60 protein-coding genes (1 of these 60 only partly in view) are annotated in these 57,671 nt (G+C 35.2%); 48 read left to right on the forward strand and 12 right to left on the reverse strand.

Going from position 1 to position 57,671, the window contains the following annotated elements:
- A protein-coding gene (locus NCCP28_RS23775) for a glycerol-3-phosphate acyltransferase (protein ID WP_375709398.1) crosses the window boundary here: on the reverse strand, positions 1-47 show its 5' end (the start). The gene continues 532 nt to the left of window position 1, outside the view; only the first 47 of its 579 coding nucleotides appear in the window; its start codon is at positions 45-47; its stop codon lies off the left edge, out of view.
- A 410-nt stretch (positions 48-457) separates the two neighbouring features.
- Between NCCP28_RS23775 and NCCP28_RS09545 the strand changes: the two genes are divergently transcribed.
- The 11 genes from NCCP28_RS09545 to NCCP28_RS09595 all read left to right on the forward strand — a co-directional run bounded on the left by NCCP28_RS09545 (position 458) and on the right by NCCP28_RS09595 (position 15,333).
- On the forward strand, positions 458-1,813 hold the full coding sequence (locus NCCP28_RS09545) for a cation:dicarboxylate symporter family transporter (RefSeq protein WP_248561192.1): 1,356 nt from the start codon (positions 458-460) through the stop codon (positions 1,811-1,813).
- A 250-nt stretch (positions 1,814-2,063) separates the two neighbouring features.
- Complete coding sequence (locus NCCP28_RS09550; RefSeq protein WP_248561193.1) at positions 2,064-3,401, forward strand: amino acid permease; 1,338 nt, start codon at positions 2,064-2,066, stop codon at positions 3,399-3,401.
- A gap of 357 nt (positions 3,402-3,758) precedes the next feature.
- Positions 3,759-5,435, forward strand: a complete 1,677-nt coding sequence (locus NCCP28_RS09555; protein ID WP_248561194.1) for a ribonuclease J — start codon at positions 3,759-3,761, stop codon at positions 5,433-5,435.
- Positions 5,436-5,726: 291 nt separating this feature from the next.
- Positions 5,727-6,464, forward strand: a complete 738-nt coding sequence (locus tag NCCP28_RS09560; RefSeq protein ID WP_248561195.1) for a ClpP family protease — start codon at positions 5,727-5,729, stop codon at positions 6,462-6,464.
- Positions 6,461-6,688 carry a YlzJ-like family protein gene (locus tag NCCP28_RS09565; RefSeq protein WP_248561196.1) on the forward strand — a complete coding sequence of 76 codons (228 nt, stop codon included), beginning with the start codon at positions 6,461-6,463 and terminating at the stop codon, positions 6,686-6,688. The genes NCCP28_RS09560 and NCCP28_RS09565 overlap by 4 nt, the downstream gene beginning before the upstream one ends.
- 219 nt (positions 6,689-6,907) lie before the next feature.
- On the forward strand, positions 6,908-9,259 hold the full coding sequence (locus tag NCCP28_RS09570; protein ID WP_248561197.1) for a DNA translocase FtsK: 2,352 nt from the start codon (positions 6,908-6,910) through the stop codon (positions 9,257-9,259).
- Between the two features lie 323 nt (positions 9,260-9,582).
- On the forward strand, positions 9,583-10,314 hold the full coding sequence (locus NCCP28_RS09575) for a GntR family transcriptional regulator (RefSeq protein ID WP_248561198.1): 732 nt from the start codon (positions 9,583-9,585) through the stop codon (positions 10,312-10,314).
- Between the two features lie 71 nt (positions 10,315-10,385).
- The gene (locus NCCP28_RS09580; protein ID WP_248561199.1) at positions 10,386-11,444 is read left to right on the forward strand and encodes a BMP family lipoprotein; all 1,059 of its coding nucleotides are present in this window, start codon (positions 10,386-10,388) and stop codon (positions 11,442-11,444) included.
- A 342-nt stretch (positions 11,445-11,786) separates the two neighbouring features.
- Complete coding sequence (locus NCCP28_RS09585) at positions 11,787-13,322, forward strand: ABC transporter ATP-binding protein (protein WP_248561200.1); 1,536 nt, start codon at positions 11,787-11,789, stop codon at positions 13,320-13,322.
- The gene (locus NCCP28_RS09590) at positions 13,315-14,373 is read left to right on the forward strand and encodes an ABC transporter permease (protein WP_248561201.1); all 1,059 of its coding nucleotides are present in this window, start codon (positions 13,315-13,317) and stop codon (positions 14,371-14,373) included. Before NCCP28_RS09585 ends, NCCP28_RS09590 begins: the two co-directional genes overlap by 8 nt.
- On the forward strand, positions 14,374-15,333 hold the full coding sequence (locus tag NCCP28_RS09595; RefSeq protein ID WP_248561202.1) for an ABC transporter permease: 960 nt from the start codon (positions 14,374-14,376) through the stop codon (positions 15,331-15,333). It abuts the gene before it with no gap.
- Between the two features lie 72 nt (positions 15,334-15,405).
- Here the strand turns inward: NCCP28_RS09595 and NCCP28_RS09600 are convergent, their stop codons facing one another.
- Both NCCP28_RS09600 and NCCP28_RS09605 read right to left on the reverse strand, forming a co-directional pair.
- On the reverse strand, positions 15,406-16,332 hold the full coding sequence (locus NCCP28_RS09600) for an IS3 family transposase (RefSeq protein ID WP_248561759.1): 927 nt from the start codon (positions 16,330-16,332) through the stop codon (positions 15,406-15,408).
- Positions 16,233-16,796: a helix-turn-helix domain-containing protein gene (locus NCCP28_RS09605; protein ID WP_248561203.1), complete on the reverse strand. Its 564-nt coding sequence runs from the start codon at positions 16,794-16,796 to the stop codon at positions 16,233-16,235. The genes NCCP28_RS09600 and NCCP28_RS09605 overlap by 100 nt, the downstream gene beginning before the upstream one ends.
- Before the next feature lie 407 nt (positions 16,797-17,203).
- On the opposite strand from NCCP28_RS09605, the gene yfmF reads away from it, so the two are divergent.
- The 15 genes from yfmF to NCCP28_RS09680 all read left to right on the forward strand — a co-directional run bounded on the left by yfmF (position 17,204) and on the right by NCCP28_RS09680 (position 33,064).
- Positions 17,204-18,484 (forward strand): EF-P 5-aminopentanol modification-associated protein YfmF, encoded by a 1,281-nt coding sequence (gene yfmF / locus NCCP28_RS09610; protein ID WP_248561204.1) that lies wholly within the window; start codon positions 17,204-17,206, stop codon positions 18,482-18,484.
- The gene (gene yfmH / locus NCCP28_RS09615) at positions 18,484-19,770 is read left to right on the forward strand and encodes an EF-P 5-aminopentanol modification-associated protein YfmH (protein WP_248561205.1); all 1,287 of its coding nucleotides are present in this window, start codon (positions 18,484-18,486) and stop codon (positions 19,768-19,770) included. Before yfmF ends, yfmH begins: the two co-directional genes overlap by 1 nt.
- Before the next feature lie 121 nt (positions 19,771-19,891).
- Positions 19,892-20,614 carry an elongation factor P 5-aminopentanone reductase gene (gene ymfI / locus NCCP28_RS09620; RefSeq protein WP_248561760.1) on the forward strand — a complete coding sequence of 241 codons (723 nt, stop codon included), beginning with the start codon at positions 19,892-19,894 and terminating at the stop codon, positions 20,612-20,614.
- Between the two features lie 100 nt (positions 20,615-20,714).
- Positions 20,715-20,972, forward strand: coding sequence for a DUF3243 domain-containing protein (locus NCCP28_RS09625; protein WP_248561206.1), 258 nt, complete (start codon positions 20,715-20,717; stop codon positions 20,970-20,972).
- A gap of 260 nt (positions 20,973-21,232) precedes the next feature.
- Positions 21,233-22,024 (forward strand): DUF3388 domain-containing protein, encoded by a 792-nt coding sequence (locus NCCP28_RS09630; protein WP_248561207.1) that lies wholly within the window; start codon positions 21,233-21,235, stop codon positions 22,022-22,024.
- A 20-nt stretch (positions 22,025-22,044) separates the two neighbouring features.
- Positions 22,045-22,944 carry a helix-turn-helix domain-containing protein gene (locus NCCP28_RS09635; protein ID WP_248561208.1) on the forward strand — a complete coding sequence of 300 codons (900 nt, stop codon included), beginning with the start codon at positions 22,045-22,047 and terminating at the stop codon, positions 22,942-22,944.
- Between the two features lie 160 nt (positions 22,945-23,104).
- Positions 23,105-23,683, forward strand: coding sequence for a CDP-diacylglycerol--glycerol-3-phosphate 3-phosphatidyltransferase (pgsA, locus tag NCCP28_RS09640; protein ID WP_248561209.1), 579 nt, complete (start codon positions 23,105-23,107; stop codon positions 23,681-23,683).
- Positions 23,684-23,899: 216 nt separating this feature from the next.
- Positions 23,900-25,138: a competence/damage-inducible protein A gene (locus tag NCCP28_RS09645; RefSeq protein ID WP_248561210.1), complete on the forward strand. Its 1,239-nt coding sequence runs from the start codon at positions 23,900-23,902 to the stop codon at positions 25,136-25,138.
- Between the two features lie 203 nt (positions 25,139-25,341).
- Complete coding sequence (gene recA / locus NCCP28_RS09650) at positions 25,342-26,391, forward strand: recombinase RecA (protein WP_282579545.1); 1,050 nt, start codon at positions 25,342-25,344, stop codon at positions 26,389-26,391.
- Between the two features lie 393 nt (positions 26,392-26,784).
- Positions 26,785-28,356: a ribonuclease Y gene (gene rny / locus NCCP28_RS09655; RefSeq protein WP_248561762.1), complete on the forward strand. Its 1,572-nt coding sequence runs from the start codon at positions 26,785-26,787 to the stop codon at positions 28,354-28,356.
- A gap of 90 nt (positions 28,357-28,446) precedes the next feature.
- Positions 28,447-29,244: a TIGR00282 family metallophosphoesterase gene (locus NCCP28_RS09660; RefSeq protein WP_248561211.1), complete on the forward strand. Its 798-nt coding sequence runs from the start codon at positions 28,447-28,449 to the stop codon at positions 29,242-29,244.
- 282 nt (positions 29,245-29,526) lie between these two features.
- A complete protein-coding gene (gene spoVS / locus NCCP28_RS09665; protein WP_016201204.1) occupies positions 29,527-29,787 on the forward strand; it encodes a stage V sporulation protein SpoVS in 261 nt (86 codons plus the stop codon).
- A gap of 184 nt (positions 29,788-29,971) precedes the next feature.
- Positions 29,972-30,907 (forward strand): dipeptidase, encoded by a 936-nt coding sequence (locus NCCP28_RS09670; RefSeq protein WP_282579546.1) that lies wholly within the window; start codon positions 29,972-29,974, stop codon positions 30,905-30,907.
- Positions 30,908-31,145: 238 nt separating this feature from the next.
- On the forward strand, positions 31,146-32,690 hold the full coding sequence (gene miaB / locus NCCP28_RS09675) for a tRNA (N6-isopentenyl adenosine(37)-C2)-methylthiotransferase MiaB (RefSeq protein WP_248561213.1): 1,545 nt from the start codon (positions 31,146-31,148) through the stop codon (positions 32,688-32,690).
- Complete coding sequence (locus NCCP28_RS09680) at positions 32,690-33,064, forward strand: YlbF/YmcA family competence regulator (RefSeq protein ID WP_248561214.1); 375 nt, start codon at positions 32,690-32,692, stop codon at positions 33,062-33,064. The genes miaB and NCCP28_RS09680 overlap by 1 nt, the downstream gene beginning before the upstream one ends.
- A gap of 117 nt (positions 33,065-33,181) precedes the next feature.
- Here NCCP28_RS09680 and NCCP28_RS09685 read toward each other — a convergent pair whose 3' ends face one another.
- The 3 genes from NCCP28_RS09685 to NCCP28_RS09695 all read right to left on the reverse strand — a co-directional run bounded on the left by NCCP28_RS09685 (position 33,182) and on the right by NCCP28_RS09695 (position 34,339).
- Complete coding sequence (locus NCCP28_RS09685; RefSeq protein ID WP_248561215.1) at positions 33,182-33,535, reverse strand: hypothetical protein; 354 nt, start codon at positions 33,533-33,535, stop codon at positions 33,182-33,184.
- 106 nt (positions 33,536-33,641) lie between these two features.
- Positions 33,642-33,914 (reverse strand): hypothetical protein, encoded by a 273-nt coding sequence (locus tag NCCP28_RS09690; RefSeq protein ID WP_248561216.1) that lies wholly within the window; start codon positions 33,912-33,914, stop codon positions 33,642-33,644.
- A 41-nt stretch (positions 33,915-33,955) separates the two neighbouring features.
- The gene (locus NCCP28_RS09695) at positions 33,956-34,339 is read right to left on the reverse strand and encodes a hypothetical protein (RefSeq protein WP_248561217.1); all 384 of its coding nucleotides are present in this window, start codon (positions 34,337-34,339) and stop codon (positions 33,956-33,958) included.
- A 495-nt stretch (positions 34,340-34,834) separates the two neighbouring features.
- Here NCCP28_RS09695 and NCCP28_RS09700 point away from each other — a divergent pair, with 495 nt between their 5' ends.
- On the forward strand, positions 34,835-35,386 hold the full coding sequence (locus tag NCCP28_RS09700) for an outer spore coat protein CotE (protein ID WP_248561218.1): 552 nt from the start codon (positions 34,835-34,837) through the stop codon (positions 35,384-35,386).
- Between the two features lie 167 nt (positions 35,387-35,553).
- Here NCCP28_RS09700 and NCCP28_RS09705 read toward each other — a convergent pair whose 3' ends face one another.
- Entirely contained in the window at positions 35,554-35,823 is a 270-nt protein-coding gene (locus NCCP28_RS09705; protein ID WP_248561219.1) for an excalibur calcium-binding domain-containing protein, read from the reverse strand.
- Between the two features lie 303 nt (positions 35,824-36,126).
- Between NCCP28_RS09705 and mutS the strand changes: the two genes are divergently transcribed.
- Both mutS and mutL read left to right on the forward strand, forming a co-directional pair.
- Entirely contained in the window at positions 36,127-38,751 is a 2,625-nt protein-coding gene (mutS, locus tag NCCP28_RS09710; protein WP_248561220.1) for a DNA mismatch repair protein MutS, read from the forward strand.
- A gap of 66 nt (positions 38,752-38,817) precedes the next feature.
- A complete protein-coding gene (gene mutL, locus NCCP28_RS09715) occupies positions 38,818-40,713 on the forward strand; it encodes a DNA mismatch repair endonuclease MutL (RefSeq protein WP_248561221.1) in 1,896 nt (631 codons plus the stop codon).
- A gap of 81 nt (positions 40,714-40,794) precedes the next feature.
- Here mutL and NCCP28_RS09720 read toward each other — a convergent pair whose 3' ends face one another.
- The 3 genes from NCCP28_RS09720 to NCCP28_RS09730 all read right to left on the reverse strand — a co-directional run bounded on the left by NCCP28_RS09720 (position 40,795) and on the right by NCCP28_RS09730 (position 42,789).
- Positions 40,795-41,712, reverse strand: coding sequence for a tyrosine-type recombinase/integrase (locus tag NCCP28_RS09720; RefSeq protein WP_309296624.1), 918 nt, complete (start codon positions 41,710-41,712; stop codon positions 40,795-40,797).
- Positions 41,702-41,950, reverse strand: a complete 249-nt coding sequence (locus tag NCCP28_RS09725) for an Arm DNA-binding domain-containing protein (protein WP_248561223.1) — start codon at positions 41,948-41,950, stop codon at positions 41,702-41,704. Before NCCP28_RS09725 ends, NCCP28_RS09720 begins: the two co-directional genes overlap by 11 nt.
- 68 nt (positions 41,951-42,018) lie before the next feature.
- Positions 42,019-42,789: an excalibur calcium-binding domain-containing protein gene (locus tag NCCP28_RS09730; protein ID WP_248561224.1), complete on the reverse strand. Its 771-nt coding sequence runs from the start codon at positions 42,787-42,789 to the stop codon at positions 42,019-42,021.
- Positions 42,790-42,942: 153 nt separating this feature from the next.
- Here NCCP28_RS09730 and NCCP28_RS09735 point away from each other — a divergent pair, with 153 nt between their 5' ends.
- The 14 genes from NCCP28_RS09735 (at position 42,943) to NCCP28_RS09800 (ending at position 51,273) form a co-directional block, all read left to right on the forward strand.
- On the forward strand, positions 42,943-43,239 hold the full coding sequence (locus NCCP28_RS09735; RefSeq protein WP_248561225.1) for a hypothetical protein: 297 nt from the start codon (positions 42,943-42,945) through the stop codon (positions 43,237-43,239).
- A 12-nt stretch (positions 43,240-43,251) separates the two neighbouring features.
- The gene (locus tag NCCP28_RS09740) at positions 43,252-43,416 is read left to right on the forward strand and encodes a hypothetical protein (RefSeq protein WP_248561226.1); all 165 of its coding nucleotides are present in this window, start codon (positions 43,252-43,254) and stop codon (positions 43,414-43,416) included.
- Positions 43,403-43,765, forward strand: a complete 363-nt coding sequence (locus NCCP28_RS09745) for a hypothetical protein (protein ID WP_248561227.1) — start codon at positions 43,403-43,405, stop codon at positions 43,763-43,765. The genes NCCP28_RS09740 and NCCP28_RS09745 overlap by 14 nt, the downstream gene beginning before the upstream one ends.
- A gap of 93 nt (positions 43,766-43,858) precedes the next feature.
- Positions 43,859-45,925 carry a baseplate J/gp47 family protein gene (locus tag NCCP28_RS09750; RefSeq protein WP_248561228.1) on the forward strand — a complete coding sequence of 689 codons (2,067 nt, stop codon included), beginning with the start codon at positions 43,859-43,861 and terminating at the stop codon, positions 45,923-45,925.
- A 109-nt stretch (positions 45,926-46,034) separates the two neighbouring features.
- Complete coding sequence (locus NCCP28_RS09755) at positions 46,035-46,394, forward strand: hypothetical protein (RefSeq protein WP_248561229.1); 360 nt, start codon at positions 46,035-46,037, stop codon at positions 46,392-46,394.
- A gap of 84 nt (positions 46,395-46,478) precedes the next feature.
- Complete coding sequence (locus NCCP28_RS09760) at positions 46,479-46,661, forward strand: hypothetical protein (RefSeq protein WP_248561763.1); 183 nt, start codon at positions 46,479-46,481, stop codon at positions 46,659-46,661.
- A gap of 18 nt (positions 46,662-46,679) precedes the next feature.
- Positions 46,680-46,859 (forward strand): hypothetical protein, encoded by a 180-nt coding sequence (locus NCCP28_RS09765; protein ID WP_248561230.1) that lies wholly within the window; start codon positions 46,680-46,682, stop codon positions 46,857-46,859.
- A gap of 127 nt (positions 46,860-46,986) precedes the next feature.
- Positions 46,987-47,280, forward strand: a complete 294-nt coding sequence (locus NCCP28_RS09770; protein ID WP_248561231.1) for a hypothetical protein — start codon at positions 46,987-46,989, stop codon at positions 47,278-47,280.
- A gap of 397 nt (positions 47,281-47,677) precedes the next feature.
- The gene (locus tag NCCP28_RS09775; RefSeq protein WP_248561232.1) at positions 47,678-48,517 is read left to right on the forward strand and encodes a DUF4393 domain-containing protein; all 840 of its coding nucleotides are present in this window, start codon (positions 47,678-47,680) and stop codon (positions 48,515-48,517) included.
- 152 nt (positions 48,518-48,669) lie between these two features.
- Positions 48,670-49,215, forward strand: a complete 546-nt coding sequence (locus NCCP28_RS09780; protein ID WP_248561233.1) for a hypothetical protein — start codon at positions 48,670-48,672, stop codon at positions 49,213-49,215.
- A 97-nt stretch (positions 49,216-49,312) separates the two neighbouring features.
- Positions 49,313-49,681, forward strand: a complete 369-nt coding sequence (locus NCCP28_RS09785; protein WP_248561234.1) for a hypothetical protein — start codon at positions 49,313-49,315, stop codon at positions 49,679-49,681.
- A 5-nt stretch (positions 49,682-49,686) separates the two neighbouring features.
- Positions 49,687-49,911, forward strand: a complete 225-nt coding sequence (locus NCCP28_RS09790; protein WP_282579547.1) for a phage holin — start codon at positions 49,687-49,689, stop codon at positions 49,909-49,911.
- Positions 49,912-49,973: 62 nt separating this feature from the next.
- Positions 49,974-50,954, forward strand: a complete 981-nt coding sequence (locus tag NCCP28_RS09795) for a glycoside hydrolase domain-containing protein (protein WP_248561236.1) — start codon at positions 49,974-49,976, stop codon at positions 50,952-50,954.
- Positions 50,955-51,090: 136 nt separating this feature from the next.
- Positions 51,091-51,273: a hypothetical protein gene (locus NCCP28_RS09800; RefSeq protein ID WP_248561237.1), complete on the forward strand. Its 183-nt coding sequence runs from the start codon at positions 51,091-51,093 to the stop codon at positions 51,271-51,273.
- A 52-nt stretch (positions 51,274-51,325) separates the two neighbouring features.
- Here NCCP28_RS09800 and NCCP28_RS09805 read toward each other — a convergent pair whose 3' ends face one another.
- Both NCCP28_RS09805 and NCCP28_RS09810 read right to left on the reverse strand, forming a co-directional pair.
- The gene (locus NCCP28_RS09805; RefSeq protein ID WP_248561238.1) at positions 51,326-52,276 is read right to left on the reverse strand and encodes a hypothetical protein; all 951 of its coding nucleotides are present in this window, start codon (positions 52,274-52,276) and stop codon (positions 51,326-51,328) included.
- A 760-nt stretch (positions 52,277-53,036) separates the two neighbouring features.
- Positions 53,037-53,228 carry a helix-turn-helix transcriptional regulator gene (locus NCCP28_RS09810; RefSeq protein ID WP_248561239.1) on the reverse strand — a complete coding sequence of 64 codons (192 nt, stop codon included), beginning with the start codon at positions 53,226-53,228 and terminating at the stop codon, positions 53,037-53,039.
- Between the two features lie 241 nt (positions 53,229-53,469).
- Between NCCP28_RS09810 and NCCP28_RS09815 the strand changes: the two genes are divergently transcribed.
- The 5 genes from NCCP28_RS09815 (at position 53,470) to NCCP28_RS09835 (ending at position 57,642) form a co-directional block, all read left to right on the forward strand.
- A complete protein-coding gene (locus tag NCCP28_RS09815; RefSeq protein WP_248561240.1) occupies positions 53,470-54,312 on the forward strand; it encodes a ParM/StbA family protein in 843 nt (280 codons plus the stop codon).
- Positions 54,312-54,566, forward strand: coding sequence for a hypothetical protein (locus NCCP28_RS09820; protein WP_248561241.1), 255 nt, complete (start codon positions 54,312-54,314; stop codon positions 54,564-54,566). The genes NCCP28_RS09815 and NCCP28_RS09820 overlap by 1 nt, the downstream gene beginning before the upstream one ends.
- Before the next feature lie 100 nt (positions 54,567-54,666).
- Positions 54,667-55,098, forward strand: coding sequence for a hypothetical protein (locus NCCP28_RS09825; protein ID WP_248561242.1), 432 nt, complete (start codon positions 54,667-54,669; stop codon positions 55,096-55,098).
- Positions 55,095-55,685: a hypothetical protein gene (locus tag NCCP28_RS09830; RefSeq protein WP_248561243.1), complete on the forward strand. Its 591-nt coding sequence runs from the start codon at positions 55,095-55,097 to the stop codon at positions 55,683-55,685. The genes NCCP28_RS09825 and NCCP28_RS09830 overlap by 4 nt, the downstream gene beginning before the upstream one ends.
- A gap of 1,063 nt (positions 55,686-56,748) precedes the next feature.
- Entirely contained in the window at positions 56,749-57,642 is an 894-nt protein-coding gene (locus NCCP28_RS09835) for a glycoside hydrolase domain-containing protein (RefSeq protein WP_282579548.1), read from the forward strand.
- Positions 57,643-57,671 lie beyond the last annotated feature (29 nt).

A 57,671-nucleotide genomic window follows, 5' to 3' on the forward strand; every position in this document is an offset into this window, starting at 1 on the left:
ATATTGCCAGTACAGTAAGCAAATAAAAAATAGAAAAATAAAATAATCTCACCCTCTTAAAAAACGAATACTTATCTATTATATACAATTAGACTAAAAATAGATGGGGTAATAAATGCTTCAAACAGGAAAATTGTTTTTTGATGGGAAAAATGATGCTAAAAAGGAGATAACTTTAATTGACAATCAGTAAGGGATATTGCGGCTGATTGCTGTCGAACTAATCCAGATTTTGTTGGAAAGAAAACATAAGGAGAGGGGATTAATGCCATTATTATGCGATGAAAATGCTATATTAACTAATAATTTAGTTAAATTAGCTATCATTGCTGACGAGATTTGTTGATTATTTACAATGACATATCCATTTATTCATTGTATCATGTTAGAAAAGTTAACGTTCAGAAAAGAGTTAATAATTTTTAATTTCTGAATATTGAGAATGTGGAGGTAGCTAATGAATCAACAAACTTTAGTAGCGAAGAAACAGCCTTTTTATAAGGGAATGTTTTTTCAGATAATGGTAGCGATTGTATTAGGGATTCTAATCGGTTATTTGTGGCCTAGCATTGGCACGATGCTTAAGCCAATAGGAGATGGATTTATTAAACTGATTAAAATGATTATTGCCCCATTAGTTTTTGGAGTAGTAGTTGTTGGGATTGCAAAAGTAGGCAATATAAAAACAGTAGGAAAAATAGGTGGTAAAACTTTATTGTACTTTGAAATAGTTACAACATTTGCCCTCGTTATTGGAATGGTAGTTGGAAATATCATGAATCCGGGCGTTGGGTTAAATATTGATCCTGCTACTTTAAGCACAAGCGATATAGAAGCGAAAACAAATGGTTCTCATCTTCCAAGTGAAGGAGAATTTATTTTAAACATAATCCCAGATAGTGCTGTAGGCGCATTTGCTAATAATTCCATGCTGCAAGTACTGCTAATCTCTTGTTTATTTGGAATTGCTTTAGTTCATATTGGCGGTCGAACTTCAGACCTATTAATAGATGTACTAGAAAATATAAATTCTGTTCTTTTTAAGATAATGGGTTATATTATGAAATTAACAGTATTGGCTACATTTAGTGCGATGGCAGTTGCGGTCAGCCAATATGGATTAAATACTTTAGCTTCTTTTGGTAAGCTATTTGTGGCAATGACAGCTGCATGTATTATCTTTTTGCTAGTCTTAGCAATAATCTTGCAAGTCTTTTGTAAATTGAGTTTATGGAAATTAATTTTGTTTATACGAGAAGAAATTATGCTTGCATTTGCTACAGGCTCTACAGAAGCGGTCATGCCTCAGTTGATGCACAAATTTGAAGAAGCTGGGTGCAATAAAGCAGTTGTTGGACTAGTAGTGCCGACTGGCTATTCCTTTAATTTAGATGGGGCATCCATTTACCTTTCTATCGCCCTTGTTTTTTTGGCTCAAGCAACAGGTGTTGACCTAACTTTAATGGATCAGCTTGTAATGCTGGGGATTTTATTATTAACTTCAAAAGGAATGGCAGGAATTCCAGGATCAGCCTTTGTAGCTTTGTCTGCAACTGCAGCAGCAACAGGCTCCATCTCAGTAGCGGCAGTTGCTTTAATGCTTGCACCAGATAGATTTATGGGGAACTTCCGTACAACTGTAAATATTATTGGGTATGCTGTTGCAGCATTTATTATCGCTCGTTGGGAAAACTTGCTGGATACAAAACGCGCTAAAGGAGTTTTAGGAGGGACGATTCAAATTTCTTCTGAACGAAGCAATCAAAGTAAGGAAGAGGTATTTTCATCAGCTGAATCTTATAGTAAAATTTAATGTAATAATCCTCTGAGCATTTTCCTCAGAGGATTATTGCATTTTTTTAATAGAAAATTTAGTTTTATACACTTAAAAGCGAATTGGAAGATACTGTTGACTTATCAGAATTGTAAGATTTCCTTATAATTTATTCTTGTGAAACAGCCTTTTTTAATTTATTATAAAAAGTAGATTATTAGTGGTTTAACTTGCTAAAGTATCGTTAACTCACTAAATAATGAAGAATTTTCAACCTGGGGGAGAAACAATGGCAACAACGAATCAGCTACAGAAAAAATTATTGCCTCGGCATATTAGTTTAATGGCAATGGGTGGAGCAATTGGCACGGGGATTTTTAAAGGGAGTGCAGAAACAGTCTCTTTGGCTGGACCTGGTGTAGTGGTCGCTTATATATTTGCTGGATTATTGCTGCTTGTCGTAATGGGGGCTATCGCAGAGATGGCAATGGTTTATCCGAATACTAATATGAAAGGTTTTGTGCGCAAAGCGTTCGGGCCCAGATTATCGTTTATTACAGGCTGGCTGTACTGTATTCTTTGGCTAGCAGTTTGTATCATAGAAGTCGTCGTTGCAGGAAGTTTTTTGCAGTATTGGCTGCCGTCGATTCCATTATGGATTTTAAGCTTAATATGCTCTATATTGCTTATTGCGATTAATATGATGAATGTAAAAAACTACGGGGAATTTGAATTTTGGTTTGCGGGAATAAAAATTGCCATGATTATTGTGTTTATTATTTTAGGTGCATGCATTTTATTTGGCATTATTCCAAGTGGACAAGCAAACTACTTGGAGAACTTTACGAGTCATGGGGGCTTTTTCCCAAACGGCTGGGCATCCATTTTTGCAGCATTATTGATTGTTATGTTTTCATATGGGGGATCTGAACTAATCGGTGTAACCGTAACAGAAGCCAAAGATGCAGAAAAAGTTTTGCCAAAAGTAATTAAAAGTTTTATATTCCGGATTATATTATTTTATACATTGCCGATTTTAATTATTTGTGGCTTAATACCATGGAATCAATTGACAAACGAATCTAGTCCTTTTGTTCAAGTATTGTCCATGACTGGCTTTCCTTTTGCAGATCATTTAATGAATTTTATTTTAGTCATAGCTGTATTGTCAGCAGCGAATTCAGGCATTTATGGCTGTACAAGAATGATGTATTCATTGGCTGATGAAGGGGAAGGGCCAAAAATATTTTCAAAAGTGTCCAAAAATGGCGTTCCTGTCCATAGTTTGCTTGTGATGGCAGTAGTGCTTGTTTTAGGATCAATGATTGCTCTTGTTGCCCAAGATCAAGTTTTTACTTTATTAATGGCATTTCCTGGATTTATCGTTTCTATTGTTTGGATCAGTCTTTGTTTAGCGCAAATAAAATTACGTAGAAGCTATCCTAGTAACCCTAGCTTTAAACTTTGGGGATATCCATATATTTCAGCATTTACAGCTGTCGTTTTAGGCGCTATTGCGATAACTTTTGTATTAAACGAAGCAAATCGCATCAGTATTATCGCTTGTTTATTTATTATAGCTGTATTAGCAATCATCTCTATATTTAAATTTAAAAAAGATATATAATATACCATCCATATGGCAAACTTCTGTTCTTAGAATAGGCGTTTGCCATATGTTTTTTAGAAAGGATATTATATTAAAATTAATTTTTAGCTTTGATAAAAAATAAATAGTAAATATACATTGATTCTACATAAGTTGGGAAAAAATTCTTTATTAAGAAGGGGTCTAGCTAAACAATGCAAATTTTGTAACATTCATGATGTTGACGTTTACATTTTTTGGCGGAAATAAAGAAGTTTTTCTCCTATAATTTAGATGTTTTCGATAAATTGGTTGTAAACTTTTTCAAACATAAAGTATAATAATGATAACTGATCAATGGTCGGCCTAACTCAACATAGGAGGAAACAAAAATTTATGAAAAATGAAAAAATAAAGCTGGTCGCCCTCGGAGGAGTAGGGGAGAACGGAAAAAATATGTTTGCTGTAGAAGTGGACGAAGACATATTTGTGATAGATGCCGGCTTAATGTATCCACAAAATGAAATGCTGGGAATTGATATTGTAGTTCCGGATATTACCTATTTAAAGCAAAATGCGGAAAAAGTTAAAGGTATCTTCTTAACACACGGACACGAAGACCACATTGGCGGTTTATCCTATTTTCTAAGAGAAATGGATGTCCCAGTTTATACGACGCGTTTAACGGCAGAATTCGCAAAAGAAAAAATGAAAGAACAAGATTTTAAAGGACAAGCACGGTTTGAAATAATTACATCAAAATCAGTACTGAAATTTCCATCAGCAACGGTATCTTTTTTTAAAACAAATCATAGCATTCCAGATAGTGTAGCAGTAGTCATTCATACGTCAGAAGGAGCTATTGTGTATACTGGCGATTTTAAATTTGACCAGACAGCGGCACCTCTTTATAAAGCAGAATATGGAGAAATGGCGAAAATTGGCGATAAAGGGGTACTTTGTTTATTATCAGAAAGCACAGATGCAGATAAACCAGGATATTCCGTTTCTGATGCAACCGTAACACAAGAACTATACCATGCATTTTTGCGTGCAAACGGCCGAGTTATTGCAGCAGTTTATGCAACAGATTTAAATAGAATTCAGCACATTTTTGATGCGGCTGCCAAAACAAAGCGCAAAGTGGCAATTATGGGAAAAAATTTGCAGCGTATATTAAATATCGCATTAAGAAATAATTATTTGCTAGTGGAAGAAGATGTACTTGTTTCACTAAATGAAGTGCAGTCTTATTCCAAGAATGAAATCATCATTTTAACAACAGGCGCAAAAGGTGAACCGGTTGAAGCGCTGCAAAAGATGGCAAAAAAACATCATAAACAAGTAACAATTGGTGAAGGAGATACAATTCTTTTTTCTGCATCACCGACTCTTGGCAGTGAAGTTTTTGTCGGAAAAACGATTGATATGCTGTATCGCGCTGGTGCAAAGGTTATTTCAGGTAATAAATTATTTAATAGTTCCAATCATGGCAGCCAAGAAGAATTAAAATTTATGATTAATGTAATGAAGCCAAAGTATTTTCTTCCAATACATGGGGAGTACCGATTATTGCATGTTCATGCAAAAATTGCGGAGGAATGTGGCGTTAATCGTAAAAATATTTCTATTCCTGAAATTGGGGAAGTAATCGAATGGAAAGATGGAAAGTTCCGCAATGGAGGGAAAATTCCTGCAGGAAATCTATTGATTGATGGAAGCGGAATCGGCGATGTTGGAAATATTGTGCTCAGAGATCGAAAACTTCTTTCACAAGATGGCATTTTAACAGTTGTTGTTACTTTAAATAAAGCAGAAAGAAAGATATCTGCAGGGCCTGAAATTATTACAAGAGGTTTTGTATATGTAAGAGAATCTGAACAGCTTTTAGAGGAAGCAGCGATTCGTGTCAAAGACATTGTTGAAAAAAGCATTAGTAAGGAAAGTTTTGATTGGACAGGCATTAAACAAGATATTCGTGATGCATTGAATCAGTTTTTATATGAAAAAACAAAACGAAGACCGATGATTCTTCCAATTATTATGGAAGTGAAACCTGTACGAAATAGATAAAAGAAGCTGTTTTGGCAAGTGCATTTGCTTGCTGAAACAGTTCTTTTTATTTTATCCTGAATAGCCGAGAAGAACTCATCTTTCAGGAATGGAAATGGCATAGCTCAATGAGTTAGGTGGGGATAAATCGCCTTTTGAAAAGAGGGAATTGTCCAGCTTAACTGTTCGACTGGCTGCATGATAAAAATTGCCACTGATTGAAGTTTCACTTTATTTCCTGTTTGGCTCGCATGAAATTGCCACTCTCGCTTCATACTACATATATATTGTGCAAGGAAGGGAGAATTTATTGTGACAGATAATACGGAAAGAAATAATACAGATGAACAGCCAAAGGAAGATAAGCCATCTAGTTTAATGGAAAAAATACAGCAGCTGGGTCAAACGAATGTTCCACAAATGGCTCAAGATTCAAAAATTCATTGTTTAACAATAGTTGGTCAAATTGAGGGGCATTTGCAGCTTCCCCCACAAAATAAAACGACTAAATACGAACATCTTATTCCACAAATTGTGGCAATCGAACAGAACCCAAAAATAGAAGGGGTGCTTGTTATTTTAAATACTGTGGGAGGCGATGTAGAGGCAGGTTTAGCAATATCGGAAATGCTTGCATCTCTTTCTAAACCAACCGTTTCTTTAGTGCTTGGAGGAGGTCATTCAATAGGTGTGCCAATTGCGGTTTCATGCGATTATTCTTTTATTGCAGAAACAGCAACAATGACGATACATCCGATTCGATTAACAGGACTTGTAATTGGTGTGCCCCAAACATTTGAATATTTGGATAAAATGCAAGAAAGAGTAGTGAATTTTGTCACGAAGCACAGCAAAATCAGCGAAGAAGAATTTAAAGATTTAATGTTTGCAAAAGGAAATTTAACAAGAGATATTGGCACAAATGTAATTGGCGTTGATGCAGTCAAATCAGGACTTATTGACGGGGTTGGCGGTGTTGGGGAAGCAATGACAAAGCTGAATGAACTGATTGATCTGCAAAAAGAAAAGAATGAAGGCTTGGTACAATGATCATGTATACGATGATGCCGGAAGAATTAATATTTCCAATCCATCAAGATATCTATGAAAAACAGCGGGTAATCAATTATAATGGCATACCTTTGCTTGTAGAATTAAATCAACCACATCAATATGAAGTGATTCGGATTTTAAGTACAGATCCTAATCATTATTTACATTCTCCCATTCAACCTGGGACAAAGCTGAATGTAAATGAATCTTTCATTTTTTAATTATGTTATAATATAATTAGAAAGTGAAATAAGCAGAATAAGAAATAATAAAAAAGAGCAGCCAACAGGTAAGGCTGCTCTCCGTGTTTCTTCAAACAGGAAATTCTGAGCCGATTATTTTTTTGAAAACAAAGGATTATGGCTGCTGTATGGATAAATATACAAGGATAGTTTCCTTGAATGAAGAAAAAATGAAATCTAACATTATTAGGTGATAATATGGCTAAAAGGAAAAAAAGAAAAACAAAAAGGAAAAAACAGCTAAAGCAAACTTTGCAATATGAATTGGCTGCATTAGTGGTGATAACACTTGCGATTATCTCTATTCTTCAGTTGGGGGCTGTTGGAAAAACAATTGTGGAGTTTTTTCGGTTTTTTACAGGGGAATGGTACATGCTTTGTTTGCTTGGAATGATTGTATATGGCGGGTATTTAATGTGGAAGCGGGAGAAACCGTTTCTTTGGAGCACAAAATTAAATGGAATCTACTTGATAGTAGCGGCTTTTTTGCTGTTAAGTCATGTTACTCTTTTTAATATGCTGTCAAGCCAAGGTAGATTTGAAAATCCAAGTGTCATTTATAATACATGGCAAATATTTTGGATGGAAGTAAATAAAGAGTCAAGTACGGTAGATCTTGGAGGCGGCATGATTGGCGCCGTGTTATTTGCACTATTTCATTATTTATTTGATACAGCAGGAACAAAGATGATTAGTTTTATTGTCATCATTATTGGAGGCATGCTTTTAACTGGAAAAACATTAAGTGGTGCTTTTCGCAAGGTGATGCTTTCCATTTGGGAGTTTTTGCTTGGGCAGTGGACAGCCTTTAAAGAAGATATAACAGAATGGAAGGAAAAGAGCAAAGAAAAGAAACGAGCAAAAAAAGAAGAAAAACAGGCGCAAAAAGAACGTCGCAGACAAGAGGCACAAAAAGAGCAGGACCCGCAGCAACCGCAAGAACATGCGCCGTTGATTGTTAATCCGCCGCAAGAAAAGCAAGAAGAACCATACATACCAGAACCGGTTATATCGACATTTGCAGAAAATGCTTATCCAAACGGGGAAGAAACTGTAGAAAAATCAGCAACCCAGGAACCAGAAGAAGAGCAGAGTGTACCAATTACTTTTACAGAAGTAGAAAATACAGATTATGAATTGCCGTCTTTAAAACTATTAAAACTTCCACGGAAAACAGATCAAAGTGGGGAATATGAGCTCATTCACGCAAATGCTGCAAAACTTGAGCGGACATTTCAAAGTTTTGGCGTAAAGGCAAGAGTGACAGAAGTTCATCTAGGGCCTGCTGTAACAAAATATGAAGTCCATCCAGATGTTGGGGTAAAGGTCAGCAAAATTGTTAACTTAAGTGATGACTTAGCTTTAGCATTAGCGGCAAAAGATATACGTATTGAAGCGCCAATTCCGGGCAAATCGGCAATTGGAATTGAAGTGCCGAATTCTGAAGTGGCAATGGTTGGTTTAAGAGAAGTGCTAGAAGCGAACAAAGACGATAAACGGGATGCAAAACTCTTAATTGCATTTGGAAGAGATATTACGGGACATGCTGTATCAGCAGAATTGAATAAGATGCCTCATTTGCTAGTAGCTGGTGCCACTGGAAGCGGGAAAAGTGTCTGCATTAACGGAATTATTACAAGTATATTAATGCGGGCGAAACCACATGAAGTAAAATTAATGATGATTGACCCCAAAATGGTAGAGCTGAATGTGTATAACGGCATTCCCCATCTGCTGGCACCTGTTGTAACAAATCCGAAAAAAGCATCACAGGCGCTGCAAAAAGTAGTAAGTGAAATGGAAAGAAGATATGAATTATTTTCCCATACAGGCACAAGAAACATTGAAGGGTATAATGATTATATTAAACGATATAATGCAGATGAAAATGAGAAACAGCCATTGCTTCCTTATATTGTAGTAATTGTGGATGAGTTGGCTGATTTAATGATGGTAGCTTCTTCTGATGTAGAGGATGCTATTACAAGGCTTGCACAAATGGCTCGTGCTGCTGGCATCCATTTAATTATTGCGACACAAAGGCCATCTGTTGATGTTATTACAGGTGTCATTAAAGCAAACATTCCATCTCGAATTGCTTTTGCCGTTTCTTCTCAAACTGACTCTCGAACAATTTTGGATATGGGGGGTGCAGAGAAATTGCTGGGAAGAGGAGACATGCTCTTTTTCCCGTATGGTGCAAGCAAACCAGTCAGAGTTCAAGGTGCTTTTCTTTCAGATGAAGAAGTGGAAGAAGTGGTAGAATTTGTTATCTCTCAGCAGAAAGCCCAGTATCAAGAAGAAATGATTCCAGATGAAGTTGTAGAGAAAAAAGGTGCAGTGGAAGATGAGCTGTATGATGAAGCCGTAGAATTGATTATAGAAATGCAGACAGCTTCTGTAAGTATGCTGCAAAGAAGATTCCGCATCGGCTATACAAGGGCAGCGAGATTAATTGATGAAATGGAAGCACGAGGAGTAGTCGGTCCGTATGAAGGAAGCAAACCAAGAACAGTTCTTGTTTCTAAACAGTCTGAAGAGATTTTATAGAAATTCGTATTCCGAAGTAGGTTATACTAATTGATTTTCCTATTTGTATATATAGATGAAACAGCTTGTATACCAAGAGATTTTATAGGGAATTGTTGGTTTTTATTGGAAAAATAAAAAGAAAATAGCCTGATTAAATGGTAGAAATAAACAATAATTAGTGTAGACTTGTCTAGTTATTTGTTTATTTCTATTTTTTTAATTAAATTCTTAAAACTCTATTTATTTATGTTAGAAAAAGTGTTATAGTATTTTCGATTAGTAGGAATGATTGAACATCAGAGGTCTGATGTCTTAGAAATTTTATTTGGGGGATGCAAAGCATGCTTATCAAGTCTGATAGTCGACATTTATATTTGCAAGTTGTTGATCGCTTAAAAAGTGATATTGAGAAGGGAATATATAAAGAAAAAGAAAAGTTCCCATCTGAATTTGAACTGGCAAAGAGATTAGGTGTAAGCAGAGCAACACTTCGAGAGGCGCTGCGTACGTTAGAAGAAGAAAATGTCATTATCCGCAGGCATGGTGTTGGTACATTTGTCAATTGCAAACCGATGTTTAAGTCGGGGATTGAGCAATTAAACAGTGTAACAAATATGATTCGCAATGCTGGCATGAATCCGGGAACAATTTTTTTAAGCTCATATACTCAATGTTCGACTGATGAAGATAGCCGCCGATTTACCGCACAAGGGGAAGAGGAATTTCTGGTAATTGAACGTGTTCGAACAGCAAATGGCGAACCAGTTGTCTATTGCATAGATAAACTGCCGACAAGGATTTTGCCTGAACATCTTTCCTATGAAAAGGAATCGATTTTTCAGCTGATAGAAACAGAAGCAAGCATTAACATTACATACGCTGTTGCAGAAATTGAACCAATTGGTTATCATGAAAAAATTTCTCCTGTGTTACAGTGCGAACCAGAAACTGCATTGCTTGTATTAAAGCAAATGCACTATGATGAAAAGGACGAGCCTATTCTTTATTCGGTTAATTACTTTAGAGCTGATAAATTCAGTTTTCAAGTATTAAGAAAACGAATTTATTCTTAAAGCTTGGAAAGACTAATTGTAATGCATTCTCACTTTTTAAACACAATACAAAATATTAGGGGGTACAAACCTTGAAAAAGCGTAAATTTGGTTTGGCGCTGTCTCTAGTGCTTGCTGCTGGGACTGTTTTAGGGGCTTGTGGTAAAAGCGATGATAAGGATAATGCATCAGACAATAAAGATGCATTTAAAGTTGCGATGGTAACAGATGTTGGTGGAGTAGATGATAAATCTTTTAACCAATCTGCATGGGAAGGCTTGCAAGCTTTTGGTAAAACAAATGGCTTAGAAAAAGGCAATGGCATTGATTATTTGCAATCACAATCAGATTCTGATTATGCAACAAACCTAAACAGCTTAGTACGTCAAAAAAATAACCTAGTATTTGGAATTGGATTTATGATGCAAGCTGCAGTGCAAGAAATTGCAGAACAGCAAACAGATGCACATTTTGCGATTGTTGACTCTGTAATTGACTTGCCGAACGTTGCAAGCATTACATTTAAAGAACAAGAAGCTTCTTTCTTAGCTGGTGTTGCTGCTGGTAAAGCAACAAAATCAAATAAAATTGGTTTCATTGGCGGTGTTGAAGGGGAAGTTATTGATCGTTTTGAAGCTGGATTTGTTGATGGTGTAAAAGCTGCAAATCCAAAAGCGAAAGTAGATGTACAATATGCTGGCGCTTTTGATAAACCGGAAATCGGGAAAACAATTGCAAGCAAAATGTATTCTTCAGGCGCTGATATAGTATTCCATGCTGCTGGTGGCACTGGTGCTGGTTTATTTACAGAAGCTCGTGAATTAAAAGAGAAAAATTCAGATAAATATATTTGGGCAATTGGGGTTGACTCTGATCAAACTAATGAAGGTGTTGTTGGGGAGCACAATATCGTATTAACATCTGCTTTAAAAGGTGTTTCTACAGCAGTGCAAGACGTTTCTAATAAAGCAAAAGATGGTAAATTCCCTGGCGGAGAATCACTTGTTTATGGTTTAGCAGAAGATGGTGTTGGCCTTGCTGAAATAAATGAAGAAGTAGGAAACAAAGCAGATATCGATGCTGCTGTTGAAGAATGGACAGCTAAAATTAAAAACGGTGATTACACTGTTCCTGATAAACCTGCTAAGTAATGATTAGCTAAAAATTTTTGACAGGAATAAGTGTTTTGCTCTGCAAACACTTATTCCTTTTTTATCGCTTCAATGATAATCAGCTTAAGAGATTGTCGAAATATTTGCATTGCTTTTTGATTTCTTTGTTAAAATTTTATCTAAAGAATAGAAGCTTCCTTCTATTTTTTATAAAAAATTTTATCCTGGTAAAATTATAGTAAGATAAGAAAATACATATGAAACAGCTTTTGGCAGTTTTTATCAATAGATTTTTCTAACTGCATTGATTTTGCCATTTTATTAGCTGGAAAATTTTTGGCTAATTTTTATGTTTTCCGTACAACAAAAGGAGTGAAACCAATGGAATATGTAATTGAGATGTTAAATATTCGCAAAGAATTTCCTGGTATCGTCGCTAATGACAATATTACACTTCAAGTGAAAAAAGGAGAAATCCATGCATTGCTTGGAGAAAATGGTGCAGGAAAATCGACATTAATGAACGTGCTCTTCGGTTTGTATCAGCCGGAAAAGGGAGAGATTCGCGCTAGAGGGAAAAAAGTGGAGATTTCCAATCCCAATATCGCAAATGATTTAGGAATTGGAATGGTCCATCAGCATTTCATGTTGATTGATACATTTACTGTTACTGAAAATATTATTTTAGGAAAAGAAACGGTAAAAAAAGGTAAAATCGATTTGAAAAAAGCAGAAAAAGAAGTGCGGGAAATTTCAGAAAAATATGGACTTGCCGTTGACCCAAAAGCTAAAATTGCTGATATTTCGGTTGGCATGCAGCAAAGGGTGGAAATTTTAAAAACACTATACCGCGGGGCGGAAATCTTAATTTTTGATGAACCGACAGCAGTATTAACTCCTCAGGAAATAACGGAATTGATTGCTATTTTCCGAACCCTTATTAAAGAAGGAAAAAGCATCATTTTAATTACACATAAATTAAAAGAAATTATGGAAGTGTGCGACCGTGTTACGGTTATTAGAAAAGGAGTAGGAATTGGCACATATGATGTAAGTGGAACAAACCCCAATGAACTTGCCAATTTGATGGTCGGAAGAGAGGTTACTTTTAAAACGGATAAAAAAACAGCTGCACCGAAAGAGACAGTGCTGTCTATCAAAGACCTTAATGTAAAAGATTCACGAGGAATCAATGTGGTGAAATCTCTTAATCTGGATATAAAATCAGGCGAAATTGTTGGGATTGCCGGGGTAGATGGAAATGGACAATCTGAACTGATTGAAGCTATTACTGGACTAATTAAAAAAGATTCTGGAAGCATTGAATTAAATGGAAAAGAAATAAGTATGCTGACGCCTCGCAAAATAACCGAAAGCGGGTTGGGCCATATTCCCCAAGACCGTCATAAACATGGATTGGTGCTGGATTTTTCTATTGGCCGGAATATTGTTCTGCAAAACTATTACCAAAAACCATATTCTAATAATGGCATTTTAAATGATAAGGAAATGGATAGGCAGGCAAAAAAAATCATTGAAGAATTTGATGTGCGAACACCAAGCATGCACACACCGGCTCGAGCGCTTTCTGGAGGAAATCAGCAGAAAGCGATTATTGGAAGAGAAGTAGACCGCAATCCTGATTTATTGATTGCCGCACAGCCGACTCGGGGTTTGGATGTCGGCGCAATTGAATTTATTCATAAACGTTTGATTGAACAGCGTGATAACGGCAAAGCTGTTTTGCTTATTTCTTTCGAATTGGATGAAATATTAAATGTAAGTGACCGCATTGCTGTTATTTTTGATGGTCAAATTATTGCTACAGTAAATCCAAAAGAAACAACAGAGCAAGAATTAGGTCTATTAATGGCTGGATCCAATGATAAAAAAGTAGGTGTGGAGAAGAATGTCTAATACATTAAAGAAAATAAGCATTCCTGTAATAGCTGTATTGCTTGGCGTGATTGTTGGAACGATTATTATGCTTGTTACAGGGTACAGTCCCGTTGATGCATATGTGGCATTATGGAACGGCGCATTTGGAGAGGTATATTTTACAGGGGAAGTTGTTCGCCAAGTAACACCTCTGATTTTAGCAGGTTTAGCTGTAGCGTTTGCTTTCCGTACAGGATTATTTAATATCGGGGTAGAGGGGCAATTGATTGTTGGCTGGACAGCAGCCGTTTGGGTTGGAGTAGCATTTGACTTGCCAAAATTTATTCATCTGCCTCTTGCTGTTCTTGCAGCAGCAGCGGCTGGTGCATTATGGGCATTTGTTCCCGGGTTTTTAAAGGCGCGTTTTCGTGTACATGAAGTAATTGTCAGCATTATGATGAACTATGTTGCTTTGCATGTAACAAACTACATGATTCGCAATGTAATAACTGATAAGGCGGACCGAACAGAAAATGTTTTTCCTTCTGCAACACTGCGTTCAGACTTTTTAGCAAGCATTACGGACCATTCCCGTTTGCACTGGGGAATTTTAATTGCCCTCTTATGTGTTGCTATTATGTGGTTTATTTTGGAAAAAACTACAAAAGGATATGAGTTAAAAGCAGTTGGCTTTAACCAGCAGGCCTCACAATATGCAGGAATGAATGTAAACCGCAATATTATTCTTTCTATGGTTATTTCTGGTGTATTTGCAGGTCTTGCAGGCGCGATGGAAGGATTGGGCACATTTGAATATGCTAGTATTAAAGGCGGATTTACAGGAGTAGGTTTTGATGGAATTGCTGTAGCCCTTCTTGGCGCAAATGGACCAATTGGCATTATTTTAGCGTCTATCTTATTTGGATTTTTAAAAGTGGGAGCATTAAATATGCCTCTTGAAGCGGGTGTTCCAAATGAAATGGTAGATATTATCATTGCTTTAATTGTTTTCTTTGTAGCATCAAGTTATATGATTCGCTTATTTTTGGAGAAAATAAGCAAAAATAAAAGTAAAAAGGGGGAGAAGTAAGTGGGATTAATGGATGTTTTGTTAATTGTCATTCCTTCTTCACTATTATGGGCTGCACCGCTTATTTTCACCGCACTTGGCGGGAACTTTTCAGAAAGAGCTGGGGTTGTTAATATTGGATTAGAAGGTTTAATGCTAATGGGGGCATTTTCTTCCATTGTATTTAATCTAACATTTGCCGATAGTCTGGGGGCGTGGACGCCTTGGATTGCTTTATTGTTTGCGATGGTTATTGGCGCATTATTTTCTTTGCTGCATGCTGTAGCATCGATTACATTCCGTGCTGACCAAACGGTTTCCGGTGTAGCCATCAACTTGCTTGCTGCAGGCCTTGCCATGTTTTTAGTCAAATTGATTTATGGAAAAGGACAAACGGATACGATTCAATACAGTTTTAAAAAGGTGGATATTCCTGTGCTGAAAGATATTCCAGTCATTGGGGAGCTATTTTTTACAAACACATATTGGACTTCTTATTTAGCAATTATTGTTGCTGTCATCGCTTGGTTTGTAATGTATAAAACGCCATTTGGTCTCCGTCTTCGTTCTGTTGGGGAACATCCGATGGCTGCTGACACAATGGGGATTAATGTAACGAAAATGCGCTATATTGGAGTTATTCTGTCAGGGGCATTTGGCGGAATTGGCGGTGCTGTATTTGCACAATCCATTACAAATGATTTCACTCATGCAACGATTAGCGGACAAGGCTTTATGGCACTTGCTGCATTGATATTTGGTAAATGGAATCCACTTGGTGCGATGGGAGCTGCATTATTTTTTGGTTTTGCACAAAGTTTAAGTATTGTGGGAAGCAGCTTTCCATTCCTTGAAAATGTGCCAAATGTATACTTATTGATTGCACCATATGTACTAACGATTATTGCGTTAACAGGATTTATCGGCCGTGCTGAAGCGCCGAAAGCATCTGGTGTTCCTTATATTAAAGGAAGCAGATAATTTTTTGTTTTATTTGGAAAGAGCCATCCAATGGCCGATTTTGATGTGACCCCTAAAAGTTAGAGTTTTATATTAAGCCGTTAATTGGCTGGTATGCAGGCGGTATTGAACCGGACTCATACCAGTCAATTTTTGTTTAATACGCTTGTTATTATAGTAATCTATATAGGTTTCCATTTTCTTCTCTAACTCGTTAAACGTGCATCGTGCTTCTCCATAATACATTTCTTGTTTTAATAAACCAAAAAAGTTTTCCATGGGAGAGTTATCTAGACAGTTCCCTTTTCGAGACATGCTTTGGAACACCTTATGCTTTTTAAGAGTCTTTACCCATTTACTATGTTGATAATGCCAGCCTTGATCCGAATGAATGGTCGCTCTGTATTTAGAATCCTTAATGATTTCTAGAGTTTCTTTGAGTGGTTGGAGGACTAACTCTAACGTAGGTCTTGTACTAATCCCATACGAAAGAATCTCCCCGTTAAATAGATCCATTATAGGATTTAGATATAATTTCACATCGTCTACACACTTAAATTCTGTTATATCTGTTGTTAATTTTTGATGGCATCTATCGGTATAAAAACGGCGATGGATACGGTTTTTAGCCGTCTTTCCGACCTGACCTTTGTAAGAGCTGTATGTACGTGATTTCCTTCTGAACTTATTTCCTTTCAGTCCTCGTTTGTTCATGATGTGCTGAACTTTCTTATGATTAACTTTGTATCCTCGGTTTCTTAATTCTAAATGGACACGACGGTACCCATAATTTCCTTGATTTTCATCAAAGATGGATTGAATACATTCTTCTAGCTTCTGATTGGGGTTTTCTTTCCGAATCTGTTTGATATGATAATGATACGAAGATTCAGGAATTCCCACTACTTGTAGAATATCCTTTAATCGGAACGTTTCTCTGAGTTCGAATGATAGCGCTGCTTGTGCTTTTCGAGATACCCTTCCGGATTCATCTGAAAAGCTCGCAACTTTTTTAAGTATTCTATCTCCAAACGAAGAAGTTCATTTTCTCTCTCCAACATCTGTTCTCTCGTCATTTCCTTTTCTTTTCCCGATTTGTTCTTTTTGTTTTTAGCCTTTTCAGACATGGGCGGCCGTCCTTTCGGTTGACTCAGAGCTTCAGCACCACCTTCTAAGAAAGCTTTCTTCCATGAAGCAATTATAGGTGGATTGACTAATCCAAAATGAAGGGCTGTATCCGTCTCTGAAGAACCTGTGCTTTTCATAAATCTTAATACATCCAGCTTAAATTGAACAGGATAAGATTCCTGATGGACTTTTCTCTTTAGTCCAGCCTCTCCGTATTTTTGGTATACTTTCACCCATCTTTCAATTTGCGCTTTAGCCTTTACACCATATTTTTGGGCAAGGAGTCTATATCCTAACTTTCCTTCCAGATACTCTTTTACAACCATTATTTTAAAGTTTTGACTATATTTAGACATAAATAAACACCCCAAAAGTTAGATTTTTCACTCTAACTTTTGGGGTGCAGTACATTTATCGGCTAGTGGATGGCTCTTTTTTGTATTACTGGGGAATAGGTTGATTGAAAATGTGCCTAGTTTTTTATAAATTCCGCAAAAGAGAACGGGCGGGAGCATGCCTAACACTTTAGAGTGCTGCTTTTTACTCTTTTTTCCTTAATTTTCTTCTAATTCATCCCTATAACTTGAAAATGACAGAGCAAGACCGTTATAGTTAGAATATCATCAAAAATAGAGAGAATACTATCTAGTAGGATTTTCACCTTGTGCAAAAATAGATTATTATAAAAGGTTATGTTAAGCCATATTTTGCATAGAATAATTTTTAACAAAACTTGATCAAAGAAACAATTAGGAGGAATGTCATGAGTGTTGCGACAGAGCAAATAAAAAAGTTTCAGGGTTTTAATTTACATACTGTTAAAACCGATAAATTTAAAACAAATAACATTGTGATTAAATGGAAAACTCCATTAGAAAAAGAAAGTGCTACAAAACGTGCTCTTTTGCCATATATTCTGCAAAATAGCTCCAAAAAATACCATACAACAACTGCCTTGCGTTCCTATTTAGAAGAGTTGTATGGAGCTACTTTTTTTGTGGATTTATCCAAAAAAGGGGAATATCATATTGTTTCCTTTTCATTGGAAATAGCCAATGAGAAATTTTTATCTGATCCTAATCCATTATTAAAAAAAGGCCTGGAATTTTTAGCGGAAATTATTTTTCATCCGAATGCATCTGATCAAGCTTTTGATGAACACACGCTCGAAAATGAAAAACGGGCATTAAAACAAAGAATTCAGTCTGTATATGATGATAAAATGCGCTATTCTAATTTTCGTTTAATTCAGGAAATGTGCAAAGAGGAAGCCTATTCTATTAGCGTCAATGGGGAAAAAGAGGAAGTAGATGCCATTACAGCAAAAGATTTATATGCCTATTATGAAAAAGCATTAAATGAAGACCAAATCGATGTTTATATTGTCGGCGATTTGGAAGTGGAGGAGGTAGCTGGTTATGCTGAAACACTTTTTCCTTTTAAAGAAAGAAAAATCAAAACAATAGATCGAAAAACGGCTCACGCAGTAGAAAAAGACAAGGAAATTAGAGAAGTGCAAGATATTAAACAAGGCAAGCTAAATATTGGCTACCGCACAAATGTCGTGTACGGGGATGAGGATTATTATGCTCTTCAAGTGTTTAACGGTATATATGGAGGATTTTCTCATTCCAAACTATTCCTTAATGTCAGAGAAAAAGAAAGCCTTGCCTATTACGCAGCAAGCCGTGTTGAAAGCCATAAGGGACTGCTCCTTGTTATGTCTGGAATTGATCAGCAAAATTATCAAAAGGCCGTTTCCATCATTAATGAGCAATTAAATTTAATGAAAAAAGGCGAATTTACGGAAGAAGAAATCATGCAGACAAAAGCAGTTATCCATAATCAAATGCTTGAAACATTAGATACTCCAAGAGGAATGATTGAAGTGTTCTATCATAATGCTGTAAGTGGGACAGATGTAGAAATGTCTGAATGGCTGCAAAGAATCAGCAAAGTATCAAAAGAAGAAGTGCAAGAAGTGGCTGGAAAAATCGAATTAGATACGGTGTACTTCTTAACAGGATCGGAGGGGAATGCATAATGGAGAAAATTTATTTTGAACAGCTGCAAGAAGATCTTTATTTTGAACAGCTGGACAACGGATTAAAAGTATATGTTTTGCCAAAAAAAGGATTTAATAAAACGTTTTGTACATTTACTACAAACTACGGGTCGATTGATAATACATTTATCCCATTAGATGGCACTGAATATACAAAAGTTCCAGATGGGATCGCCCATTTCCTAGAGCATAAACTATTTGAAAAAGAAGATGGCGATGTGTTTCAAAACTTCAGCAAACAAGGAGCATCGGCAAATGCCTTTACTTCTTTTACAAGAACGGCTTATCTTTTTTCCAGCACATCAAATGTAGAACATAATTTAGAAACTTTAATTGATTTTGTGCAAGATCCTTATTTTACGGAAAAAACAGTGGAAAAAGAAAAAGGAATTATTGGCCAAGAAATAACAATGTATGATGATAATCCAGATTGGCGCTTGTATTTTGGGCTGATTCAAAATATGTATAAAAATCATCCTGTTAAAATTGATATTGCCGGAACGATTGAATCGATTTCCCATATAACAAAGGATATGCTGTATGAGTGCTATCATACGTTTTATCATCCAAGCAATATGCTTCTATTTATTGTTGGTCCGGTTGATCCGAAAGAATATATGGAGAAAATAAAAGCAAATCAAGGGAAAAAAGAATATCGAAATAAAAGTGAAATACAGCGCAAGTTTGAAGAAGAACCAAAAGAAGTTCATAAGAAAAAACAAGTGCTGAAAATGAATGTGCATGGGTCTAAATGTTTAGTGGGCATAAAAGCAGTGGATGTAAAGCAGACTGGTGCTGACATGCTGAAAAATGAGCTGTCAATTAACATCCTGTTGGATCTTTTATTCAGCAATAGCTCAGAAAATTATCAAACATTATTTTCATCTGGGCTAATTGATGATACCTTCTCTTATGATTATACACAAGAACAAGGATTTGGCTTTGCGATGATTGGTGGAGATACAAGTGATCCTGACAGATTAGCGGAATCGGTTAAAGAAATGTTGAAAAGTGCATTAACAGCTGAATTCAAAAGCGATACATTAGAGCGGACAAAAAAGAAAAAAATCGGTGCTTTTTTGCGTGCTGTCAACTCTCCTGAATATATTGCCAATCAGTTTACAAGATATTCTTTTAATGACATGAACCTTTTTGATGTAGTTCCAACAATTGAGCAAATTTCAGTAGAAGATATAGAAAAGGCTGCCAACCGCTTAATTGAAGAAGAGCGGATTACAGTATGTCAAGTTGTACCGAAAGCATAAAAATCTTAATCCACCAATTAAATGAGAGATAAGAGTTTTTAGGAGAGGCACAATGAGAAAATCATTGTGTCTGTTCCTTTATGGGGATTATCAGATAATTATTAGAAATGGAGCGGGGCTGTTGGAGAAATATATATTAATAACAGGAGCGACTGGAGGAATCGGCAGAGCGGTTGCTAATTTATTGGCGAGTAAGGGCTATTCTTTATATTTGCATTATAATCAAAATGAACAAGCAATGAGAACATTATTGAAAGAACTGCAGCCTTTTGGAAAAGATTATTTGCCTATTCAATGTGACCTAGGAAAAAAGGGAGAGTATAAAAACCTTATAAACTCTATTTTTTCTATTGATGGAATCGTTCATACTAGCGGAATCAGTCATTATGGATTGTTTGCAGATGTACAAGATGAAACGGTAGAGAGTCTTTGGGATATTCATGTTTCTTCTATTATGTATATTTCAAGAGATCTTCTGCCGAAAATGCTTTCCAAACAAGAAGGGAACATTATTGTTATTTCGTCCATTTGGGGACAGATCGGTGCAAGCATGGAAGTTGCTTATTCTACGGTTAAGGGAGCACAAATTGCTTTTGTTAAAGCATTAAGCAAAGAGTTGGCATTTAATGGAATAAGGGTAAATGGAGTTGCGCCAGGAGCTGTCGATACTAATATGATGGCAAACTTTACACAAGAGGAAAAAAATTTTATTCAAGATGAGATACCGATGGGAAGGATGGCGCAGCCAGAGGAAATAGCAGAAAGTGTGCTGTTTTTGCTTTCTGAAAAATCGTCTTATATGACAGGACAAATCTTGTCATTAAATGGAGGATGGTCTGTTTAGCTGGTTCCCTTTTTTGCCATTAAACTGTATGTATATTTTGCTTGGCATCTATCCAAAATAACTACGTAATACACTTTAAGTGAAGGGAATGAGTATCCGTATGTCTATTTTAGAATCTTGGGATCAATGGAAAGATTTTTTGGCAGACCGTTTGCATCATGCACAAAATGAAGGCATGAATAAAGAAGTAATTGGAGATCTTGCTTTCCAAATTGGCGATTACTTATCCAATCAAGTACAGCCAAAAAATGAACAAGAAAAAATCTTAGCTGATTTATGGTCTGTAGCATCGCAAGAAGAGCAGCATGCAATTGCTAATATGATGGTGAAACTTGTTCAAAATAACGGCAATAACTAAATAATTTATCTAAAAAGGCGGCAAGAAGGTTTTAATGGCATAACCATGCAGGAAACGAACAGTAGTTATGGTTGTATGGATGCACATTTAACCCAAATGCCTCCTTTTTTTATTCCTTCTAAATGATGTATGATAATAAAAATACTTTTTTCTGTTTTCCTCCTTGTTTTTCCTTTCATCTTTTGCGTCTTTCCTTTATTATAGATAGAGTGATAAAAAGGAAATGTAAGTGAAATCTATTTGTTTGCAGGAGGATTCTTTTGGAAAAAAAAGAATGGTATCTAGAATATGAAATTCAAAAAAACCGACCTGGCTTATTAGGAGATATTTCCTCTTTACTTGGAATGCTTTCCATTAATATTGTGACCATAAATGGAGTAGATGATGGAAAAAGAGGATTATTGATAAGAGCAAACTCAGATGAACAAATTAAAAGACTCGAATCAATTTTATATACAATGGACACAATAAAGCTTATAAAGCTTCGAGTTCCTAATTTAAGAGATCGCTTAGCAGTACGCCATGGCCGATACATACAAAGAGATGCAGATGATAAAAAAACATTTCGCTTTGTGCGACATGAATTAGGGCTATTGGTTGATTTTATGACTGAATTATATAAACTAGAGGGTCACCGTTTGATTGGCATTAGAGGTATGCCTCGTGTTGGCAAAACAGAATCGATTATTGCGGCAAGCGTTTCTGCAAATAAAAGATGGCTATTAGTCAGTTCTACTTTATTAAAGCAGACGATTCGGAGTTCCTTGATTCAAGATGAATACAATGAAAACAGTCTTTTTATTATTGACGGCATTGTTTCCTCTAAACAAATGAATGAAAAACACTGGCAGTTAATTAGAGAAATTATGCGGATTCCGGCAGTGAAAGTAGTCGAGCATCCAGATGCCTTTATACAAAGCACGGAATATACGCTTGAAGACTTTGATTATATTATTGAATTAAGGCATGAGCCTGATGAAGAAATTATTTATGAGGTTCATAAAAGGAATGCACTCCTTTTAGGAAGTGAATTTGAAGGTTTTGATTTTTAGTACGTTGGAAGGTGTTCTAAATGAGTGAATTAGGCAATCGGTTAAAAGAGGCAAGAACAGCAAAGGGATTAAGTTTAGAAGAATTGCAAGAAATAACAAAAATCCAAACGCGCTACTTGATAGGAATTGAAGAAGGCAATTATAGCCTCATGCCTGGAAGCTTTTATGCGCGCGCATTTATTAAGCAATATGCAGAAGCGGTGGATCTATCGCCAGAAGAGCTATTTGAAGAGTATAAAGGAGAAATCCCGGCATCTTTAAATGATGATATTCCAGAAAAACTGTCCAGAGTAACGACGAAAAAGGCAATGGAAAAAGGAAACTCTAAATTTTGGGATATTCTGCCGACTATTTTTATCAGCATTCTTGTTGTCGGCATTATTTTTTTAGTGTGGTATTTCTTTTTTGTAAAAGGATCGGAAACGGACACAACTTCAAATAATAACGAAAAAAATTCTGCTGTGTATGAAGAGTCAGATAAATTAAAAGAAGCAGAGACAGAAGAGAAAAACGAAGCTGCAAAAGAAGAAAAAAATGCTAAAGAAGAAACAGCGGCAAAAGAGGAAGAAAAAGAAGAAACGCCAAAACAAGAAATTTCTGTTGAAAGCAAACAAGGGAAAAATACTGTTTATGAAGTCAAAAATGCGGAACAATTTAAGTTGAAATTAGTTTCAACTGGAGAAACTTGGGTGAATATCAAAAATGGAAAAGGGTATTCCTTCTTCCAGGGGATACTAAAAAAAGGAGAAACAGACTCTAAAACGGTAGATTTATCGAAAGAAGAGGAAGCTGTTCTTGTGATTGGAAATTCAACCGCAACAGACATATATGTAAACGATGAAAAAATTGATTATGCCGTATCCCCATCTAAATATGTGAGACAAGATATTACAATCCGCTACAATAAGGAGAAAGAATAGTCATCATATGATGGCTATTTTTCGCTTTTTTCTTGCTTTATAGGGTATAATACTAATGATTTTATATGGGAATTGCTGATAATTATGTTTCTGAATGTGTATGTAGATAAATAATAGGATGCAATTGTTTAAAGTTTAACAAATCGGAGGAATAGCAAAAATGAATTTACCAAACAAAATAACGATTTCAAGGATTTTATTAATCCCCGTCTTTTTAATTATTTTACTCGTTGATTTTTCTTGGGGCGAGATGACGCTGCTTGGTGTTACATTGCCAACTGCACATTTTATTGGTGCGCTTATTTTTATTTTAGCATCGACAACAGACTGGATTGATGGCTATTATGCAAGAAAATATAATCTTGTGACAGATTTAGGGAAATTTTTAGACCCTCTTGCCGATAAATTATTGGTTTCTGCTGCTTTAATTGTATTAGTTGATTTTGGACTAGCTCCTGCATGGATTACAATAGCAATTATTGCAAGAGAATTTGCTGTTACCGGTCTTCGATTAGTGCTTGCGGGAGGCGGAGAAGTTGTGGCAGCAAATATGCTGGGGAAAATTAAAACATGGGCTCAAATCGTGGCTATTTCTGCCTTGCTTTTACATAATATGATTTTTGAATTAATATCTCTTCCTCTTGATGATATTGCATTATGGGTAGCTTTAATTTTTACTGTTTGGTCTGGCTGGGATTATTTTGCAAAAAACAAACAAGTTTTTGTTTCATCTAAATAGTTTTGTGCTATAAATTAAATAAGAAAGCTGTAAAAATGGAAAGAATGATTAAGTTTTGTTGCTTATTTCTGTTTTTATAAGCTAAAGAAAAAGAACGGGAAGTTATTTTAACCGTTCTTTTCTATTTAGAAGACGTATTCATTGCGAAAAGTTTTGAAAATGAGTACTGTAAATATATACAAAAAACAGTATGCATTTGAGGAAGGGGAACAAAATATGAACGCAGAAATCATCGCAGTTGGATCAGAATTATTGCTTGGACAAATTGCTAATACAAATGCCCAATTTATTTCCAAACAATTGGCTGAATTAGGGGTAAATGTTTTTTATCATACAGCAGTAGGCGATAATGCAAGTCGCTTAGAACAGGTGATAAAAATTGCAGAAAGCCGTTCTGATTTGCTTATTTTTACAGGTGGACTTGGCCCAACAAAGGACGATTTGACGAAAGAAACCATTGCAAAACATATGGGGCTGGAACTCATTTTTGATAAAGAGGCTTTAGAGTCGATTAAAGAGTATTTTGTCAAAACAAATAGAGCAATGACGGAAAATAATAAAAAGCAAGCCCTTGTCCTAGATGGCTGCAAAGTGCTGAAGAATAATCACGGCATGGCGCCAGGGATGTTTTTAGCCAAAAACAATTGCCATTATATGCTTCTGCCAGGGCCTCCTAGTGAAATGCAGCCAATGTTTGCAACATATGGAATTAGTGCGCTGCAGGAGAAATTAATGAATAAAGAAGTCATTCTTTCACGGGTTCTTCGCTTTTTTGGCATTGGAGAATCACTGCTGGAAACAAAAATTGAAGACTTGATTGATGCACAAGCTAATCCAACGATTGCACCGCTCGCAGGAGATGGGGAAGTAACCTTGCGCATTACAAGCAAAACAGATTCTATGGAAACAGCAGAAAAGCTGATTCAAGAAACTGAGCAGAAAATATTGGAGCGTGTCGGAGAGTATTTTTATGGTTATGATGATACAACACTTGTGCAAGAACTTGTGAAAAAATTGCAGGAACAAGAACTTACGGTGGCAGCAGCAGAAAGCTTGACGGGAGGGATGTTCCAACAAGAACTGACTTCGATTGCGGGGGCAGGGAGCGTTTTTAAGGGTGGTGTCGTTTGTTATACAAATGAAGTGAAACGCGATATTCTGTCTGTCAAGGAAAGCACCATCAAAGAGATGGGAGTTGTCAGTGAGCAATGTGCAAAAGAACTTGCAGAAAATGTGCAGAAGCTAGTAAACTCTGATATTGGCATCAGCTTTACAGGTGTAGCAGGACCAGATGACTTAGAAGGCCATCCTGCCGGGACGGTTTATTTAGGAATTGCAGTAAAAGGTAAAGCTACAATAGTGGAAAAATTGATGCTCGCAGGCACAAGACAAGGCAATAGAAAAAGAACTGTTCGATATGGCCAGTATTTTATCTTAAAAGCATTGGAAGCATAAAATACTTTTCTTTCTATTGCTGGTATTGTTTTCTTTGTTATCGTAAAAAAACTGGAAATAAAAAAAACGAATGAATGTTCTCCTTTTTACTCGACAAATGGACACAAACAGAGTATATTTAGTATATATTCATGAACAGCAAATGAATCTAGTTGCTTTTAATAGAATGTGATTCATTTTTATATATTAAAGGAGGAATCTTTTTGAGTGATCGTCAAGCTGCGCTAGAAATGGCGCTAAAGCAAATTGAAAAGCAATTCGGTAAAGGTAGTATTATGAAGCTAGGAGAACAGACTGATAAAGTCGTTTCTACTATCCCTAGCGGATCATTGGCTCTAGATGCAGCACTTGGTGTTGGCGGATATCCAAGAGGCCGTATTATTGAAATATATGGTCCAGAAAGTTCTGGTAAAACCACAGTTGCTCTTCATGCGATTGCAGAAGTGCAAGCAACAGGTGGACAAGCTGCATTTATCGATGCTGAGCATGCCTTGGATCCAGTTTATGCACAAAAATTGGGGGTTAATATCGATGAATTATTGCTTTCCCAACCAGATACGGGAGAACAAGCTTTAGAAATTGCGGAAGCATTAGTAAGAAGTGGCGCTGTTGATATTCTTGTTATTGACTCTGTTGCAGCACTTGTGCCAAAAGCGGAGATTGAAGGCGAAATGGGAGATTCTCATGTTGGGTTACAAGCGCGCCTAATGTCACAAGCATTGCGTAAACTTTCTGGTGCTATCAATAAATCAAAAACCATCGCAATCTTTATTAACCAAATTCGTGAAAAAGTTGGAGTCATGTTCGGAAACCCTGAAACAACACCTGGAGGACGTGCACTTAAGTTTTATTCAACTGTCCGTTTAGAAGTTCGCCGTGCTGAAACATTAAAGCAAGGAACGGAGATGGTTGGAAATAAAACGAAAATTAAAGTGGTGAAAAACAAAGTAGCACCTCCATTTAGAGTAGCAGAAGTAGATATTATGTACGGTGAAGGCATCTCTAAAGAAGGCGAAACGATTGATTTAGGTTCTGAATTGGATATTGTACAAAAAAGCGGATCTTGGTATTCCTATAATGACGAAAGACTAGGGCAAGGCCGTGAAAATGCAAAACAATTTCTAAAAGAAAATAAAGAACTCCGCAACGAGATTCAATTGAAAATTCGTGAGCATTACGGATTGGATAAAGAAGTAACCCTAAAAAATACAGAGGATGATCAAGATCAAGATGCATTTGAATTGATTGACTAAATAAGAGTAGAACTATCTTTACTGAACAGTCGGAACGAGAATATTAGCTCCTTCCGATTGTTTTTTTTATTTTTTGTGAAAGCGATTTATGATTAAGTTGACCGCCAGTAAAGAAAAAAGGGATTAAATAGATATACATATGTTGAAAGTTAAATATCAACAATCAACAATAAATTTATTTTTATAAAAAATAGGGCAAAACCTCCCAACTCAAGCTCTTGACAATGAATTGGCACAACTATACAATTATATTGTATATTTTACATTTTTATGAGTATGGAAACTTTAAAAACTTGACGGCTCAATAGTACGTTTATGTAGAAAAGCCTACTAAAAGCCAATACTTTTAAAATCGTAACAAACACAAGTTCATAGCAAGAGGAGGTGAAAATGATGGATACAACAATAATCCTCATCTCCATTTTGCTTGGCCTAATCGTCATTGCCGTTGTTGGCTTTGTTGTATATTTTATTCGAAAATCCAATGCTAATGCAAAAATCAATAGTGCAACAATTACTGCTGATCAAATTGTTGAAAATGCCAAACGAGAAGCAGAAGCATTGAAAAAAGAAGCTTTGTTAGAAGCAAAGGATGAGATTCACAAGCTTCGTATTGAAGCAGAACAAGAAGTTCGTGATCGAAGAAATGAACTACAAAAACAAGAAAATCGTTTATTGCAAAAAGAAGAGATCCTTGATCGTAAAGGGGAAACGTTAGATAAACGTGAAACAATTTTAGAAAAGAGGGACGATTCTCTTAATAAAAGACAACAGCATATAGAAGAGATGGAAAGCAAAGTGGACGAGATGGTTCGTAAACAGCAGACTGAACTAGAGCGCATTTCTGGATTAACTCGAGAAGAGGCAAAATCCATCATTTTAGAGCGTACAGAGCAAGAAGTAGCTCATGATATCGCAGTAATGATTAAAGAAAGTGACACTAGAGCGAAAGAAGAAGCAGATAAAAAGGCAAAAGAAGTTTTGTCGCTTGCTATCCAGCGGTGTGCGGCTGACCACGTGGCAGAAACTACAGTTTCTGTTGTAAACTTGCCTAATGATGAGATGAAAGGTCGTATCATTGGTAGAGAAGGCCGTAATATCCGTACACTTGAAACATTAACTGGAATTGACTTGATTATTGATGATACACCAGAAGCGGTTATTCTGTCTGGATTTGATCCGATTAGAAGAGAAACAGCTCGACTTGCCTTAGATAAGCTTGTTCAAGATGGAAGAATTCATCCTGCACGCATTGAAGAAATGGTAGATAAAGCTCGTCGCGAGGTAGATGAACATATTCGTGAGATTGGGGAGCAAACTACTTTTGAAGTTGGTGTTCATGCACTGCATCCAGATTTAATCAAAATTCTTGGCCGTTTGAAATTCCGTACTAGTTATGGACAGAATGTTCTAAAACATAGTATTGAAGTGGCTCAATTGTCTGGGATTTTAGCTGCAGAGCTAGGAGAAGATGAAACACTTGCACGCAGAGCAGGACTTCTTCATGATATTGGGAAAGCAATTGACCATGAAGTGGAAGGAAGTCATGTAGAAATAGGTGTAGAGCTTGCTACAAAATATAAGGAACATCCTGTTGTCATCAATAGTATTGCATCCCATCACGGCGATACGGAACCAACTTCTATTATAGCTGTATTAGTAGCTGCTGCTGATGCACTTTCTGCAGCAAGACCAGGAGCGCGAAGAGAAACATTAGAAAATTATATTCGCCGTCTGGAGAAATTAGAAGAAATTTCCGAATCTTATGATGGTGTTGAAAAATCCTTTGCTATTCAAGCAGGCCGTGAAATCCGCATTATGGTGAAACCAGATCTTATAGATGATTTGGAATCCCATCGATTAGCAAGAGATATACGTAAAAAAATCGAAGAAGAACTAGATTATCCGGGACATATTAAAGTAACGGTAATTAGGGAAACAAGAGCTGTTGAATACGCAAAATAAAAACGGTGCATTTGCACCGTTTTTATTTTGAGCGAGCTTGACTTTTGTTATACATTGATAGTCAACTGCACAAAAGAAAGGAATGTAGTTATGCATATTTTATTTATCGGTGATGTTGTCGGCTCTATGGGAAGAGATATGATTAAAGAGTATGTCCCAAAATTAAAAGAAAAATATCGTCCGCAAATGACCATTATCAATGGCGAAAATGCTGCTGGAGGAAAAGGCATTACAGAAAAGATTTACCGCAGTTTTTTAGAAGTGGGAGCACAAGCAGTAACACTAGGAAATCATACATGGGATAATCGGGAAATCTTTCAATTTATCGATAATGCCAAATATTTAGTAAGGCCAGCCAATTTTCCAGAAAACAATCCTGGAAAAGGAATGGTATTTGTGAAAATTAATGATATTGAAGTCGCTGTAATTAATCTACAAGGCAGAACCTTTATGAATCCAAGTGATGATCCTTTTGTTAAAGCAGATGAATTGGTAGCAGAAGCAAAAAAGAGAACAGATATTATTTTTGTTGATTTTCATGGGGAAGCGACAAGTGAAAAGCAGGCAATAGCTTGGTATTTAGATGGAAAAGTAACAGCGGTTGTTGGAACACATACCCATGTGCAAACAGCGGATAACCGCATTTTGCCTAATGGTACAGCTTTTATGGCGGATGTTGGCATGACAGGACCTTATGATGGCATATTAGGAATGGAAAGAGAAGCTGTTTTAAATAGATTTTTAACTAATTTACCGACTCGCTTTGAGCCGCCAAAAACAGGCAGAACACAACTTAGTGGCTGCATTATTGAAGTAGACAAAAAAACAGGTAAAGCAAAAAAAATCGATCGTATTTTAATTAACGAAGACCATCCCTTTTATTCATAATAAAAAGGCATAAATCGCTGAACTAAACAGTGAGTCGAGACTTTTGAAATCAATATTCTTCCTTACATGAAAAATGGGAAGATGGCATTTCAAAAGTCTCCTTTTTTATCTATTCTTCAATAAAAACTGATCGTATTTAAGATTATTTACGAAATTTTTATGTCCAAGCTGGAATATGTGTTTTAAAAGTGGAATATAGTAACAATGGAATGATATATATTCCTGATATGGTCTCGCTAAAAAGTGAGTCATGCGGGGGGGTTAAACAAGGAGGAGCTAGAAATGGAGATATTAAAAGTTTCGGCAAAGTCTAGTCCCAATTCTGTAGCTGGTGCGCTTGCTGGTGTTCTGCGAGAAAGAGGTGGAGCAGAAATCCAAGCTATTGGTGCAGGTGCATTAAATCAGGCGGTAAAAGCAGTAGCCATCGCAAGAGGATTTGTAGCACCTAGCGGGGTGGATTTAATTTGTATCCCAGCCTTCACCGATATTGTCATTGACGGGGAAGAAAGAACAGCCATCAAGCTTATTGTGGAACCTAGATAAGTATGGCAAAATGATAAAAATGAGAGATTAAATAAACGAAGAATATGTTATCATTTTTGAAAATTTTTCTTTAATCTGCTCAAAAAGATGGAGAAATGGACCTGTGAAGCAAAGAGCTTTGCAGGTTCTTTTTTCGAAAATAGATTGATATAATGAGAAAAAGACAGCATATTAAATATAGGAGATGGTTGTTCTGGACTTTTTTGATGGACATTGTGATGTATTATATAAAATGTTTCTAGACAAAAGCATTGCTTTTTATGATAGTAATAAACTGCAAGTTACCTTAAAAGGTTTGGAACAAAGCGGCAGCAAAATTCAGTCATTTGCGATTTATATACCAGAATCTGTTCATCCAGACATGCGTTTTCAAGCAGCACTTGCCATGGTAGAGATTTTTGATGAAAAAATCCTGAACAGATATCCAAACATAAAACTAATTCGATCACAATTGGATATAAAAAATTTAGAAGAAGATGAGATTGGGGCAATTTTAACATTAGAAGGCTGTGATGCAATTGGCAATGATTTATTAAAGCTAAAAGCATTGCTGAAATCAGGAGTAACGGCAGTAGGTCTTACATGGAACTATGCCAATGCAGTTGCCGACGGTGCTTTAGAGCCAAGGGGAGCTGGACTTTCTTTATTTGGAAGGGAAGTTGTAAAACAATTAAACGAACGGATGATCTGGTGCGATGTTTCTCACCTTTCAGAACAAGGATTTTGGGATACAATCGATCTTGCTCAATATCCATACGCCTCCCACTCCAACAGCTATACACTTTGTCCGCATCCTCGCAATTTAAGAGATGATCAAATAAAAGCATTGATTGAAATGAATAGTGTAATAGGAATAACATTTGTCCCAGAGTTTTTAAATGGTACTCAAACGAGCACGATTACAGATGTTTTGCGCCATCTAGATTTTATTTGTTCTCTTGGAGGAGAGCATCATGTGGGATTTGGCTCTGACTTTGACGGCATTACACATACTGTTAAAGATTTGCATTCTATCAATGATTATCCCCATTTAATAGAAGAGTTAATAAAATATTATAGTGCTAGCCAAGTGGAGAGATTTTTATATCAAAATATGGTGCGAAGATTTCCAGCTCGATAGTTTTTTTGTTATGCTCAAGCATAGGTCAAAGAGAAAAAGGTTGGTTTATTTTTGAACAATCAATAGTGTAATTTAATAGATTATCCCTTTTAAAGACCTAGCTATTGTTTTACAATGCTGAAACCCTTATACTATTATAATGTAAAAGTTTATGCAACGAGGAATAAATGATAGTTTAAAATGAAATGATGCTTATGGAGGGTGAATAGAATCATCCATAAGAGAGGAGTAATAGAATATGAATGAAAAACAACGTTTAGAAAGCCAGCAAGTAGATACAGCTAATTCTTCGGACAAAAAATCCGTCAAGGATTACAGCAAATATTTTGAAACAGTTTATCAAGCACCATCTTTAAAAGATGCAAAAAAACGAGGCAAAGAAGAAATTCAATATGATAAAGGTTTTTCTATTGCAGAACAATTCCGTGGCATGGGCGAAGGACGCAAATTCTATATTCGCACATATGGCTGTCAAATGAATGAACATGATACAGAAGTAATGGCAGGAATTTTCTTAGCATTAGGCTATGAGCCGACAGATACAGTAAATGATGCAAATGTTATTTTATTAAATACATGTGCGATCCGCGAAAATGCGGAAAATAAAGTATTTGGTGAATTAGGCCATTTAAAACATTTAAAAACAGAAAGACCAGATTTATTAATTGGTGTCTGCGGCTGTATGTCCCAAGAAGAATCAGTTGTCAATAAAATTTTAAAAACATACAACCAAGTAGATATGATTTTTGGTACACATAATATCCACCGTCTGCCAAATATTCTTCAAGAAGCGTATATGTCCAAAGAAATGGTTGTAGAAGTATGGTCTAAAGAAGGAGACGTTATTGAAAACCTTCCAAAAGTCCGCAATGGAAAAATCAAAGCATGGGTTAATATTATGTATGGCTGTGATAAATTCTGTACGTATTGCATCGTTCCATATACAAGAGGAAAAGAGCGAAGCAGACGTCCAGAAGACATTATTCAAGAAGTTCGCCAATTGGCAGCGCAAGGCTATAAAGAAATTACGCTTCTTGGACAAAACGTAAATGCATACGGAAAAGACTTTACTGATATCGATTACCGATTAGGTGACTTGATGGAAGAAATGCGCAAAATTGATATTCCGCGAGTTCGATTTACAACAAGCCATCCACGTGACTTTGACGATCATTTAATTGAAGTATTAGGCCATGGCGGGAATTTAGTGGAACATATTCATTTGCCAGTACAATCCGGTTCAACAGATGTATTAAAAATTATGGCACGCAAATACACAAGAGAACACTATTTAGAATTGGTTCGCAAAATGAAAGCAACGATTCCGAACTTAACATTAACAACAGATATTATCGTTGGATATCCAAATGAAACGGACGAGCAATTTGAAGAAACAATGTCTTTATATAAAGAAGTAGGTTTTGAAGCTGCTTATACATTTATTTACTCACCACGTGAAGGTACACCTGCAGCGAAAATGCAGGACAATGTACCAATGGAAGTGAAAAAAGAGCGTCTGCAACGACTGAATGCCCTTGTTAATGAAATGAGTGCAAATGCAATGAAGAGCTATCAAGATCAGATTGTGGAAGTGCTAGTAGAAGGGGAAAGCAAAAATAACCCAGATGTACTTGCAGGCTATACTCGCAAAAATAAACTAGTAAACTTTGTTGGACCAAAATCTTCCATTGGCCACTTAGTAAAAGTGAAAATTACGGATGCAAAAACATGGTCATTAAAGGGAGAAATGCTGGAAGTTATTGAGACTGTTGAGACAAACTAATGGCTAAGTTCACTCGGGAAGAAATTATCCGTCGCACAGAAGAACTTGCCAAAATGATTGCAGAAACAGAAGAAGTGGAGTTTTACAAACGGGCCGAGCAGCAAATTAACAATAATAAAACAGTGAATGAAAAAATTGCCCAAATTAAAAAGCTGCAAAAACAGGCTGTTAATCTGCAGCATTATGGAAAATATGCTGCTTTAAAAGATGCAGAAACTAAAATCAACCAACTTCAGCAAGAGATTGATGAACTGCCGATTGTGGATGAGTTTAAACAATCACAAAACGAAGTAAATGATATTTTGCAAATGGTAACAAAAACAATTGCTGCAAATGTTGCAAACAAATTAGAAGAAAAAACGCGCAAAAATTAACTTTTGTTATTTAGGAAAGCTAGTTGATGATAGTGTGGAAAAATTCAAACTGAAAATGTTCAGGCTAATCGAAAAGGCTTTTCGATTAGCCTGAACTAACTTTTGGTTTTTAGGAAATCACTTTTTATTATTTAAAATATTTACCGCCTGCAAAAAAGCTTGGCGGTATTCTTTTTGTTCTTTCATCGCTGTTTGCAAAGTTGAAAGAAGGGACTTATTTAAAAGTTTTGTTTCTCTATCTTTATGATCTCCATTGTTTATCGTTTGCAGAAGGAATGTATAAACAAGAAAAAGCGTTGAATAATTGTCTACATATGTTAAGCTGACAGCGCTTCCTCCATTTCCCCCTTCTGCATGTGTATTAACAGAAGGTCCTCCTGAGTCTAAGATTTTATCAATTAATTCTTCTGGCACACCTAGGCTTTGTAATTTTTCCGCTGTTAACCCAATCGTTTTTTCTTCTTTTTTCATATACTCCTCTCCTTTCTATGTATAATATGGAGAAAAAAGCAATTTGTCCCCTCCAAATAAAAATCTGGAGGGGACAATTGCTATCTGTTGAAAAGATTTATTTTTATTAAGCTTCGTTAGTTTGTGAAGGAGTGTTTTCATTATAAGAAACAGCTGTAGCATCACCAGCACTATTAGCATTTACAAGGATACCACCAACAAAGAAGTTTAATAAGTTAACACCTACAGCAGCACCACCAGCAGCACCAGCAGCAGTGAATTGGTTAGCAAGGTTACCATTACCTTGAGTAGCGTTAGTGAATGCACGTAATTCTGTAGTGCTGTTTTCTACATCAGAGTTAGAAGGTCTTGTTGAAGAAGAACAACGATTAGACAACATAAAATTCACCTCCTTTCAAGTTATCTAGGAATTTATATTCCTTATTTCTTTATAAAGTTGGAAAGATTCAGGGTAAATAGAGATTTACCATTCACATTTATTTGGAAATTGCCATCATCTGTTGACGCATCAATGACAGGTAGTTTTTCTTTCCATTCATTTAGTTTTTCTTGATTCAGCATGTCTTTTACAGAATCTATATTTATATTAGTTGGAATCACTTTATCTTTAATCGCGTTTACCCCTTTGTTTGCTACATTGCTTGTTACATCTTTGCCTAATTTTTTTAGTAAATCACCCATTTCAGACGACATTTTGCTTAAAAATTCTTGTGCGTGTTTTGCTCCTTCTTCACCAGAAACTTCTTTTCCATTTACATTAAATTTAAAATCTAATTGATCTTTTATATTAAAATTTCCTGCCAACTCCCTCACCCCCTTACCGTATAGTACAGTATATAGAATATAGACCAAGCTGTATCCGCGAATGTATTGATACAAACGCATATTTTTTTGCTTGTCAGTTTTTTTAGAAATTAACTAGGCTAAAGCTGATGATTGTTTTTTGTATCTTGATGATTGGAGTGGAATGCTGTGGGACTTCTGCTTTGAAAAGCGAGACAGACTTTGAGCATGAAGAAGTAGGGGATTTGGCCTCGCTTAGCAGAATGTGAACGCCAAGCTGCAATCAACCGCCAAGTTAACAGATTTGAAAAATCAAAAAACTTTTTAAAAGTAGAAAGAAAAAATAAGCCGTTATATTAGACTAGAAAAATAATCGATACTAAGAACACTTGCCCGTGCTTTTCATACAATGAAGTAGGCTTAAGAATTATAAAGAAGCTTAAGAAAAACATCGCACACTAGTCTCCTATCACGCATAGGATGAAATGAAAATGAATGAGGAGGTTTCGCTCGAAAATGGGAGAATATAGAGAGATTATTACAAAGGCAGTCGTTGCGAAAGGACGGAAGTTTACAAAGTCTCACCATACGATCTGCCCTGATCACAGTCCGTCAAGCATACTAGGCTGCTGGATTATCAACCATACCTATGAAGCAGCGAAGGTTGGCAAAAAAGTAGAAATAACAGGTTACTACGATATTAATGTTTGGTATTCTTATGATGATAATACAAGAACAGAAGTAGTAACAGAACGAGTTGAGTATTGTGATGTGGTGAAATTAAAATATCGTGATCCTGACTGCTTAGAAGATCATGATGTAATCGCGCGTGTACTTCAACAGCCAAATTGTATCGAAGCAGTAATTTCGCCAAATGGCAATAAAATTATTGTTCATGTAGAAAGAGAATTTATCGTAGAAGTAATTGGAGAAACAACGATTTGTGTAGAAGTATGTACAGAACATTGTGCAAACGATGATGATGACTGGTGCGATGATAATGAAGTGGAAGATGAAGAATTTGAAGATTTAAATCCAGATTTTATTGTTGGATGTGAAGAGGAATAAGAACTAGGGGTTGTCCTTAGTTCTTTTTTCTTCACACTGTTGATTTTTGGTTCATTCGTAAAAATTATTATTTTCCATGAATGAACCAAAAAATTGTTTTATCGACAATATTTATCAACGGAATTTTTATTAATGAAACTAATAGCCAGCAATAAAACAGGAATTAATTAGCGTTCGCAGGCGATGCCGTCTTTGTCGCGGTCTCTTGCTTTATTTTTATTGTATAAATCTTTAGATACATATGGTTTATAGTGCGTTTTGCCGCCTTTATTTTTGGTTGTTTTTGATTTGGCTACGCCGCCTTTATAGTCTTTATTTAAGGCTTTGCAATTCGGGTATGCTTTTATTTTTGTTTTTGCTTCTGCATTGTCTGTATGAAGAAAAGACAATCCTGAAATAAGTGATAATGACAATGCTGCAGATAAAATGCGTTTCATATGCTATTCCCCTTTAATTAACTTTTTTTACAAAAAATAGTATAAATTAATAATTGGAAAAAGACTAGTAGTTTTTTACATTAATAATATGGAAATTGTTTCTAGACTGTTTTCTATATCAATAAAAAAATTCCTGGATAGTGAATAAAATAAGTGATTGGAAACGGCTTGCTCATAAAAGTCTGATTGATTTACCGAACAATCCATCGGAATGGAGAATTCCCCCACTGATTGAAATCGCACTTTATGTTATAATAGATAGATGAAAAATGAGATGAAACAGTGCAAGTTTTGGAGGAAATTATGACAACCTATACGCCAATGATTCAACAATATTTACAAGTAAAGGCAGACTATCAAGATGCCTTTTTATTTTTCCGACTTGGGGATTTTTATGAGATGTTTTTCGACGATGCCATTAAAGCATCACAGGAATTAGAAATAACGTTAACAAGCAGAGAAGGGGGCGGTGCTGAGCGTATTCCAATGTGCGGTGTACCCCATCATTCTGCCCCTAATTATATCGAACAGCTCGTTGAACGAGGCTACAAAGTGGCAATTTGTGAACAAACGGAAGATCCAAAGCAAGCAAAAGGGGTTGTAAGAAGAGAAGTTGTTCAGCTGATTACACCAGGAACGATGATGGAAGGAAAAAATCTTTCTGACAAAGAAAACAACTATATCGCAACAATTACAGCATTTGGCCATGAAATGTTTGGATTTGCATATAGCGATCTTTCTACAGGAGAATCGAAGGCAACATTGCTTGCAGGCATAGACGCTTGTTTAAATGAGTTGTCTCTTTCTGGTGCAAAAGAAGTAATTATCGCAAGTGATTTTAATGAGAATTTGAAAAAACGCCTGCAAGAACGAGACACTTTAACACTTTCCTATGAAAATACAATGGAAGAAGCAGCCGTTCATGAAACACTGCTCCAGGAAATAGATGAGCAGAAATTGCGTTCCACAACATCCAGGCTATTTCATTATTTATATCGCACGCAAAAAAGAAGTTTAGATCATCTGCAGCCAGTTTCTGTCTATGAAATTGATCAATTTATGAAAATTGATTATTTTTCGAAACGAAATCTAGAATTGACAGAAACGATTCGTTCTAAAGGAAAAAAGGGCTCTTTGTTATGGCTGTTGGATGAAACAAAAACAGCAATGGGAGGCCGTCTTTTAAAACAATGGATTGATCGTCCTTTGTTAAATAAACAAGAAATTAATCATCGCCAAAGTTTAGTAGAAACGATGATCGGCCAATATTTTGAACGGATGGAACTGCGAGAAAAATTAAAAGAAGTATATGATTTAGAAAGATTGGCAGGAAGAGTCGCATTTGGAAATGTTAATGCAAGAGATTTGGTGCAGCTGAAGCGTTCCCTTCAGCAAGTGCCATCCATCAAAGAGCTTGTTGCCAGTTTTTCTTCAGAAGAAGCACAAGAATTGGCAGAAGCATTAGACCCTTGTGAAGAAGTGACAGATATTTTAGAGAAGGCTGTAGTGGAAAATCCACCTCTGTCTATTAAAGAAGGCAATATTATTTTAGATGGTTATGATGCGGAATTGGACCGCTATCGGGATGCAAGCCGCAACGGAAAAACATGGATTGCCCAATTAGAAAGACAAGAGCGGGAAAAAACAGGCATTAAATCATTAAAAATCGGCTATAACCGTGTATTTGGCTACTATATTGAAGTAACAAGAGCAAATGTCCATTTGCTTCAAGAAGGCCAATATGAACGAAAACAAACCCTTGCCAATGCAGAGCGCTATATTACACCAGAACTAAAAGAAAAAGAAAGCTTAATTTTACAGGCAGAAGAAAAAATTGTCGGCTTGGAATATGACTTATTTACCAACATAAGAGAAACGGTCAAAGAATATATTCCAAGATTGCAAAATTTAGCGAAAAAAGTAAGTGAACTAGATGTGCTTCAATGTTTTGCGACGGTCAGTGAAGAACGCCAATATGCGAGGCCGATATTCTCCAATGACCGAGTGTTGTCCATTAAAAATGGACGCCATCCAGTTGTTGAAAAAGTATTAAATTCTCAGAGTTATGTGCCAAATGACTGCGACATGCATGGAGAAAGAGAAGTGCTGTTAATTACAGGGCCAAATATGTCAGGGAAAAGTACGTATATGCGCCAAGTCGCTTTAACAAGCATTATGGCGCAAATCGGCTGTTTTGTTCCTGCGGAAAGTGCGGTGCTGCCGTTATTTGATCAAGTATTTACAAGGATTGGCGCAGCAGATGATTTGATTTCCGGTCAAAGTACGTTTATGGTAGAAATGCTAGAAGCAAAAAATGCTTTGCTTCATGCTACAAAAAACAGTCTTATCCTATTTGATGAAATTGGCCGAGGCACAAGCACTTATGATGGAATGGCATTGGCTCAAGCTATTATTGAACATATCCATCATATTGTTGGGGCAAAAACATTATTTTCGACCCATTATCATGAATTAACCGTATTAGAAATGGAGCTTTCTTCCTTAAAAAATGTGCATGTCAGTGCAATGGAGCATAATGGAAAAGTAGTTTTCCTTCATAAAATAAAAGAAGGGGCAGCTGATAAAAGTTATGGCATCCATGTTGCCCAACTGGCAGAATTGCCAAAAGCATTAATTGATAGAGCCGGGGAGCTGTTGGAAAAATTTGAACAAAAAGATCCGGTACAAGCAGCAGATATAAGAAAGCAGCCAACAGTTGAAACAATAGAGAAGCCGAAAGAAGAAAAAGTGAATGAAAGCCAGCTTTCTTTTTTTGAAGCAGAGGAAAAAAATAAGCCAGCTCAAAATTTGTCTTCAAAAGAAAAGCAGCTGATCACTAAAATCAAATCATTGGATATTTTAGATATGACGCCAATGCAAGCATTAACTACGTTGTATGAACTTCATAAAAAAATAAAAAACGAATAAACTTAACAAATTCGGGCATAAGTACAATACTTTTGCCCGAATTGATTTTAAAAGGTAGGGGATTAGATGGCAAAAATATTTCAGCTCGATGATGCATTATCGAATAAAATCGCTGCAGGTGAAGTAGTTGAACGGCCAGCCTCTGTTGTCAAAGAATTGGTTGAAAACAGCATCGATGCAAACAGCACTAAAATTGAAATTTTTTTAGAAGAAGCGGGGCTACAAAGCATTCGCATTCTTGATAATGGTGCAGGAATTGATGAAGAAGATGTGCTTACAGCCTTTCAGCGCCATGCTACAAGTAAAATAAAAGATGAAAATGATCTTTTTCGCATCCGTACACTTGGGTTTAGAGGAGAGGCTCTTCCAAGTATTGCTTCTGTTTCTCGGATTGCGATGGCAACATCCACAGGGGAAGCAGGCACAATAATAGAACTAGAAGGGGGACATCTTGTCAAACAAGAGAAATCTCCTGCAAGAAAAGGAACAGAAATTACAGTACAAGACTTATTTTTTAACACACCAGCACGGTTAAAATATATGAAGTCCATTCATACGGAATTAGGGAATATTACCGATATTGTCAACAGGCTAGCCCTTTCCCATCCAGAAGTATCTTTTCGTTTAGTGCATAATGATAAAAAGATTCTTCATACAAATGGCAATGGAGATGTCAGACAAGTGCTTGCGAGCATTTATGGCTTAAATATCGCCAAAAAAATGATTCCCATTACAGGAAAATCCCTTGATTTTACATTATCAGGCTATATGGCCCTTCCGGAAATCACACGTGCTTCCCGCAATTATATTTCGACATTAATTAATGGACGTTTTATCAAAAACTATTCATTAGTGCGGGCAATTCAAAATGGATTTCATACACTATTGCCAATTGGAAGGTTCCCGATTGTTCTGTTACATGTAGAAATGGATCCAATTTTAGTAGATGTAAATGTCCATCCATCCAAAATGGAAGTGCGCTTCAGCAAAGAACAAGAATTAAATGAACTGGTCAGCTCAACCATTAAATCGGCATTTAAGAAAAAAGAATTAATTCCAACAGGATTGATTCGCACTGAAAAAGCAAAAGGTCCTAAAGACGAACAGACTGTTTTTACCTTTGATACAGTAAAAGAACCCATGATGCAGACTGCATTTACGTCGAAAACAGAACTTACTGCTCCGGCTTTTTATGAGTCAAAAGCAGAAAAAGCGTCATCCATTGCACCGATAGAAGATCCGATAAAATCAATAGAAAACTGGCAGATTGAAGCAACAGATCCGGTCATTTTTGAAGAGCCAAAAGAAACGGCGCCCATGATAGAAGAAAAAGAAGTAGAGTGGGAAGAGGAGATCTTAGAGACTGTGGCAGAAGGCAGCCGTGTGCCGCCTCTTTATCCAATAGGGCAAATGCATGGCACCTATATTTTTGCCCAAAATGAAAAAGGCTTGTATATCATTGACCAGCATGCAGCCCAAGAGCGCATCAAATATGAATTTTTTCGAGAAAAAGTCGGTCAAGTCCACAATGATTTGCAGGAACTATTAATTCCCCTAACATTAGAATATTCATTAGATGAATGGATGAAAATAGAAGAGTATAAACATGAATTAGAAAAAGTCGGTGTGTTCCTCGAGCCATTTGGCATGCACAGCTATCTTGTGCGTTCCCATCCACAATGGTTTCCAAAAGGAGAAGAAAAAGAGACAATCGAAGAAATGATTGAACAGCTCCTTTCCATGAAAAAAGTTGACATTAAACTATTGCGCGAAGAAGCAGCCATCATGATGAGCTGCAAAGGCTCTATTAAAGCAAACCGCCATCTTCGCAATGACGAAATCCAAAGTTTGCTGGACGAATTGCGCATCACATCTGATCCATTTACCTGCCCGCATGGCAGACCGATCATTGTGCATTACTCAAGCTACGAAATGGAGAAGATGTTTAAGCGCGTGATGTAGTTTTACAATAGAGAGAACCCTTGATACATAAGGGTTCTTTAGTTGTTTTTATAGAAATTGACCACATTTTGACCACATTCATTATTCAGAGGTTGATTTTCGAAGTGCTTTAGAGAAATTCTCTGCAGAAGTGTCTTGTAAATTGGAAGTTACATGGCTATATTTATCTAGTGTCATAGATACATTTGAATGTCCCAATCTTTCGGAAACAACTTTTGAACTTTCCCCAATTTCTAACATGATGGTAGCATGTGTATGTCGTAGATCATGGAATCGAATTCTTTTTACACCAGCAAGTTTAATATCGTATAGAAATTGTTTATGAATGGTATTTGGGTTTACCGGTTCTCCGCCGAAAGCTGAGATAACAAAGTGTTCATCGGATAGCTTTTGGCCAACTTGCAATAACTGTTGCTGCTTTTTTAATTTGTACGATTTTAACTCTAAAATAACATCATCTGTAATAGAAATGTTTCTTGTACCACTACTGGTCTTCGGTGTTTGCAAAACAAGACCTTTACCTGAAATATAGTACAAAGAATGTTTTATATAGAATCGTTTTTTATCCAAATCGATATCACCCCATCTAAGGCCAAGTAATTCCCCACGCCGCATTCCAGTGTATATTGCTAAATAATAAAGCAGAAATATATGATCTTTTTGCTCTCTCATTCTGCTGAGGAACTTGTTACACTCATCGATGGACCAGGTTTCTACACTTTTCTTTTTTCTGGTTGGTGGTTTTACAGCACTCATAAAGTCATTTTTTATATATTTCCAATCTATTGCTGTTTTTGCAGCCATCTTTAAAATGGAATGAATATATTGGATATACTCTTCTGTTAAACCTTCTTTGAGCAATTCATTATAATAGGCACTAACTATTTTAGGTGTGAGATTTTTAACCTTCATAAAGCCAAATTTAGGAATTAGACGTTTTTCTGTAGCGGTAGTATATCCATAAAATGTAGAAGGTTTTACATTAGGCTCAGCAATGATCTTTTAAATAATCGATAATAAAGTCTTTAAAGAGAATATCTTTTTCCTTTACATACGTCTGGTTTTCAATTTCAATGGCCAATTGATTTGCTGCTAATTCTGCTTCTTTTTTTGAAACAAACCCGCGTCGGGTAAGTTGTTTTCTTTTTCCGGTTGCGGGATCTCTTCCCAGGTCAATGGTAAATGACCAGGAGTACCCGTTTTTATTTTTTGCTTTTATTTTTCTATAATAGGCCATATGACAACCTCCTCGGAATGTATGTTCGGTTTTGAGGGTGCAAGAAAGCCCACAGGGGACTTCCTCCTTTACTTTTCACATGCATAGCCGTCTTTATTTCTATCCATTTTTGATTGATATGCTGGATGGGAAGAAGGAACACCACTTGGATATACTGCTCTCAATTCAGTACAATTTGCAAAGAATTCAGTATCACTACTTGAAGAAGAGGTAGTTGTTGTATTCTCAGATGTATCTGAAGATGTAGATTCAGTTGACGCGCTGGCTGTAGTAGCTGCTGTTTCTGACTTTGCGCTTGCTAGATCACTTTTTAAATCGCTTATATCACTTGTTAATGCTTTATTTTTCTTTTCTAAATCGCTTATCTTACTTTCTGATGTCTTCTTTGCCTTTTCTAAATCAGTTATTTTTCCTTCTAAACTCTCTTTTTCTTCTTCTAGGGATGCTTTTTGTTCGGTCAGTTTGGTCATATCTTTTTCAGTTTTCTCAGCTGAAGAGACTTTAGAAGATACATCTTCAATCTTTGTATTTAATTCTTTATTATCCGCTGTTAATTGATTGTTTGTAGATTGTAGCTTAGTCAGTTGACCATTAAGCTGCTTGATTTCTGCTTTTAATTTTGTATTAGCAGCTAATGAATTATCTAATTGTTGCTGCACTCCAGTATCTATGTATGGAATTCCAATAGAAAAAAGTAAAATGCCTCCTATTAAAGGAATAAGAAAAAGGATTTTTGAAATTCTCTTTTCTCTGTTTTTAATCTTTCTAATGAAATGAAAGATTAAATAAAAAATGGCAAAAATAAATAGTAAAACCCCGATAATGACTAATGTTTCCAATGTTAGCACCTCAATCATATTTTTTAAAGATTACTGTAGTTCTTATTACATATGAAAATGGTAATCTTTATCTAATATGTTATAACACCACTAATTATTTATCTATAAAAAATTTCCATTTTCGCATTTTATAGGTATATTTTGCAATAAATAGTGTCATTCGTATATGTTCACACTGGATTTTGTAATTTAAACGAGCTTGATGCAGCACAAACAGATGGATTAATCCGATATGGTTCAGAGGTTAATGGCTTTGCTTCGGGCATTCGATTTAGTAAACAGGAATCAGATCCTACCGTCTACTTTACAAATGGTGACGGTTCTATAGGAGAAGGAAAACTAGATGCTAAACAAGTGCGAGCACGCGAGACACTAATTGTTAATGATGTAAATGTATTAGATATGCTAAACAACTTAAAAGAAAGAATGGAAACTTTAGAGAATAATTAAAGAGGTGTTTAGATGAAGGTCAGCATTGATTATGAAGAAATATGCCAAGAACAAACATTTCTTATTGGAAAATTACAAACAAAATTAATTATAGAGCAGTTGAAAAGTAAAAAGTTAATGGATCAATTGAATCAAATAAAACAAAAGGAAGGAGGGAATGAGATTGGCGCTAATTGATGTTAATACTATGGCATCTACTGAATTAGAGGAATATTTACGCAATAACGCAGCAGGATTAACAGACTTTCAGACAATGCGTAATGTGTTAGAAGTACTACGTAAATTATATCCAGATGATCGAACAACCATAAATGATTATTTAAGCAGTATACAGGAACAAATGGAATCGTTAGTTGTAAATGGTCCAGTAAACACAGATCAGTTAGCTAATTCTGCTGTTTCATACCAAAAATTAAAAAATCCATTCGCATTAATTTTGTTGAATAATTGTATTGAAGTTAATTTCCAAATAAAAAAGATTATTGTAAAAGACAATGTATTCTTATCACATGGTGACGGGAATTAAACAACCATTCCTTATAACTATGGAGAAATTGATTTTCCTAGTGATTATACAGCTGGTGGGGCAACTTACAAAATATATGCCGATTTAGCTACTATGACAATAAAAATGGTTACGCTGAATGTTCAAACAGGCAATAATCCAATTTTGTTTATCACTTATAACAGAAATATCCTTTCTTTAAGTCAACATGCTATTTATAGCATTGACACAAGTGGAAATAAACAAAGGAAAAACGGGGAAACAGTGTTGATATCTGCTAGTTTACTAGAGAATGATGCTGTTATAACAGATAAAATAAAAAATGGTCAAGTTACATTCGGTAAATTAAAGTTTCCTATTGGAGAATTATTTCATAAAAATTCTTTAGAAGTTAATCTTCAAACCAAAAAGGCGAAAGTGATAAATGTTAATGGTCTTAATGTGTTTAATGAGAGCGGATATTCCAAATATGCTGATTATTTAACGGAAATAGATATTAGCATTGTAGATACATCAAGCTACTACACATATTTTATTTATATAGACCTAAATGAAACAGTTAACACGAAATTAAAGGTTGCTAATGCTTATTCTATTACAAGTAATAACATTCTCGTGTTATTCAAAATTTGTCATGATAAATTTTGGTGCAATGAATCCAATGTAAAACTAATCAATAGTAGCGGTGTTGTTATTGATCCAAAAGAAATACCAGCAGGAGCTATTACCTATGACAAATTAAAGTTTCCAATGGCATATATGTTTGGTGTTAATTACAATTCATTAGAAATTAATTTCCAAACAAGAGTATTAACTATCAAGGAAACTTTGTATGTATTACGTGGAAATGGCTATGTTGCAGTTTCACCGACGACAGTTGCTTTTCCGGAAGCATTTACCACGGGAGCAACTTATAAAGTGTATGTGGATTTAACAGACAATACACTTAAAATGGCGACATTATCAACTGATACCGGAAATAATCCAATTGTTTTTGTAACATATCGAGAGCAAATCATGACAGTAAGTCCACAAGCTATGTATGTAATAGATGGAAACGGAAAACGTGTAGTGAAAATTGGTGAGGTTGCTACAAGTAGCAATGATAGTTATGTGTGGAATACAAATAAAATTGTAATGCCAAAGGATTTATTTATTATTAAAGATCTAAGATATGCTATTAATGCCCCAAATTTTAATTTAAATAAATTTACGGATAACGATAGAATCCTTTATGAAATGACTACACCAACACACACGATTTCTTTTGAAAATAGCGGTTCTTTTTCTATTCCTATTGCGAAAGATTTTAAAACTTTAATAACAGGCGTTTACAACGGTGACACTTCTAATGCGTTAATGAAAGATGTTACATTACGGGTTGTTGATCCTAGCTTAAAAACAAATAAATCTCCTGTTATTCTTGCTATGGGTGATAGTACAACAAAAGCAAACATTGCTACTTTAATTAAATTATGGCTAAGTCAGTATGGATTCACACCAAAAATGATTGGACATACAGCAGACATAAATGAATTTGGATACGGTTTTAGTGATTCTGAATTAGAATTAGCAAAAAGCGGTGCATTAAGTGGATGGAGAATAACCGACTTAATGGGAATTACCAGAGATACAAGTGGAAATGTCATTCTAAAAGATAACAACCCTTATTGGAATCCAGCTACACAATCATTTGATTTTGCCTATTATATGCAAGGTTTAGGAGAAACAAAAGTAGATTTTGTTTCATGGAATATGGGAATAAACGATATTGTTCAATATCATGGAAATCCAAATGCAGAAAAATTAACCATTAACGAAATTTGTGAAATGATGCCTATTCAACTACAAAAAATAATTGATAGTATTTTAGCTTTCAACCCAAATTGTAGAATTGGTTTAAATCCACCTATACCAGCAGGAACAAATGACGCTACCAATGCAAAATATATGCAATACGCATTAAAAATGATGGAAGTATTTGAGGGAACAAACCCAAATGTTGATATTTTAAGTAGTTATCTGGGAAGTGGCCGTTTAAGCGGTAAAACATGGGGTTATTATACGACTGGTTTGCCTGATGGACGAAAAGCAACTTCAGGCGATGTTCATGATGCAGGGAACAACCAAACAATTCATGCTTTATGGACAGCAGGTTGGATTGCTTATAGATCAATATAAACAAAAGCAAACACCGCTTAATGAGTAGGTGTATTTTTTATGAAAAAGCTTGACTTTTTATGCTGAACAGATTTTCATAAGATATAACTTATTTGAAAGGAAGTATCTTATGAAAAAAGTCGTATTAAATGTAAAGAAAAAACCATATTCTGAAACAAGCGGACTAACATTCTATGTACTAGAAGAAATAATTATGTCTGTTGGTTTCCCTGGAACAGATGGATACAAATACTTGGAGCATTATGAAAATCTTAGCTATCCGTATAAAAATCAATCAGGAAATGAAGTGAAACTCATTTCTTTGGATGAAACAGATTATGAGGTTTTCTTTGAAATCCAGGGGGATTATCCAATTGGCATGCTTAGTGAAATCGCCGACGAAATTACTTTGCTAAACTTTGATTACCAAGAGCAATATAATCAATTTTTAGAAAAAGTAAAAAATCAATTAGATATTACAAAGCTTTAGTTGGATACTACTGTTCATTAGTGTGTATAAGTGTGTATTGATGAATATCTGTAAATATTAGACAATAGTATCATCTAAATGGAGGTGGTACTATTGGCAACAACCAGGCACAATATCACTCTCGAAGAGGGTGTGTACGATGAGTTTGCAAAGTATGCTGCTAAGAAAGGTATTAAAATCTCAACGTGGATTAATATCCAAATGAAAAACTTTATCGAAGAAGAAAAAATGATTGAAGAATATCGTAATAAGAAGCGTAACGAATAAAAAATCGGAGGAATTACAATGTCTGTTTTACTATTTTTTTATCTGCCGCCGATTGTTGCGATAATTTTCTTTGTAACATGTGTGTCAATTATTAAAAAGATAAAGAATGATCAATCTACTCAAAATCACACTATTGCTGCATCTATTATGTTTTCTTATCTATTTTTCACATTAATATGGGTGATAGTAAATGCCTAAGCAGAAGCACTCGAAATAATCGGGTGCTTTTTACATTAATAAAACCTCTGAAGAAATAAGTGTATTTATTCGCAAAATAGTGTAAAATTACAATTGTTAATTATTGTAATGGGGGGTATTTGTGGTAATGAAAGCTAAAATAATTTTATTAGGCGGATTAATTACAGCAACGCTATTAGGAATATTCGGTCAAGATATTGCTTATTGGTTTGAAAATATTGTAAATATAGATGCACTTTACAATTTAACTATCATAACAGTACTCAGTATATCTATATATTTGATTACCATTTTATTAGCATATGTCTTTTTTAAAAAAATTAATAAACAAATATTTTATTCTTATATAGCTATTATTGTTTTAATTGGATTATTAACTACCTTATGGTCGATATTTGTTTTAGCAATGTGGTGGGGTTAAACGTAATTCAATCCGTCAGTTTACTTATTAGCATAGTAACTTTTCATCTATATCGCAGTAGTATTTATTACTCTTCATAAATGGCTACAAATGTTGATATATAGTGTTTTATAGATATACCATAGTAGTGGATACTACTGTGCAGTAAGAAAATGCAGAAAGGGAGACTGTTGTAATTAAAAATCTGCAGAAATATTTTTATAAAATTATAATAAGCCTAATGAAAAGTCTATTGTGGATGAATAGCAAAGTTAGATCGAGAACAGAATTTGTTATGTTAAAACTTAAAAGAGTAAAAGATATTTCATCTAATTTACAAAAATAATCAGTGGAACACCTTTGATAATCTGTTATTATATGACTATATTTAACAATTTATTGAAGGGAGTATATGCCGATGAATGATTTTTTAGGATTAGGTAAATTAAGTCAAAATGGTTTAGAAGTTATCAAACTAGTTTACCCTGACCTTGCTCAGCCAGCATTAAGGAAAGTAGGACAGGCATTAGAGACGACGTTAGACTTCACCATGATACCTGTAAAATATTTAGGGATGTTTAGTCAAAAGGCAGATATACAACTAAAAAGAAATCTTAATAAATATCAAGAAAAACTAGAAACTCTTGATATGGATAGTATTGGTTCAGTTCCTCCAGAAATCGGTGTTCCAATATTAGAAGAGTTGACCAGGATAACTAATGAAGAATTAACAGAAATGTATACAAATTTATTAGTTAATGCTTCCACTGTCGAGAAATCACGACATGCGCATCCTAGTTTTATTAATGTATTAAAAAACATTAGCTCTGATGAAGCTAGAATTATTGACTATATTATGCATAACGAAAAAAAGCTACCCATCTATGTAAGATACGAAAGAGAAAGCAGTGCTTATGGACCTGTCCCTGTAACAGATAATATTAATAACATTAATACCCTAGTTAGTTTGGATTTTCCTGACAATAATGATTTTTATATAAAAAACTTAGTTAGTTTAGGAATTGTTGAAGCTAAAGATTTATATTATCGTTTTCAAGTAGAACAATATAAAGTTTTTGAAGAAAGTATTAACAGATTGAAAGAACAAGCAAATGAAACCATGAATAAAATGATAGAATTAGAACAAGCAAACGGTGAATTTGCTAGTTCTTATAAATTGCGAAAGTTATGGGGGCATTTCAAAGTTACTGATTATGGTAAAGAATTTTTTAAAGGTATTACTCTTGAAAATAATTAAAAATTAATTGAACGAGGATTCTTCCGCAATAGGATGAGTCTTTTTTTATCCATTAAAGAGTTGTTCCTGTCGATGGAACTATAGAATGATTTTTTTAGTGTAATAGGAAAAATGTTTATTATCGTCGAATTATATGTTTGAGGTGGTAATAAATGACGGAACAAAGAATATTCCCTAATAACAAAGAATTTGTTTTAGACAGATACAGGGACGAAATAATTACAAGAGCAGAATGGACTTTAAAATATTTGGATGAAGGATACTTAGCTGATGATAACCGAGAAAAAATGAGACAATATACATCAGCTATAATCTATGCCATGTCCATTTCTAGATTAATTTATTGGCACACTTCTCCAATAGGAACTCCAAAAAGAAGGTTAGCAAAACAACGTGCGAAGGCGATAAAAAATAAATGGCCAAACATACCTTCTCCACCAGATACACTTAGAAAAGTTAGAAATAAACTAGAACACTTTGAAGAATCGATGGATGAGTGGGCTTCTTCAGACGAATCTAATATTTTTATCGATTCTAATAGTTGGTTCGATTTAAATATGGTAAATATAGAGGGAATAGGGAGTGCTCGTATTTTTAGAAATATTGATAGTAGAGGAAATTTCAATGTTTTAGGGGAAAAGGTAAATCTAGACGCAATAAACCATTGGTGTATTAAAGTAATTGAAAGCCTGAAATAAATATTCTGAATTAAAGAGTCCTACACAGGGCTCTTTTTTATATACATCAAGAAAAACTTATATGTAAATAGAGAGAAATATAAGGGGGAATGGGAAAATGTTAGAAACGAAGGAGGAAATGACGGTGGAGGCTAAGCTTGAGAATCATGAGGAGAGAATAACTCAACTTGAAAATGATACAAGAGCTCTTAGGGAAAAAACTAATGAACAATTAAATGATGTGAAAGAAAAAGTCCTTACAGGTATGATACGTTCATCCGACGAAAATAAACAACTTCGAGAAGACAATCGTGAGATGATGGCAAAGCTTATCGGTATTAATGATAAGGTTCAAGAAAGAAAGCATGAATTAAAGGTTTTAAACAAACAAAACTTTTGGAAACTGGCTTTTGCGATAGGTGGAAGTAGCAGTGCTATATTTGCGATTATTCAAATGTTAGTTAATTATTTTACTAAACAGGGGTGATAAGCATGGATAAAGCAAGCATCACACGTTTTGCATTGCTAATTGTGGCTGTAGCTAATACAGTATTAAATATGTTGGGCTATCAAACAATTCCAGAGGATTTAGTAAACGATCTTATAGCGGTTGGTTCTGGTGTCTATATTTTATACGCAGGCTGGAAAAATAACTACCTTTCTAAAAAAGGCCTGAAACAAAAAGAAGTTTTAAAATCAAATAATTTAACGAAGTAAAGGGTGCCAAAATGGTGCTCTTTTTTCTATATAAAAAATAAAAATTAGGAGTGTGCTTATACATGGTAAAGGGATTCGATTGTGCAACTAAATTAAATAAAGTATCAGCAAAAGCATTGAAAGCATTAGGATTCGAATACGCGGCCCGTTACTTGGGGAGTAGCTGGAAGTCGTTTGATAAAGCAGAAGCAGCAACCATTCAAGCTGCAGGATTAAAATTAATTAGTATTCATCAAAAATCAGCCAATTACAGTGCGTATTTTACCGAAGTGCAAGGGATTTCAGATGCAAAAGAAGCAATGAAAAATGCTGCAGCTGTTGATCAACCAAAAGGAACAGCTATTTATTTTGCGGTAGACTTTTCTTCTCAAGCAAAAGATGTGAAAAACATTGTGAAGTATTTTAAAGCAGTGAAAAAGACTTTGAGTGGCTATAAATTAGGGGTGTATGGCTCTTACAATACCATTACTGCAGTAAAAGGGATTGCCGATTATTACTGGCAAACATATGCATGGAGCGGTGGGAAAGTAGCCGATTTCATTCATATGCACCAATTTAAAAATGATGTACTGGCAGGCGGTATTAAAATCGATCATAACGACGTTAAAAAGACTCCTGGTCATTGGGCAGAGGAAAAAGTGGTATCAGCACCAAAAACAGCAGTAAAAGCGGAAACAACGAAAGTAAGCACGTATGATGTTGTAAAAACAGTCAATGCTTATGCTAACGCTGCCGATGCAAAGGCTAAGAAAAATAAAAAGGCAACAGTAGCAAAAGGTATTTATTATGTCTTTAATGAAGCAAACGGCATGGTGAACGTAACCAATAAAAAAGGTGTGCCAGGATCTTGGATCAACCCTGCAGAAAATAAAAAGTCTGCAACTAAATCCGCAACAGTGAAATATCACGTTGTTAAAAAGAATGAAACAGTAACTAGCATTGCAAAAAAAGAAAAAACAACGGTTGCTGCTATTAAAAAGTTAAATTCAAGTATTAAAAACATTAACTTAATCTATCCAGGAGATAAAATCCGTATAAGATAAACGGGATGTGTAAATACTTATATATTGATTAGCCTTACCAAAACCCCTACTCTTCGGAGTAGGGGTTTTGTATCAATTGTTTTAATATCCAAATTATGCTATTTTTATAAGAAGAGTATAAAATAGGAGGGATATCATGAAAAATATTGCTGGGGCAATCTATATTTCGTTAGGTATTTTATTATTCTCATTTGAAAACTTTGAAAATTATTATGCTGCAAAAGAAAGTAAGTATTTTAATTATATATTAATTATCATTGGTATTTTATATCTATTATCAGCATTAAGAGATTACTTGTTTAGAAGAAATGACAAGTAAAAAAAGTGCTATTAATAACTGGAAACCCACTTATTAATAGCACTTTTTATTATTAAAACTTTACTTGAGCATGAGTTGATATGGCACTATCAAATTTATTTGATGGAGATACGGAAAATGATGGTCCACCTAGACTAATACCAATAGAATAGGTACCAGATTTATTTTGATGGGTATAATGACCATAAGCATCTAGTTGTCCTGATTTACTAAGAGGTGATACTGAGTAGTACATATAATTGGACATAGTTTTTACTGTTTTATGAGCTGCTCCTCCGCCGATACTATCATTTGGCAAATTCATTTTTAGACTATAACCACCTGCACCTTTTTTATAATTAGCACTAGAAGTGTTATATGTCGCATTACCTGATTCTGTTCCATACATATGGCTATATTTTGTCCAAGTTTGTTTCCCATATTGACTATCAGGTACAGGTGCCCAGTATGTACTATTTATCCCGATTCCTGTAACATCATACTCTCTAGTTGAGGGGAGTTTTTTCCATGTCATATTATTAGTTATACGGTATTTGTTAGTACTTAATTTACTAATAGAAGTGGTTAACTTTTTGTATGAAGTCTGAATTACACTGCTGCTTGCTTTTAGATTCATTTTTTGCTCTTCTGCTTCTAATTCTTTATAAAAGGTTTCTTCATCCAATTCAATAACAATTGAACCATTTATTTCGGTAGTATTTAAACCTTTGGTATTTTTAGATAAAGTACTACTATTAAGTTCTTCTGGATTTTCAATAACCTTAATATATTTAGTATCTTCGGCAACTATGTCGCCCTTTAAATCTTTATTAAGATTATATTCCTCCTCATCCATGTTAATAATAGCCTCATCTGTAAAACCTAATGATTGTAAATTTTGAATTTCCTCGTCAGAAAAGTTTAAACCATTGACATTTGTTAATTCAGACGCTAATGCTTCTTTAGTGGTATAAATTAAGAATACGACACTAAGACTGAATAGTAAACTGATAAACTTTTTCATCAATATTCCCCTTCCTAAAAGATTATTTTTCTTTCAATAAATATAATAACATGAAAATAGGTAAAAAAATACAAAAAAGAAATATTTTGGTAAAAAATAGTGCCGTTTTGTGCTCAATGGTAGAAAGATTCCTCATTAAGATTGATATTTTCTTAGACTTATTCCCATACACTTAAAACTAACTTGTTCTTATACTTGGTTCTTTATTCAATATTTCTATAAGTGTATCGTTTTATTAGAAAAAAGGATATTTCTTTCCAGTTATAGAAATTGTATGATGAAGAAAAGGAGGAATGTACATGAAAGATCTTAGGGTAGGATGGAAGCATTTAACTCAAACTGAAGACCCTGTAGTAGGATGGGGTGATGAATTAGACCCAGGGAGAGGAATATAAAACAAGAAATCCTTCTCTTAACGAGGAGGATTTTTTGTACTTTTTGTGAACTAAAAGGAATATCAACCTAGCAAAAAGAATCCTTCTTTTAAAAAAAGGAGGGGTTATATGTGGGATAAAGTAATAACTTGCCCAGAATGCCAAGTTCGCATTGGTCTGAAAGAAAACATACTAGTAGATGAAATGTGGACGTTGTTTCATGAAGAGTGTTATCCATAGTATCGATCAAGTGCTATGTTATTCGGAAGTTTAGAATGGATTATAAAAAGCAATCCAAAAATCTTTCCCAAAGAGGACGCTAAGTTATTTCATCGTTTAGAAAGGAGAAAGATGCATTAAAAGCTCAACTCATTGAGAAGGGCTTTTTACTCCCATTCATATAAATCGTTAACTGTACAATCCAGTACTTTTGCTATTTTATAGGCTTTATCAATACGAGGAAATGCTCTATTCTTTTCAAAATCGCTTAATTGTTGCTGAGAAATTCCAACCTGATTAGCTACAAATTTCTGCATTAACCCTTTATTCTTTCTGATTTCTCCAATACGAGCCTTCATATTATATACTCCTTCTTTTTAACCTACTATGTATATTCACCAATTATCTATATATTCCTTTTAATTTTTAAATTACATATATAACGTATTTTTTTATAATGATTAACGTAAATGGAGAATAATTTTGTTTTCCCATCAATATCTTTTTATTACATGGTAATAAAATTTTAGAAAAGCCGAGAGATTTATTACCACGTAATAAAAATTGCGGAGGTTTTAGTATATGACAAAAGAGATTTTAATGATTGATGGGGGTAATAATGGTGGGAAAACAGTTGGATGGCATGGGTATGATTATTATAAAACAAATATTTGCGATTGGTTTGAAAGAAACGTAGATGAGAAGTTTTCCGATGACGATATGGAATTTGAGATTGATGGGCGCAAAGGATTCGCTGGTCCGATAGCAGCTTATGAAGATGAGTTTGGTGCATCGTCTATGTATGGAGATAGCAAGGCTCATGGTGATATGAAAATACGCGCTTTAATTAGCGCTAACAGATACATCGAAAAGTTTTGTCCAGGTACGAAAGAATTGTATGTAGTGACAGGGCAACCGATTAAAGGCCACGTTGAGGAGGAAAAGGAAAAAATTCAAAGTATGTTATGTGGCCATCATAAATTCGCGATCAATGGGGAGCAAAAAGAAATCATTATTCACGAGGTTAAAGTTGCAGCCGAGGGGAGCATGGCGTTTTGGTCGGCTGATTTGGGAAAAGATGCATTAATCGTTGATGTAGGCAGCGGCACAGTAAATGCAGCCGAGATAAAAGATAAAAAGCATATTAATAGATCCTCCGATACTTTCAATTTTGGTACAGATACAATAAGTCAAAAGAGTAATTATGCTTCATTGGCTCGCGGTGTAGCAACTAATTTAACGCAATTAAAGTGGAATAGAAGAGCCGTTGTGCATGTGTGCGGAGGGATTGCAGAAAAGTTTGATGGTTCGTTCAAGCAGTTCTTTCCCAACGCAAGGATACTTATTCCTAAATACAAACAAAAAACAAAGATACAACTATTGCATCCAGTATATGCGAATGCGGTTGGTGGATTTGAATTAGCGAAGAAGGTGTATAAATAATGGTTAAAAGAACACTGGAAGAAGAAATAGAAAAGAAGAGAGCAGAGGGGAAGGATCGCATTGTTGTAAGTATCTCGTTCAAATTTACTGATCGATATGAGCTTGGATTATTGGAGCACATCTGGAGATATAGCAAAAGTAATTTCTTGAAATTGTTGGTCAGCAGAGACAAAGAGGGAATAGCAGCTAGTCCAAATATCGTGGTGGAGTGTCAGGTGGAAGAGGAAGAAGAGGATGTTTCCAGTTTCTTATAGCCTCCCTCCTTCCCTTTTTCTGCAAACCCTAAGACCTTGGGACCCTAAAACCCTAGTTTATTTTATAGAAAGAGGTATTTTTCAGAAGGAGAGAGGACCTTTGGATAATTCTGATACACTTTTTGGAAGGAAAGATACTGTGGCTCGACCAAGGAAAATTACCACTTCTGCTCCTAAAAAAGTCAGAAAACAGCGCATCGATAAAAAGCACGATATTAAGATCCAGTTAAGCGCAGCTGACAAGGTGCTGCTGAAACAAGAAGCCAGGAAACATAATTTAAAACTAACACCTTTTCTTGAGATGTTAGTAAAGCAGGAATTATCAAAATCTCACCAATACGATAATAGCTTTTTTTATGACAGATCCGGCAGCTTTGTTCATGTGAAATTAGCGGGCGTATTTTTTGAAATGATCCAATCTATGTCTGACGAAATGGATCTAACTTATAGAGAAGTTGTGCATCGGATTATTAAAACGTATATTCAGAGGATTTCCGGAATTAAAATAAATTCTTGGGGTGGTCGTCCATGATTTTTAGTGCATTAGATGTCATAGGAAAAGAACAATCCATTTTAGAAAATAGAAAAGGACTAAAAGGAGCAGGAGTGTGGGAAAGAATAACAAATAGCTTCTTTTGCCCGCGTAATCCAAAACATACATTTGCGTTTTTTGTGCCAGAATACTTATTTATTCGCTCTGTATCTTTTTGCGAAGATATTTCAGAAGAGATGGAAGGAAAATTTGAAACAAAAGATCTTGCACAGATATTATACGAGGACTTTTTAGAACATTTTAAAAAGAAGAATGATCTTCATGAGGTTTATAAAAAACTTACGGTCCGTGATTTATCTCCTTCTATTATAAAACCATATCAAACAGAAGAAGCATATGGAGGTGTTTTATTTGAAGAGCAGCGGGGATTTCAAGAAGTTAAAGTTACACTTTCACATCAGCAGGCATTAAAAGGAGAATTTATCTTAAGGGATATGCTGGACATTTATTCAGAGCACCAATTTACATTAGAAAATATATTAGAGATAACTTATAGTAATTTTATCGATGATTATCGTAAAGGGCTGATAAAAAATCCTATTGATAAAGTGATACAATACATTTAAGAAATTTGACCACCAACGATAGCGTGACCACCAAATTGACCACAAATGTATAATTTCGTTCTGAAAAATCACGAAAAAATATTCTTCTTATAAACTACTAATTTAAATTACTATTAAGAAAATGAAAAGCTGTGAAATTTGGCAAAACTACATAATCAAACGCGTGATGTAGCGGGTTTTATAGGGGGTGAATTTTAATTTGCCCCCACTTTTTTAATTTTTGGTTTTGTTAAGCAATGCTGTTGATTTTCTTATGTAACTATCGGGCAGTCTTGTAAAAACTGAATGTATTAGAATTTGGAAAACCACCTACTTAAACAGGATTTCTAAAAAAATTAAATTATATGATAAATTTTTTCAGTAAGTGTCATAACTTAATGATTAAGAAACTTCGTTATGGTATTAACACGGTTTTTAAAGTGATATTTGACCAATATTGACTTTTCTGAACAGTTATGATATAATGATTATAGTTAAATAGTTTGTATATTGAGCACTTATAGGTGTAACTACAGCCCCATCTATACCAGTAGCAATAGGCTTACTCCTGTTAGCAATTGTATTAAGAATTATCAGCTTAAAAATATTGACGGGAGAGATGTCTATGAAAAAATTACCTAGTCTTCTAAATGCAAAATTCCTTATATCTGTTGTATCGGAAACATTTTGGACAGGAGTATCTGGTATCGCTGTAAGTGCTGAGTATATGAGCGAATAAGTTTAAAAAAAGTCGTCAAATGATGACTTTTTTTGTTGCCATTCTCTTAAGGGCGTTAGTTTAATTAGGAGCTCAAAAGCCGGCTTTAGTCCGGCTTTTTTTGATAAAAATCAATACTATCGTTTAACAGAGCCTAGTCTTTAAGGTATGATTCCAATCGTAAGATACTTTCTTTTTCATGCTTTTTCGTAATATGTAAATAGACATCTGTTGTCATATTTAAAGACGAGTGGCCAAAACGGCTGCTCTTTTTTATATAAAAAATAAAAATTATCAGGAGAGTGTTTAAACATAGTAAAAGGATTCGATTGTGCAACTAAATTAACAGCAAAAAAAGCAAAAGAAATGAAATCTCTAGGTTTTGTATATGTGGCACGTTACTTAGGTAACAGCTGGAAGTCCTTTGATAAAACAGAAGCGAAAGCTATTCAAGATGCAGGATTAAAATTAATCAGTATTCATCAAAAGTCTGCTAATTACGGAGGATATTTTACTGTAGCACAGGGTGTATTTGATGCAAAAGAAGCAATGGAAAATGCGGCAGCCGTTGATCAACCTAAAGGAACAGCTATTTATTTTGCAGTGGATTTTGATTCTCAATCTTCACATGTTAAAGCTATTATTGCTTATTTCAAAGCAGTTAAGAAAACATTAGAAGGATATAAACTTGGGGTTTATGGCTCCTATACAACTATTAACGCAGTAAAGGGAATTGCTAATTACTACTGGCAAACATACGCATGGAGCCGTGGAAAAGTAGCAGACTTTATTCATATGCATCAACATGAAAATGATGTGACAGTGGCTGGTATTGGCATCGATCGCAATGATATTAAAAAGTCTCCTGGTCATTGGGTAGAAGAAAAAGTTGTAGAAGCAGAAAAAACAGAAGTGGCAGCTGAAACAATTAAGGTGAGCACATATAAAGTGGTCAAATCAGTAGGTGCTTATGTGAATGCAGCAGACGCTAAGAATAAGAAAAACAAAAAAGGTACAGTGGAAAAAGGTTCTTATTATGTATTCAATAAGTCTGGCGATATGATCAACGTAACAAAAGAAAAAGGCGTGCCCGGCAGCTGGATCAATCCATCTGAAAACAAAAAAACTGCAGTGAAATCATCAACATTGAAATATCACATTGTTAAAAAGAATGAAACAGTAACTAGCATTGCCAAAAAAGAAAGAACAACGGTTGCTGCTATTAAAAAATTAAATCCAAGCATTAAAATATTAATTTAATCTTTCCTAATCAGAAAATCCGCATAAAA

The organism is Niallia sp. NCCP-28 (genome assembly GCF_023168165.1).
Classification (GTDB): Bacteria; Bacillota; Bacilli; order Bacillales; family Cytobacillaceae; genus Niallia.

Coding starts and splice junctions, on each gene's coding strand:
- NCCP28_RS09670 (WP_282579546.1), top strand. CDS start 29,972: ATGGTTGTTCTGGACTTTTTTGATGGACATTGTGATGTATTATATAAA.
- NCCP28_RS09775 (WP_248561232.1), top strand. CDS start 47,678: ATGAATGATTTTTTAGGATTAGGTAAATTAAGTCAAAATGGTTTAGAA.
- pgsA (WP_248561209.1), top strand. CDS start 23,105: ATGAATTTACCAAACAAAATAACGATTTCAAGGATTTTATTAATCCCC.
- NCCP28_RS09565 (WP_248561196.1), top strand. CDS start 6,461: ATGATCATGTATACGATGATGCCGGAAGAATTAATATTTCCAATCCAT.
- NCCP28_RS09800 (WP_248561237.1), top strand. CDS start 51,091: ATGAAAAATATTGCTGGGGCAATCTATATTTCGTTAGGTATTTTATTA.
- NCCP28_RS09680 (WP_248561214.1), top strand. CDS start 32,690: ATGGCTAAGTTCACTCGGGAAGAAATTATCCGTCGCACAGAAGAACTT.
- NCCP28_RS09820 (WP_248561241.1), top strand. CDS start 54,312: ATGGTTAAAAGAACACTGGAAGAAGAAATAGAAAAGAAGAGAGCAGAG.
- NCCP28_RS09810 (WP_248561239.1), bottom strand. CDS start 53,228: ATGAAGGCTCGTATTGGAGAAATCAGAAAGAATAAAGGGTTAATGCAG.
- NCCP28_RS09705 (WP_248561219.1), bottom strand. CDS start 35,823: ATGAAACGCATTTTATCTGCAGCATTGTCATTATCACTTATTTCAGGA.
- NCCP28_RS09555 (WP_248561194.1), top strand. CDS start 3,759: ATGAAAAATGAAAAAATAAAGCTGGTCGCCCTCGGAGGAGTAGGGGAG.
- NCCP28_RS09765 (WP_248561230.1), top strand. CDS start 46,680: ATGTCTGTTTTACTATTTTTTTATCTGCCGCCGATTGTTGCGATAATT.
- mutL (WP_248561221.1), top strand. CDS start 38,818: ATGGCAAAAATATTTCAGCTCGATGATGCATTATCGAATAAAATCGCT.
- NCCP28_RS09545 (WP_248561192.1), top strand. CDS start 458: ATGAATCAACAAACTTTAGTAGCGAAGAAACAGCCTTTTTATAAGGGA.
- NCCP28_RS09585 (WP_248561200.1), top strand. CDS start 11,787: ATGGAATATGTAATTGAGATGTTAAATATTCGCAAAGAATTTCCTGGT.
- NCCP28_RS09575 (WP_248561198.1), top strand. CDS start 9,583: ATGCTTATCAAGTCTGATAGTCGACATTTATATTTGCAAGTTGTTGAT.
- NCCP28_RS09780 (WP_248561233.1), top strand. CDS start 48,670: ATGACGGAACAAAGAATATTCCCTAATAACAAAGAATTTGTTTTAGAC.
- NCCP28_RS09645 (WP_248561210.1), top strand. CDS start 23,900: ATGAACGCAGAAATCATCGCAGTTGGATCAGAATTATTGCTTGGACAA.
- NCCP28_RS09830 (WP_248561243.1), top strand. CDS start 55,095: ATGATTTTTAGTGCATTAGATGTCATAGGAAAAGAACAATCCATTTTA.
- NCCP28_RS09590 (WP_248561201.1), top strand. CDS start 13,315: ATGTCTAATACATTAAAGAAAATAAGCATTCCTGTAATAGCTGTATTG.
- NCCP28_RS09550 (WP_248561193.1), top strand. CDS start 2,064: ATGGCAACAACGAATCAGCTACAGAAAAAATTATTGCCTCGGCATATT.
- NCCP28_RS09700 (WP_248561218.1), top strand. CDS start 34,835: ATGGGAGAATATAGAGAGATTATTACAAAGGCAGTCGTTGCGAAAGGA.
- NCCP28_RS09805 (WP_248561238.1), bottom strand. CDS start 52,276: ATGAAAAAGTTTATCAGTTTACTATTCAGTCTTAGTGTCGTATTCTTA.
- NCCP28_RS09625 (WP_248561206.1), top strand. CDS start 20,715: ATGTCTATTTTAGAATCTTGGGATCAATGGAAAGATTTTTTGGCAGAC.
- yfmF (WP_248561204.1), top strand. CDS start 17,204: ATGAGTGTTGCGACAGAGCAAATAAAAAAGTTTCAGGGTTTTAATTTA.
- spoVS (WP_016201204.1), top strand. CDS start 29,527: ATGGAGATATTAAAAGTTTCGGCAAAGTCTAGTCCCAATTCTGTAGCT.
- NCCP28_RS09740 (WP_248561226.1), top strand. CDS start 43,252: ATGAAGGTCAGCATTGATTATGAAGAAATATGCCAAGAACAAACATTT.
- NCCP28_RS09660 (WP_248561211.1), top strand. CDS start 28,447: ATGCATATTTTATTTATCGGTGATGTTGTCGGCTCTATGGGAAGAGAT.
- NCCP28_RS09750 (WP_248561228.1), top strand. CDS start 43,859: ATGACAATAAAAATGGTTACGCTGAATGTTCAAACAGGCAATAATCCA.
- NCCP28_RS09690 (WP_248561216.1), bottom strand. CDS start 33,914: ATGTTGTCTAATCGTTGTTCTTCTTCAACAAGACCTTCTAACTCTGAT.
- NCCP28_RS09725 (WP_248561223.1), bottom strand. CDS start 41,950: ATGGCCTATTATAGAAAAATAAAAGCAAAAAATAAAAACGGGTACTCC.
- miaB (WP_248561213.1), top strand. CDS start 31,146: ATGAATGAAAAACAACGTTTAGAAAGCCAGCAAGTAGATACAGCTAAT.
- NCCP28_RS09685 (WP_248561215.1), bottom strand. CDS start 33,535: ATGAAAAAAGAAGAAAAAACGATTGGGTTAACAGCGGAAAAATTACAA.
- mutS (WP_248561220.1), top strand. CDS start 36,127: ATGACAACCTATACGCCAATGATTCAACAATATTTACAAGTAAAGGCA.
- NCCP28_RS09835 (WP_282579548.1), top strand. CDS start 56,749: ATGAAATCTCTAGGTTTTGTATATGTGGCACGTTACTTAGGTAACAGC.
- NCCP28_RS09570 (WP_248561197.1), top strand. CDS start 6,908: ATGGCTAAAAGGAAAAAAAGAAAAACAAAAAGGAAAAAACAGCTAAAG.
- yfmH (WP_248561205.1), top strand. CDS start 18,484: ATGGAGAAAATTTATTTTGAACAGCTGCAAGAAGATCTTTATTTTGAA.
- NCCP28_RS09605 (WP_248561203.1), bottom strand. CDS start 16,796: ATGTCTAAATATAGTCAAAACTTTAAAATAATGGTTGTAAAAGAGTAT.
- NCCP28_RS09770 (WP_248561231.1), top strand. CDS start 46,987: ATGAAAGCTAAAATAATTTTATTAGGCGGATTAATTACAGCAACGCTA.
- NCCP28_RS09790 (WP_282579547.1), top strand. CDS start 49,687: ATGGATAAAGCAAGCATCACACGTTTTGCATTGCTAATTGTGGCTGTA.
- NCCP28_RS09795 (WP_248561236.1), top strand. CDS start 49,974: ATGGTAAAGGGATTCGATTGTGCAACTAAATTAAATAAAGTATCAGCA.
- rny (WP_248561762.1), top strand. CDS start 26,785: ATGGATACAACAATAATCCTCATCTCCATTTTGCTTGGCCTAATCGTC.
- NCCP28_RS09755 (WP_248561229.1), top strand. CDS start 46,035: ATGAAAAAAGTCGTATTAAATGTAAAGAAAAAACCATATTCTGAAACA.
- NCCP28_RS09815 (WP_248561240.1), top strand. CDS start 53,470: ATGATTGATGGGGGTAATAATGGTGGGAAAACAGTTGGATGGCATGGG.
- NCCP28_RS09785 (WP_248561234.1), top strand. CDS start 49,313: ATGTTAGAAACGAAGGAGGAAATGACGGTGGAGGCTAAGCTTGAGAAT.
- NCCP28_RS09635 (WP_248561208.1), top strand. CDS start 22,045: ATGAGTGAATTAGGCAATCGGTTAAAAGAGGCAAGAACAGCAAAGGGA.